Here is a 57,671-nt window from a genome sequence, read left to right as displayed (position 1 = left end):
AAACAGTTCGAGGACAGGAAGAGGCCGTTCTGGTGCCGCCGCCGGGGATACCAAACCATTGAAAGAACTTTATACCGAAGATAAATTTTTAAATGGCGTAAGCATTAGTCCGGATGGGCGCTTCATTACGTATAAGCTCACCACTCCGGCGCAGAATAACCACGGGACTATTGTTCCAAACTATATTACTTCTTCGGGTTATACGGAAGATATTGCGGGAAGAACCAAGGTTGGCGAAAACGAAAATGTCTCACAGGGTTTTATATACGATACCCAACGAGATACCCTCTATAATATTCAAACATCAACCATTCCAGGGATTAAAGACCTGCCTGATTACCTAAAAGATTACCCAAAAGAACTGGATACCCTAAAAAAGAAAAATGCAGATCGGCCTGTAAATTTTTTCGGTCCGCTTTGGAATGATAATGGGAGTACGGCAATTGTTGTCGCAGCTTCTACCGACAATAAAGACCGCTGGATTTTAAAGCTAGATGCCTTAACTGGTAAATTTTCTTTAATAGATCGTCAGCGCGATGAAGCCTGGATAGGTGGTCCCGGCATTAGTGGTTTTTACCAGGGCAATAGCGGATGGATAGATAACAACCGTTTCTATTACCAAAGCGAAGCTACAGGATATTCTCACCTTTATACGGTCAACATTGCCTCTGGCGATAAGAAACAACTTACCTCTGGCAAATGGGAGGTACAATCTGTTCAACTTTCTAAAGACAAGAGTACATTTTATCTTAAGACAAATAAAGAGCACCCCGGCATTACAAATTTTTATAAAATCAGTGTAAACGGTGGTGAACTTGTTCAGATTACCGCCATGAAAGGTTTGAATGAGATTACCCTCTCTCCTGATGAAAAATACATCGCCATCAATTATTCCTTTATGGATAAACCTGGTGAGTTGTATCTTCAGCCGAATAAGGTGGGTACCAAAGCGGAGAAAATCACGCAATCTACCTCTGCCGAATTCAATTCTTATAAATGGCGTCAACCGGATATGGTGAGCTTTAAAAACCGTTATGGTGCTGATGTGTATGCGCGGGTTTATAAATCAGATAATCCGCATCCAAACCATCCTGCTGTAGTTTTTGTCCACGGTGCAGGTTATCTTCAAAACGTTCACTTTGGCTGGAGCACTTACTTCCGCGAGTTTATGTTCAATAATTTACTGGCTGATAATGGCTACACAGTAATCGATATCGATTATACCGGAAGTTCTGGTTATGGTCGCGATCACCGCACAGGCATTTACCGCCACATGGGTGGAAAAGATTTAACCGACCAGGTAGATGGCGTTAAGTTTCTGGTTGAAAAATATGGTGTTAATCCTCAGCATGTTGGTTTATATGGCGGCTCTTATGGTGGTTTTATTACCTTGATGGCCATGTTTAACGAATCAGATGTTTTTGCAAGCGGCGCCGCTTTACGTTCGGTTACCGATTGGGCACATTATAACCATGGTTATACTTCAAACATCTTAAACGAACCATTTAACGATCCGATTGCATACAAAAGAAGTTCTCCTATCTATTTTGCTGATAAGTTAAAAGGCAACCTTTTAATGGCGCACGGAATGGTTGATGTGAATGTTCATTTTCAGGATATTGTTCGCATTAGCCAACGTTTTATAGAGCTAGGCAAAAACAATTGGGAACTCGCCGTTTACCCTGTTGAAGATCACGGCTTTATTGAGCCCAGCAGCTGGACAGATGAGTATAAAAGGATATTTAAACTGTATGAGAATACGTTGAAGAAGTAACCTCCCCCAACCCCTCCTTGAGGAGGGGAGCTGGACACTACCATAAAGACTTCCTGATTAAGTTATTCGGGTTCTAATCACCTACTCCCCTCCTGTTTTAGGAAGGGGGTGGGTCATAAAGCGCCAGATATAATACTACCCCAATAACCACTGGTTTTTGTTAAATAAACCCGACAGCAGTGATTCCGATTCTTCATCGGAAGTAACGGATGGCGGGACTGCAGACGTTAAAAGCATCCCTCATTCATTTCCAAAACCTCTGAATAGAAGCCGACTATACATCTTAAACACAATATAGTTTTCATCTATATCGTTATCAATAAATACAATTAACAATTAGTGAATCGGGGTTGATTGACATCTGTTTTAGCCTTACCTTTGCAGCACAAAATTAAAGACAAAAAATTATGGCAATAGTAGGTAAAAAATTCCCGAGTGTTAGTATTGATGCAATGTCAGACATGGGTGATGACTTGAAAATCAATGTATTTGAAGAAGCTGTAAACAAAAATAGCAAAGTGTTATTGTTCTGGTATCCAAAAGATTTTACTTTCGTTTGCCCTACAGAATTACACGCTTTCCAAGCTGCTTTACCTGAGTTTGAAAAAAGAAATACAATTGTAATCGGTGCATCTTGCGATACAAACGAAGTTCACTTCGCATGGTTAAATACACCGAAAGATAACGGCGGTATTGAAGGTGTTACTTATCCAATCTTAGCAGATACACACAGACAACTATCTGGCATCTTAGATATTTTAGATCAGGAAGTTAACTACGATGAAGAAGGAAATGAATCTTTCTCAGGATCAAATGTTTCTTTCAGAGCGACTTATTTAATCGACGAAACTGGTAAAGTTTTCCACGAAAGTGTTAACGATATGCCGCTAGGTAGAAACGTTAAAGAATATTTACGTTTAATCGATGCTTATGCGCACGTTCAAAAACATGGCGAAGTTTGTCCTGCAAACTGGGAAGAAGGAAAAGAAGCGATGAACGCAAACAGAACTGGCGTAGCTGAATATTTAGCTGCTAACTAATTAAATAAAACGTTATGTTTTTAGAATTAACAGAAGACAATCTTCAACAGTATTTAGCCGATAACTCAAAGGTAATGGTTCAGTATGCTGCATCCTGGTGCGGAAACTGCCGGATCATGAAACCGAAGTTTAAAAAACTGGCTTCAGAAAATGAAGATGTAGCTTTCTTGATTGTTGATGCCGAAAAACTTCCAAACTCACGCAAATTTGCAAACGTTGATAATTTACCAACTTTCGCAGCTTTTGAAGGCGGTAGCTTGGTAGATCAGGTGCAAACCAACAAAGCAGAAGGTTTAATTGAACTATTTAACAAGATAAAGTAATGAAGATTCCGGTTATAAGACAATTATTTCAAAACACCACTCCGGCACAACTGGAGACAACTCTTGAGGTTTTAGAGGCTTTCTGTGAGTTTAGAGGGGTTAGCGAACACGAAGTTGATGTTGCAGGCGAAATGATTACCAATATTTGCGGTGCCTTAGAAGTACATCAAATGGTAAGCGAAGGTGCTGCCGAAAAGGATGCATTAAATGCTTTCGGCCAAAAGGTAATGGGTTCGATTGATCGGTAATCGTCTTAAAGCTTAATCTGGCTTTTTCGAAATATAAAATCCCTCGTTGATGAAAAAATCAGCGGGGGATTTTTGTTTGTTTTTTTACTTCTCGTCATGCTGAATTTATTTTACAAGTAGAAATAGTATTTTCAATTGCCTTGTAGCTACTACGTGGTCAGCATCTTTCCTGTTATTAAAACATAAATACCTATTAAGTCTTGAATCTTTTTTTTGAAAAGCAAGGTTCGGTTTTCATCGGTTAAGGTAGTCCTGCTGTACATTTTAGTCCCGATTAAAAAATCAGGAGCTGCCATTTCCATCAGGTTTATGTGGCCAGGTTTGTCATGCTGAGCGCAGTAACAATCCAACAAAATGGAGTGAGCATGATTAAAATTTAATTGATACTTTTAGATTATGAACACGCTGCTCAAAATAGGAGAATGGTCTTGGACAATAATCTTCGGCGGCATCATATTAATGGAACTCATGATGATTGCGAATCATGAGCTACGTTTTTACAGATCTCATATTTCATTACTGCTATTTATTATCCTTTTGTTCTTTCATCGTAACTGGTTATCGTGGCTATTTATGGTTTTATTATGCGTCTATGGCCTTTATGACTTATTTGTTTATGCACCTACAGCAAGTGATGCAACAAGAATGGATTTTGGGTTTAGAACGTGTTATTTCTGCTATGAAAACATACGGATCAAACGCATTTGTTATTTTGCTCAACTTTCGCCATTTCTATTTTACTTCTTTACACTGATCTTTTATTTCACAAAACCTGTTAGAAAAAGATATTTTAACCCTGATAGCTTGAAACATTCTTCTTCATTATAAAAAGGTCTATGAGGACACAGACCTTGGAGTATATTTTAACTTATTATGTTGGTCGGGATTTAAAATCCCGACCTCTGAGCTTTGGATTTATAATCCACTCTCATAAGGATTACAAATCCTTTACTCTTAAATCGGGATTGCAAATCCCGACTAACGAAAAATCCCTCGTTGATGAAAAAATCAGCGAGGGATTTTTGCTTGTTTTTTTACTTCTCGTCATGCTGAATTTATTTTACAAGTAGAAATAGTATTTTCAATTGCCTTGTAGCTACTACGTGGTCAGCATCTTTCCTGTTATTAAGACCCTGAACTGAATTCAGGGTGACGCCCGAATATTTCTAACAAAAAAAGGTCTGTGAGGACACTGACCTTGGATTATATTTAAAACATCGCAGTTTTATGAAACCTGGAGCTTCGTTTTAAATATTAAGCTAAATTCCTACCTGCATTTACAATACCAAATACCGTTCTTACTGCAAGCTTTTCTAAAGCCTGCTGGTCTTTCTCGTTCTGATTGTGCTGCAGTTTCTCTAAAGCAAAATGCTGAATGAGTACCAGTGGTAAAATAATTTTTTCGCGGGTGGCGATCGATTTTTTATCTACCGGATAATTCGCCATTAATGTTGGCTGTCCGGAGAGTTTTAAAAGCATCTCCTTCGCTAATTCGAATTCGTTGTGTAGTTGAGTCCAAAAAGCACCAAATTCTTTATCTGCGGCTAAATGCGCCGTAATGGTAAAGTCTGATTTGCTCATACTCATCATACAGTTATCTACAATGGTTTTCAGGTAATCAGAGTCCTGGTAAACTTTAACTACTTTATCCCAATTACCAGCTTTTTCCTGGTTTTTCAACGCTGTTCCCATTCCATAAAAACCAGGAACGTTTTGTTTCAGCATACTCCAGGCCGTAACAAAACTAATAGCCCTTAAATCTTCGAGTTTCATCTCACCCCCACCATTTCTTTTTACCGGACGACTACTAATGTTCGCCTGCGACAAAAGTTTTAAAGGAGACAATTTTTCTAAATAACTCACAAATAACGGATGCTCACGCAAATCGACAAAAACCTTATAACTTTCTTCAGCCATCTCATCAAGCAGGGTTTTATTTTCAGGATCTAAAAGAATATTGTGTTTCTCTTTCAATCCAGAGGTTAATCCGGCATTGATTAATTGTTCGATATTAAATTCTGCACTTTCTACAGATCCGTATTGTGAACTAATTGTCTGTCCCTGAACGGTTAACTGCATGTTTTTATTGGCAATTTCTTTACCCATTGAAGCGTAAAAACGGTGTGTTTTACCTCCGCCACGTGCAGGCGGTCCTCCACGGCCATCAAAAAAGGCCAATTGAATATTATGTTTTGCAGCAACAGCCGATAGAGAGGTTTTTCCGTTAAAAATAGACCAGTTGGCCATTAAATAACCACCATCTTTGGTACTGTCAGAATAACCAAGCATAATATGCTGTTTATTTCCACGGCTGGCCAAATGGGCTTTATAAAATGGATTACTGTAAAGCGTTTCCATAATTGCCGCGGCTCCTTTTAAATCGTTAACCGTTTCAAAAAGCGGCACAAAATCAATCGTTAAGGATTCTTTACTCCAGCCATTCCAAAGGAAAAGCTCAATCAATTGCAAAATATCGCTTGCTTGCTGGCAATTACTGATAATAAAACGGTGACAGGCTTTTTCACCATTACGGCTTTGAATGCCTTTAATTTCTTTGATTACTTCGATTGTATCCTTTGTCAGGGCATCGGGCTCGCTTGCGTAAACAATGGTTGCCTCTTTAAAAGAAATTAAAGCTAATTTCTCTGCTTCTGATAGCTTATCATAATCAGCAGGATATAAAGAAGATATTGGTTTATTGGCGCGGCAGTAAGCATGTACATTCCTCAGCACACGGCTATCCTGACGGATATCAAGTGAAGCAAAGTAGTTGCCATACAAATCTATTTTACGGATCAGATCGTTAACCAAATCAACAAATAAACCATCGTGTTCGGCCAGCAATGTTTCCTTAATTTTATTTAGGTTATCCCTTAACTCGTTAGAAATATCATGGAGCTCGCAAGTTTGATCGAAAGCATTCAGATACAATACATCATGTAGTTTTGCGATATTCTCTTCAACGCCTCTAAAAGTAATGCGGCGTTTAATTACCCTGAAATCGCGGTAATAACAACGGAACAGGATCTGGCGCAACATTTTAGAAACCTCCAGGGTGGTATCGGCATGAATGTTCGGATTTCCGTCTCTATCGCCTCCTGGCCAGAAACCCAGCTCTAAAATTTTCTTGGTTTCCAGGTTGTATTCATCCAGGTTCTGATCGATCTCTTCCTGTATGTTCGCAGCAGCAAAGTAAAATGTATTCTCCAGGAACCAGGCAAGGTTTAAGGCCTCATCAACCGGTGTTGGCGATTTTTTATTAAAAAACGGCGTTTTACCCAATTGCTGCAATAACGAGTTCATCGAAGTAAGGTCGTTATCACGAATGGCTTTGGTTAAATCGGTAATAATGGCCAATACACTTCCCGGATAAAACTGGGTTGGGTGTGCAGTTAGAACTAAACGAAGCGAAAGTTCATCAATCAATTTCTCAATTTTTGATAACACGGGTTTGTTATCGGCATTCTTTTTTAAGATGAATGCCAGTGTACTCTGCTCGTCAGTCGTATTGAGTTTGGTAAAAGAAGCATCTTCTACGGCATCAAAGAGTACCACCTGACGTTCGATATACTGGATAAAACGAAAGAGCAGGTCAACAATATCTTTGCGCTCGGTATAACTGGTATACTTGGCGAAAAATTCTTCGATAATCTGTGCAGGTTTTTCTCCGTTTGCAATGCCTTCTTCACAGCTCTTAAAAAATAGCGGAAGCAGGGTTCCGGTGTCTTTAATTTTGTAAAAAGGCAAGGTGAGAAATAAACTGTTAAATAGTTCGAATTTTGAGATGACCTCATTATTAAAAATAGATTCTCGTTGCGTAGTTAAACGAAGTTTAGGCATAGCTTATGCAATAGTTTTGTATACCGTAATACTACAAAAAATGCATAAGGTATTAAAATTCTAAGGCTTACAATTTGGAAAATTGTAGAATAAATTTTAATTTTAGAATCTTATTTGGCCACTATGTGGTTAAGTAAGAACATTTGCAATGTTTAAGGGCATTGCATTGATTGTTAATTTTTTGGGTTAAAACAGCCGATGTAATAAAATACACCGGCTGTTTTTGTTTTTTGCCATTTTTTATGGCATTTCTTTGCAAATTTTAGTGCACATCGGCAGGAATGTTTGCATTTTTCTTAAACTTTTGAAGATACAGCAGTGGAATGGAGAACAACATGATCAATCCTGCAACCCAATATGCATCGTCATAAGTAAGTAACATGGTTTGTCGGGTGACAATTCCTTCCATCGCTTTTGCAGCCATAATTTTAGCATCGAACAGCGTTTGTCCTTTTGCCATAAAACCTTTGATTAAACCGTTAAAACGATCAACAAATGGCTGGTTATAATCATTTACATTCGACAATAAAACGCTTCTGTGGAAACCTGAACGAATGTGGATTAACGTCGTTAACGCAGCGATACCAAATGAACCGCCCAACTGGCGCATCATATTGTTCAGACCTGAACCCTGGCCAATTTCTGGTCCTTTCAGATCCTGGATGGCCAATGTTGTTAATGGTACAAATAATAAGGCCATACCCACACCCCTGATAACCAATGGCCAGAAGAAATCGCCAGTTCCTGATTGTAGCGTCGAATTGCTCAACATCCAACAGAAAATAAAGAATGCAAGCATCCCGAACGTAGCCATAATTTGTGCTGGAACACCTTTTTTAAGCATAATACCAATAAAAGGCATCATGACAATGGTACACAAACCACCTGGAAATAAGATTTCTCCGGTTTGTAAAGGCGAAAATCCTAACAAATTCTGACAGAATACCGGAAATACGAATACAGAACCATATAAACCAAAACCTAAAATAAATGAGGTAAACATACCCACAGAGAAACTTCTGTGTCTCATAATTTTAAAGTTCACAATCGGGTGGTCGGTGGTCATCTCTCTCCAAATGAAGAGCAACAAACCAAATACCGATGCAACAGCCAATGCGGTAATGTATGGTGTAGCAAACCAGTCTTCGCTCTCTCCTTTTTCCAATAAGGTTTGTAAACTACCTACTGCAATAGCCAATAATGCGATACCCCACCAATCGACAGGTTGCCCCTGCCCTGATTTCGGGGTTGCCCGAACAAAGGTGTACGTACAGTAGGCCGCGAGTATTCCGACGGGAATATTTACATAAAAGATCCAGGGCCACGAACTGATTTCCAAAATATATCCACCGATGGTTGGGCCTACAGTTGGTCCAACTACTGCACCCAGACCAAACAAGGCGGTTGCAATACCCACATCTTCACGTGGCCAGGTTTCAATTAAAATAGCTTGCGCTGTTGATATTAAACCACCACCGGCCAAACCCTGAATAATCCTGAATAAAATAAGCTCATTCAATGACGTAGCGTTTCCGCATAAAAAGGAAACTAATGTAAAAACGATGATGGAGGTAAGAAAGTAATTTTTCCTGCCGAATCGGTTACCCAACCAGCCCGACATTGGCAATACGATAACATTCGCTACCGCATAGCCGGTAGAAAGCCAGGCCACATCCTCAAGGGTTGCGCCCAGGTTTCCCTGTATTTGTGGAATTGCCACGTTTACGATAGTCGTATCAATCAGCTCCAATAAAGAAGCTGTGATTACCGTAAACGTAATAATCCACTTTTTTAAACCTACTTCGGCCATTTTAAATATTATTTAGTAGATACTGATGCTTTAACGCTCATACCTGGGCGTAACTTAGCCAACAGTTCTTTTGATGGATGGATTTTGATTTTTACCGGAACGCGTTGAACAACTTTAACAAAGTTACCGGTCGCATTATCAGGAGGTAATAAAGATCCTTTTGCACCAGTAATTGGCGAGAAATTATATACTTCACCATGGATTTTTTCGTCTGGATAAGCATCAACCTCGATCTCAACTTTAGATCCTTCTTTAATTTTCTCTAACTGTGTTTCTTTAAAGTTTGCGGTTACATAAATGCTTCCGTCATTCACGATAGAGAATAAAGATTGACCAGCCTGAACCAATTGTCCTTTTTGAACATTCTTTTTAGATACAATACCGGTTGCAGGGGCTTTGATATCGGTATAGGATAATTGAAGCTTTGCAAAATCGATATCGCTTTGACGCTGGCTGATTACATTGCTGCTCACCGCTAACTGCGATTGCGTAGTACCAACCTGTTTAACCGCAGCATTGTATTGATCTTGCGCTGCGCGGTATGCTGCCAGGGCAGATTGTCTTGCTGCTTCTGCAGACTCCTTATTTGCTTTAGCCTGATCGAAAGCCTGTTGTGTGATCGAACCGTCTTTCACCAGGTTTTCATAACGGTTATAATCTTTCTGCGCTAGATTTACTTTAACATTTGCAGCCTGAACATTTGATTTTGCTGCATCAACGTTTGCTTTTGCAGTACCCGTATTCGCCTGGGTAGCCACAATTTGCGATTCAGCCACACCAACACCTGCGCTCGCCCCTTTCTGACCAGATTGGGCCTGTTCTAATTTAACTTTATAATCGTTGTCATCAAGTTTCACTAAAATCTGTCCTTCAGTGACGTGTGTATTTTCTTCAAAATTGATATCCTTTACATAACCGCCAACACGTGCAACAACCGGACTGATATCACCATCAATCTGCGCATCATCCGTATCTACGTGTTTGCTATAATAATTCCATTCTGTAATCCCGAAGATTATGCCTATTACTAGTAAAACGCCTAAAATGATGGGTACTACTATGTTCTTTTTTTTCTTTTCAGTTGTCATTGCTGTATTTATTGCGTTATTTTTCCTGTTGATTTTAGTAGGGTATAGTAAGCCAAACCTGCGTCTGCTTTAGCTATCTCTAAGTTTATTTTTGCCTGGTACAATAAAGTTTCTGCATCGATACGATCAGTAACCGAAGCCACATTGTTTTTGTATTTAGATGCCAATAACTTATCGTTTTCGGTTGCCTGGGCAATTGAAGTTTCCAATACCTGGATTTTGTTCATCGCCACCTGGTATCCCTGGAAGTTTTTGTTGATATCTGTTTTTACCTGATCAGATAAGATATCTTTCTGAATGGTAATTGCACTTTGCTGAATTTTCGCTTCGCTTACCTTGTTTTTGTTTGTCCAAAGGTTACCGAAATTCCAGGAAACGGTTGCACCTAATGTAACAGGCATTAAATATTGGTTTGTTGGCGGGATAAAATTGCCACTTGGGTTAATGTAATATAAGTTAGCACCAACACCAACGGTAGGCAGCGTATTTGCTTTAATGGTTTTAATGTTAAAATCGGCAACTTTGTTTTGCACATCAAGTTGTTTTAACTCCTGGCGATTAGCCATTGCCTGGCCAATGTATTCGTTTAACGAGCCCGGCGTTTTTAAGCCGGCGGTTGGATCAACAATTTTAACTTCGGTATCTTCTGGTAAACCCAAAAGGATATCTAAATTGTAGTTGATCACTTTACGGTTACTCTCGATATCCATTTGTGTTAGCGTAACATTTGCCTGTTGCAATTGGAAACGCAACACATCGTTTTTGGTTACAATGCCTTGTTCGAAGAAACGTTGTGCCTGTTTAATCTGTGCAGCAATTGATTCTAAATTCTGATCAACCACTTTTCTGCTCTGCAATACTTTGTATAAAGCGTAATAGGTATTGATTACTGCATAAGTGATTTCTTCCTTGCTTTTATCGGCATCTAAACGTGCTACGTCAGCCAATAACTTTGTCGATTCTTTTGCGTATCTTAATTTACCCCCGCCGTACACCAATTCCTGCACTGCTGCAGTTCCGACAAAAGCATCGGCTCTTTTAGGCAGGTGGAAAGAGGATTCGCTACCTGGTAATGTAAAAGTAGTGGTGGGTATTTCAGCATGGTTGTACATGAAACTTGCATTTGCTGTTGGCAAAACATTGTCTTTTACAACTTCAAGCTGCGCTACCGCCTGATCGATTTTATTTTGGGAAAGTTTTAAGTTTTTACTGTTGGCTATGCCGAGTTCTATTGCCTGATTGATATTTAATTCCTTCGCACTTTGTGCAAATAAGGCTGCAGGAATTAATGATGCCACAAGCATTAATCTAATTGATTTTGGGATCATTTTTTTGTTGTTAAATAAACGGTTGTTAGATCTTGTAAGTGAGCGATTGCCCGGTCTCTGATAATTTTTTTGTCTTTCGGATTGTTCAGATCGAAGTTAGAACAAGGCATTACCTTATTCGGCGCAATAACGATATTGGTAATGGTACCCATAATCGTCGCAATTACCATCCGTACATCTACTTTGTTAAAACTACCATCTTCAATTCCACCGGTAATAATGCGATCGATCAGCTGCATATTATGACTCATGGCATCTTTAATCTTATCGTACATTTCGGGCCTTTGGGTTAAAGAAAGTTCGCGGTGCATCATTTTATGGAATGCCGTGTTATTCAGGATTCTGTTTACGTATCCTTCTATCACCCTGTGCAATTTCTCCAATGCCGAAATCTTATCCTCATTGATGATTTTTAACTGAGAGGCAAAACTTGCAATACGCTCGTTCATGATCTCTACAAAAACCCCTTCTTTAGAACCGAAATAATAATTTATCATCGCCATATTCGCTCCAGATTCTTTGGCAATCTGGCGGGTAGAAGTTCCCTCATACCCGGTCTCGCAGAACAGCTTTTCTGCTGCCTCAAGAATGGCCTGTCTTTTATCTACTTTTTCTGTTTTCATTTCTTTTTTGACGACACAAAATTAATCAAACGATTGATTAATTTCCAAATGTTTACCTACTTCTTTTACATTATCTTGATAAAACCCTAATTTTAAATGAAATAATCACTCATCATAATGAAAAATAAGTTCTTCCTGGCCTTAACCTTCTCGTTTGTCTTATGCTTCTTATGTTCATTTATGGCTGTCCAGCGAAAAATTCAACAAAGCTGGATCAGGATTAATTTGCTGGGTTACCCTACCGAAAGCATTAAAGTTGCCGTGTGGGCAAGCAAAACGGGTGAGCTACCTGCCAAATTTGAGATTATCACAAAAGAGACCAACCAGGTGGTTTATACCTCAACCAATATTAAAAGTTTTAGCCATTATGGTCCTTTTAGCCAAACGGCCCGATTAAATTTCAGTGATTTTAAAAGTAAAGGAAGTTTCTACCTTAGGGCAAATGGTATTCTTTCTCCCCTATTGCTCATCAATAATAACGTTTATGAGGGTGCTGCAGATTTCTGCTTACAATATATGCGCCAGCAACGAAGTGGTTTTAATCCCTACCTGAAAGATAGCTGCCATACGCATGATGGCTTTGTTTTATATGGCGCTAAAGCTGGCCTTAAAGACAGTACACATATTGATGCTTCCGGTGGCTGGCACGATGCAAGTGATTACCTGCAGTATTCAACCACCTCTGCCAATGCGACCTATCATTTATTAATGGCTTATCGCGATTTTCCAAAAGTCTTTAACGATCAGCAGCTGGCCAATGGTTTAGACGGAAAAAACGGAATTGCTGATGTGCTGGACGAAGCAAAATGGGGTTTGGATTGGTTGCTGAAAATGCATCCCCTGAAAAACATCATGTTTAACCAACTGGCCGATGACCGCGATCATATCAGCATGCGGATTCCGAAAGAAGACAGTCAATATGGAAAAGGTTTTGAGCGCCCACTCTATTTTATTACCGGCGAACCGCAGCAACGCGGTAAGTTTATGAATAACACCACCGGTACATCTTCTACAGCCGCTAAATTTACGAGCGCTTTTAATTTGGGCTCGGTTTTATTTAAAGGGCGTGATCGTGCTTACGCCCAAACCCTTGCTAAAAAAGCCAAAACGGCCTATATATTTGCATTACAAAAACCTGGGGTAACACAAACTGCATCCGTAAAATCGCCATACATTTATGCTGAAGACAATTGGGTTGACGATATGGAACTGGCCGAAACCTCATTCAATTTCGGAAGAGAAAAAGCCGATCAAAAGAAAATAAAACTGGCCTTAAACTATGCCCGGCAAGAAAGCACCACACCCTGGCTACAAAAAGACACCGCAGCGCATTATCAATATTATCCATTCATCAACCTTGGTCACTACGAAATTGCCCGGCAAGATTTAAAAGACAGAACAGCTATTAATTATTATCAGGAAGGAATAAAGCAAGTTTGGAACCGCGCAAAAAACAACGCTTTTTACCGTGGTGTTCCTTTTATCTGGTGCAGCAACAATTTAACCGTTTCTTTCGCCATACAATGCCATTGGTATGCAACCTTAAGTGGCGATAAAACTTATTCCGAGCTTGAACAAGCCAATTTCGACTGGCTTTTTGGTTGTAATCCATGGGGAACGAGTATGGTTTACGGCTTGCCTCAATGGGGAGATACACCAGCCGATCCGCACTCGGCCTTTACCCATTTAAAGAATTATCCCATAAACGGCGGATTGGTTGACGGACCCGTTTACACCAATATTTATAAAGGTTTAATCGGGATCAAGCTCAATGATAGTGATGAATATGCTGACTTTCAGAGCGATCTGGCTGTTTACCATGATGATTATGGCGATTATAGCACCAACGAACCCACAATGGATGGAACCGCATCGCTAATCTATTTACTGGCAGCAAAAGAAGCACAGGCTTATCCCCTGGCCGACCATAAAACTTACAGCTACGGCGCCATCATCCGGGGCGATTCTACCCAAAAGAAAATCTACCTGGTTTTTACAGGTGACGAATATGCGGATGGCGCTGAAACAATAAGCAAAGTGCTGGCGCAAGAGAAAGTTAAAGCGTCTTTTTTTCTTACCGGAAATTTTTATCGGAATCCAAATTTTAATTCATTGATTAAAAAACTAAAGAATGATGGTCATTACCTCGGCCCGCATTCTGACCAGCATTTATTGTACTGCGACTGGAATAAACGCGACAGTCTCCTGGTGACCAAAACAGGTTTCGAAACCGATTTAAACAAAAATTATCAGGCAATGGCAAATTTTGGGATTAACAAAGAAGCGGCAGGCTATTTTTTACCTCCCTACGAATGGTATAACCAAACCATCGCCGACTGGGCAAAAGCACAGGGCCTGCAACTGATTAATTTTACTCCGGGCACACGATCCAACGCCGATTACACTTATCCCGAAATGGGGAAAAGTTATCGATCGAGCGATGAGATATACAGATCGATTACTGCTTTTAACGAAACCAAGCCCAATGGTTTAAATGGTTTTATCTTGTTGCTGCACATCGGTACTGATGCCCGAAGAACTGATAAATTTTATAACAGGCTGGCAGAATTGATTACTTATCTGAAAAGGGCTGATTATAAATTGGCTAGAATTGATAATTAATTAGAATATTGGGCATAATGACAAATTAAAATTTAAAATAAATATTAACTTTGCCTCCAAATAACAAAAAACATGAGTGTACAAGAGAACAGCAGCAATAATTTCAACTGGTTATATTATGCTTTAGGTTTATTCTTCGGAGTTTTAACTGGAGCAATCATTACGCAAAACTATATTTTCGCTTTGTTAGGTGGTGTTTTAGGTCTGTTAACAGCAGGTTTATTCTTAAACGCTATCGTAAAAGGAAGAAAATACTAGTTTTTAGCCCTTTTATACCAATAAATCCTTTTAAGGATTAAAAATTAATCCCACAGCAAATGAGGCCATTGTGATTTTACGAACAGCTGTAAAATCATGATTGCTCATCGCTACTGAAAACAAAAACCTACAAATGAAAAATATCTTCATTGTTGTTTTCGCTCTTATTTGTTTTAGCGCAAAGGCCCAACAAGCCCCTACTGCTGAAGTAAAATTTCCTGTTGCAGACCCAAGCCCTGCAGATATTGTTTATTTTCCGCTTAATGCCCCAAAGGCAAAGGCTGGAGATCTGACAAAACCGGTGATAAAGATTGTTTATTCGCGCCCACAGAAAAAAGGCCGTGATATTTTTGGCGTTTTAGAACAATACGGAACCGTTTGGCGTTTTGGTGCCAACGAAAGTACAGAAGTTCGTTTCTTCAAAAAAGTAAACATTGGCGGCAAAAAAATCAAAGCAGGTACGTATAGCTTATTCGCTATCCCAAACAAAGATTCCTGGACTATTATTGTAAATAGCGAAACGGATAAATGGGGCGCTTTTACCTACAATCAGGCTAAAGATATTGTTCGTGTAAATGTTCCGGTTAAAACCCTGGCTAAACCGATCGAATATTTCTCCTTAACCTTTACCGAAATTACCGGAGGTGCGAATCTGGTTATTGGCTGGGACAGAACGCAGGTAGAATTACCCATTCATTTTTAAGTCGAAAAGAAAGAAAAATATAAAGTCCCGGTTATGGCCGGGACTTTTTTTGTTTTAAATCGTTTTGTTCTTTGGTGGAACTTAGGGAATTAATGCTAATTTGAAACCAGCTTTTTAGCTTCGCTTTCGCTGCTGATAAACACTTTATATACCTGAGTAATTTTCCATTCGCCTTCTTTATCTTTTTCCATGATGACAAAGTTTTGTTGTGCGCCATCAAATAATTCGTAATTAATATCTACACGTGCAATTACCAGGGCATCGGTTTCAGAAACAATAGTAGAACTGATATTACAATCGCGCTGAATGACGCCTTCATTTTTCTTCATCTGGTTTAACACATCACTCGCTTTATGTTTAATTACCCTTACATCTCTATTCGAAGTAAAAACAGCATCCTCACTTAAAACAGCTTTTAACTTTTTATAATCAGAGTTCATATAGCTGTCCATATAATAATTGATAACTGATTTATGGCTTGCAGTTGGTTTTTCAGCTGCAAAAACATTATTTGTGATTGTAATACCTAGTAATAAAATCACCAAAGCTTTTAGTCTCATAACTATCTGTGTTTTTTTATTAAATGTCGGCTGGAATAAAGAAAAATAATATGCAGATAACACCGTAATGCTGAGGTAACTAAAATGTGATAAAAAGAAAAGGTTATGTTATCATTTGCTTAATTAAACGATAACATAACCTCTCTTCAGGGTTTTAAATGATTACGGATTTTGCTGTCCGGCCAGGCCAGAATTCGCTTCCATTTCTGCCCGTGGGATTAAAAACTGCCATTTAACATCTCCGGCAGGTATGGTTAAGGTTCCTGCAACAGAAGCCGAAACATAGTTTGGAACAACCGTTCTGTCCAGCGGCAGGTTTAAGCGTTTTAAATCTAGCCACCTGTGGCCTTCTCCCCAAAGCTCAATTCTTCTGTTAAAAAGAATCTCGTTGATTAAGGCCTGTCCTGTATTTACCGAGATTACCGCAGCCGGATCTCTCTGCTTAACCAGGTTAAATAAAACCGTTCTGGCCGCAGCCTCGCTTCCAGGCGTTTTTGCATAAGCTTCGGCTAAAATCAGGTACATTTCTGAAGTCCGCATTAAAGGCACATCGCCTAAAGACGGGCCGCCTACTTCTTTAACCGAAAACTTGCGGCTCATATAAGGTTGACGGGCAAAATTTGTAGCAGGCAATGGGAAATTTACTGTAGTTGGTACAGGCTCCCACATCTTTTTCCGAACATCTGTAGCTGATATCTGATCGTATAATGCCGAATTAATCCTTTTTGGATTTCCACGCATAAAGCTTGTATTTGCATTGTAAGCAATCTGCGCAAAATATGATCCGAATGTATCGCCCTGATCTAATGTTGGCATAGAAGCCCATATAAACTCGCCTAAAGCCGCGTTATTAAAGCCCGCCTGATAATCGGTAACCGACAATAGCGGGTATTGGTTGGCATCTACAATGTCTTTAGCATATTTAATGGCGTTTGGATAATCCTGCATCACCAGGGCCACCCTTGCTCTAATGCCTTTTGCTACCGTAGCACCTGCGTGGGTCTTATTCGAAGCGGTGGCATTAAGTGCAATTGCTGTTTCTAAGTCGCTAACAATTGCTGCATAAACACTTTCTACTGTTGCCCGTGGTTTATTGGTATCGGTTGAGGCCAATAAAAGTGGCACACCAAGCTGGTTGTTTGGTTTCGCTGCTGCATCATAACGTTTACCATAAAGCTGTACCAAACCAAAATACGCGTAACCTCTTAAAGTTAGGGCTTCTGCTTTAACGATGTTTTTATCAGCTGCTGCGCCTGAGGCCTGATCGATATTATCGATGATGTAATTCACATTTCCGATAATCCGGTAATAGGTACGGTACATATACGTTAACAAAGTACTGTTATCGGTACGATGACTAATCCACGATCCTCCATCAGAAGTATACCAGTTTGATGAGGATATACCAATATCTTCACCCATAAAGTCCATGTAAAGCATAATACCACCTACACCGGGCTTGTTTTGCTGCGCATTATCTGGTACGGTGGTAGAACGTTCAAACATATAGCGGTAAACACCATTTAATGCATTTTTTGCATTTGCGGCAGAGGTAAACAGTGCTGAATTATCAACCTGATCTGTCGGTTTTGTATCGAGATAATCTTTTTTACAGGCCGTAATACTCAATAGACTGAAACCTGCAAAAAGTAAATATTTTTTATATTTCATGATCGTATCTTTTATAGTGAAACATTGATTCCGAAACTAATCATCCGCGAAGGCACGTAATTAGTTGTATTTAAACCCGTAAACGATTCGGTCGGATCCATTCCTTTGCGTTTAGATATTAAGCCCAGGTTTTCGCCTGCAGCAAATACCCTAACATTGCTTAATGTTGCGCCTTTAATCCAGCTTTGTGGTAAAGTATAGGATAGATTTATGTTACGGAAAGCGATATAAGAAGCATCGACCAACCAGCGGCTTGATATCCCATTAAATTGGGCTGAGCGTCCAATATCCAATCGTGGTATATCGGTAACCTGGCCAGGTGTCATCCACGAGTTTAATACATCAACATGCAGCGCCGAACCATAGGTGGTGGCCATCAAGCCCTGGTAATTCTGATCAAAGAATTTACCCCCGATCTGGTAAGTGATCAGGAAGGATAAACCAAAGTTTTTATAGTTAAACGTATTGGTAACCGAGCCATATAAATCTGGAATAGCCGTGCCCGAATAATCAGAACGTGCATTATTAATATCGGTGGTTAAAACACGGCCATTTACGGTGCGCAGATTGGTTGTTACACCAGTATTAGGCTCAAATAAGGCTGAACCATCAGCCGGATCTACTCCTGCCCATTGGCGCAGATAATAAGCATAAATGTCGCGCCCCACTTCAAGTCTTTTCGTTCCACTGGTTACGGTTGGCGTTTCTGCCGGCATTTTGGTGATTTTATTTTTTAACCAGGACCAATTGCTTAATATGTTCCAGTTGAAGTTTTCAGATTTCAAAATATCGCCGCTTAATTGCAAATCGATTCCGGTATTGTACATGGAACCAATATTGCGACGGATAGAAGTGATTGGATCAGACAGTGGCTGAGGTACCGCAAACAATAAATTTGATGAACCACGTTTAAAATATTCGATCTCACCTCTCAGGCGGTTTTTAAACAAACCAAAGGCTATCCCCGTATTAAAAGTGTTTACCGATTCCCATTTTAACTCGGGCGTTGCGGCGGTGGCCAATAACAAGCCTGGCTCGCTACCATTGTTCCAGCCTAACTCATAAAAAGCCTGGTAATTGTAATAAAGGCTGTTGTGCTCAACAAGGTTTGCATCAATTAAATTATCATTTCCTACTTCACCATACGAAGCTTTCAGGCGTAAATCACTGATCCAATCCATGTTTCTCATGAAATCTTCTTTGTTAACTGCCCACGATGCACCTGCAGAGAAAAATGTTCCCCATCTTGATTGTGAAGACAAACGCGAAGTACCATCACGACGGATAGAGGCATCTACAAAGTATTTTTCCAAATAGTTATAACCTACTTTACCAAAATAAGATTCTACACGATAAGTATCTTTATATCCTCCGGCATCACTAGGGGTTACAAAATTCGGGAATTCTGTATTTCCATCTAAAATCTGGCTTTGTTTGGTCGCACTTAACCTGCGCCAGTCATAGTCGTAGTTTTCATGTCCGGCCAAAGCATTTACACTATGATTGCCAAATGTTTTGCTGTACGATAAAACCTGGTTAAAGGTATAACTCTGTGTTGGCGTGCTCCGCTTGGTAGATGAACCACCAACGGTACTTCCATCGCCCACAACCGGGTTTCGATATTCGCTGCTATAGGCATTAATAAAATCGATACTAAAGGTTGGTTTAAAAGTAAAATCTTTTAAAAATTTAATCTCGGCATATGCTCTACCGTTAAGGGCAAGCCTACGGCTCTGTACATCGTTTAGCAAAGTTTCATAAATTACATTTCGACCAGCTAAAGCACCTTGTGGCCTGTTAACAGAACCAGGATGTCCGCCGTAGTCATACCATTGCTCGCCAGTGGCGGTTAAAACCGGATTGCCATTGGCATCATAAGCATGTACTGGATAAATAGGACCAATAGTTCTGGCAAAATTGAAAACATTCACAAAAGCCGTGGCACTACCTGTTGAGGCGTCCTGTGCTAAATTTCCGTTCGACAAACTTCCCGACAGGTTTACCCCTGTTTTTAACCAAGGTCGTAATTGAGTATTGGCATTAACACGAACATTAAATCTTTCGAAGTCAGTCTTAATTAAATAACCATTATCCTTCAGGTAATTCATAGAGAAATAATAGTCGGTTTTTTCATTTTTAGCACTCGAGTTCACATTAAACTCAGTACGTTTTCCAACACGAGAAGACTGCTTAAACCAATCGAAGTCATCATAACGCAACTGTGCATTAGGATTCAATTTGCCATCCACACCTACAATCTGATTGTTCGGCACATTAAACGGATTATAGATCAATTGCCCCTGAATGGTATTGGAAGCTTGTGTAGCCGCAGCCGACTCGCTTATACCAGTTCCAGTTGCCGGATATACCAGGCTGTTTTTTAAAGCCTGCCACATTAGGGGGTAATAATCTAAAGCACCTATTCTATCATACTCTGGTATGCCTCTTTTAGAAAAGCCCTGATTATAGGTTGCGTTTAATGTTGGCGTACCGGATTTACCTTTTTTTGTGGTAATGATCACCACGCCATTTGCTGCCCTCGAACCATAAAGTGCTGATGAGGATGCATCTTTTAACAAAGAAATACTTTCAATATCGTTGGCGTTAATGTCGCCAAGCTCACCATCATAAACAGAACCATCTAATACAAAAAGAGGGCTATTCGATGCCGATATAGAACCAAATCCACGGATACGGATGGCCGAACTACTGCCTGGCTGGCCGTTTCCGGAGGTCGTTACCACGCCAGGCGCAACGCCCGACAGCACATTGGTAACATTCGTAATAATCCGGTTATCTAATTGCTTAGCATTTAAAGTAGCCACAGAGCCTGTAATGGCTTCCTTCTTACTTGTTCCATAGGCCACCACAATTACATCCTGCAGGTTTTTAGAAGAGGAGACCATGCGGATATTTAACGTTTCGCCAGTTATTTTTACTTCCTGCTCGGTGTAACCAACATAGCTTAGCACTAAACTCTGTGCATTGGCTGGTACCGAAATCGAAAAGGTTCCTTGCCCGGTGGTTTGGGTCAGTTGTGCGGTCCCTTTTATTTTTATAGATACGCCTGGCAATGGTAAGCCATCATCCGCATCAACCACTTTTCCGGTAATTGTTCTATTTTGCGCTAAAGCGTTTAAATAAGACAAAACCGTCACCATTAAAATCAATAGTAATTTTTGTTTCATGTCTGGGAATAAATAGTTAGTAATTAATTAGTTCTGTAGGTTCTTAGCAGATGTGCACGAAACCAAATCAATAAGCAATTTAGGCGCTGTGAAAATCCAAAAATGTGCGAAAATCACCATTCTGGACAGAAGGAGGCTTTAAACGCAAAAAAGCAAACCCCAATCCTGGCAGTTTGCTTTTTAATCATTATTAACCTAAACAGGAAAAAACTTCTACAAATTGTCCTGCAAGAGCTTCAAAAATAGTTTCATCCTAACATTCTAAATATGCAGAAATCACTATTTATACTTTAGTTCAACCTACTCTTTCTATATTTTAGCGGGGTAATATTGAACGTGTGTTTAAATAACCTGATGAATGAACTTGGGCATTCAAATCCTACTAAACCTACTATCTCATTTAAGGAATAAGTGGTGGTTTGTAATAGTTTTTTAGCCCGGTTTAATCTTAAATGCACTAAAAACTGGTATGGGCTAATTTCATATGCTTCTTTAAAGGTTCTTAGCAAATGGTTAACCGATAAACATGCCTGTTCGGCAATATTTTCTAATGTTATATTTTGATTATAATTACTGCTAATGTATTCTTTAGCGAGTGTTAATCTTTTTAAAACCTCTTCGCGGGTTTTTGTTTTGATAAAGCTGAGTTTATCTAATTTCTGAGCCACCTCCTTATCATAAATTTTATAATAGTTTAAAAGGCAGTGGTACAGGTACTCATTAATCAGCATTTCGTCTTTCAAACCTTTATCGAGCTGGCTTTTTAAATGCAGTACATTAAAGCGCATATCGCCAGAAAACGGATAAAGCGATTCGATAAACGGAGGTGTTTCCCGGGCTTCTTTTCCGGCAAGTAAACTTTCGTTGCTGTTTGAAAAAGTATGATGAAAATCTTTAATAAAATTTTCGCCAAAGGAAACCGAAAATGTATTTACAGGACTTATCGAATCGATTTTGCTGCTAAAATTTGTACCGGCATTTACCACGGCAAAAGTATCGGGATAAATGCTAAACTTACGTTTGTTAATTTCGCAGTCTTCGGTGCCGTTAAAAACAAATTTAATGGTATAAGCATCATTCTGTTGCTCGTAAAGCGCCTCACAGGTGCTTTCGCTTATAATTTTATTCCTATTGCTTAATTCTTTTACGTATCTCATAACATTAATCCTCATTATAGTTACGCTGCTCCAATATGATGAAATGATTACCATAAGGATCAGAAAATTCGATACTTAAACCCTCACTTAAGTAAGCTGGTCTATTTTTAAAAACAACCCCTCTCGATTTTAGCCTGCAATAATCTTCTAAACAATCATCACTGCTTAATACAATTTTATTGGTCTGGTTTTGATGCTTCCGTTCTGACAGGAAAATATTGGTCTCATGATCTGCCTTTACCATGATTCCTTTTTCCTGTTCAGAAATCATTGTCGATTCTGTAGGCATGCCCAAACAGTTGGCATAGAATGCATCTGCATCATTTAGCTGCGTTACTTGCACATAAAAGAATTTTGCAGATTGGTTCATTGCCTTGTTTAATTGTATGATGTAAAATTAAACTGAAATTGAACCCGAAGGATCACCCAAAAAGGGTGATTTTCGCATTATTTTTTAGCAGGAAATGGGTATAGATTAAATAAAGCGCTTTTCTTTGGCTGTTTTAATCGCTTCTGATTTTGAATTTACATCGAGTTTGATGTAAATATTTTTCACATGGCTCCTTACCGTTTCCTGGTCGATAAAGAGATCGTTTGCGATTTGAGATTTTGTTTGTCCGTTTGCAATCCGATCTAATATTTCGGTTTCGCGTTTAGTTAAAGGAGAATTGAGGTTTTTCTGAAAAGAATGCATAACAATGCGCGCTACATTGGTACTCATGGCGCCTCCACCTGTACTCACCTCTCTTACTGCATCTATAATTTTTGAGGCACTCGAATTTTTGGTGAGGTAACCACCGGCGCCCATGGTTAAGGCTTCGAAAACCAATTCGGGCGAATCGAAAACGGTAAGGATAATAATATTTGCAGTAGGTAAGGTTTTTTTGATAAAAGGCAAAGCCTGCAGTCCATTGGTGCCAGGCATCTGGATATCGAGCAAAATCACATCAGGATGATCGGCTTCTAAGTGTTTCCTGGCCAAATCGTACGAAGCATAAGCATTTACGACTACAAAATCGTCTACATCGCTTAATAACGATTCATAACCCATTCTTAAAATATCGTCGTCTTCGATTAGAACAATTCGTAAATTCTGGCTCATTTTTGTGGTTGGTTTTAATTAAGACGCTTTTAGTGCTATTTTGTAACAGGAATTCTGGTAGAAATTGTTGTGGTGGTACCTTTCCCCTTAACAGAAGAAATTTGGAAGGTCGATTTTATGCGTTTGCAGCGTGTTTGAATGTTGTTTAGTCCTCTTCCTTTTTGTACCGTTTCAATATCAAAACCCGCTCCGTCATCTGTTGTCAGGATGTTTACCGTATCATGATCAGTTTCAATAACCATAATCAACACCTGGCTTGCTTTAGCATGCTTTAATACATTATTCAGCATTTCCTTAAAAATTAACGTGAGGTTTCGGTTAAACTCCATCGACAGGTGTAGTTTTTGGTATTTACTTAATACTCCTTCCATTTTAAATGTAACGCCGGTATTTTGGAAAAGGTCTACACCAAAATTTTTAATATGCATTAATATTTCAAATAGATTATCGCTATGTGGATCTAATGCCCAAAGGATATCTTTAGTTCCGGTATACAAAAGGCCGGCATTCTCTCTGATTAAGCGGATCAGTTCTTTTTGCTCTTTTTCAGCTCCGGATACCTTTTTATCCAAAATTTCTGACAAAACATTAATCCTGGTTAATTTATTGCCAATATCATCATGAAAATCCTCGGCAGTTTGTTTTCTTATTTTTTCCTGTTCTTTTAGCTTTAACTTCTCGAACTGGTGTTTTTTACGCTCTCTTGTTTTAAAAATCAGGTAAAAAATAAGCCAGATTAGAAATATAAGCACCAAAAAGGCGATGATTTTAAATATAACGGTATCATAATATGGCGGCACAATGGTAAAGCTAAACTGCTCTATATTCGATTGCTGACCATTTGCAATGGCATAAACCTGGAAGGTATAACTTCCCGGCCTTATGGCCGAATATTCGATTTCCGTATTGGGTACAGGTTTACTGAAATCGTTATCTACTCCAACCAGTTTGTAGCGATAAAGTACGCTTTCGGGATTGGTGAGATAAACCCCTTTAAAACTTATCGAAATGTGGTTTTGACTGTAGTTCAGTTTATAAAATTTATGCCCTATTTTGCTTAGGTCTATTGAAATATCTTTTGCACGATCATTTTTATGAAAAACACTTACCTGTTGAATATGGATAAAAGGGTTCTTTTTGTTCTCAGTAGTCGGATTGGTTTTACATTGAATGAGTCCGTTTATAGTGCCCACCAATATGCTGTTTTTGTAATTGATAATGGCGTTTTGATTACACTCCACAATTAGGGGATGATCTCTAAACACCTCATAACTTTGCTGCTGTTTATTAAAAGTTAGTTTGTTAATCCCCCGCCCTGTTCCGGCCCATAAATTATTTTTCTTATCGGTTGCCAGGCTATAAATATCATTTGAGTTTAGTCCATTGGCAACAACATAACGCTTAATGGCTTTTGTTTTTAAATTCCAGGTAATAATCCCATCACCAAGCGTGGCAAAAATTAAATTATCATGATGTTTTATAATGCTCAGTACGTAAACATTGCTGAGCGATTTGATGTGAAAGGTTTTATCTATTTTTTTGTTTTTGATGAGCGTAATGCCATTTGAGGTACCAAGAAATACGCTATCCTTGGTCAAAGGGTAAATACAAGATAAATAGCCATCAAACCCACTGATTCGTTCGGTTTTCCCATCCTTTAAATAAGTAGTCCACATGAGTCCGTTTATCCAGATTCCACCTTCCTCGTCTTCAGCTATCGCGCTGTTATCAAATCGCTCTGGCTTTAATACCTGGCTAAATTTCTGTCCGTTGTATTTCCAAATACCCTGGCCATAGGTAGAAAACCAAACGTTTTTTGCTCTATCGGCATAAACGAAGTAGATTTTTTTATCCTTAAAAGCGGGGATATCGACATTTTGTACATCTTTACCATCGTACTTAAAAACACCCTTGTTAAAAGTGCCAAACCAGAGGTTGTCGTTTTTATCGGCTGCTATTCCGCTTATTGGATAAGCCAGGTTCTTGCCTTTAAACCTGTTGTACCTGATGAAAGCATCGCCTTCATATTTGTAAATGCCATCACTAAAACAAGATATCCAGATATTATTTTCGGCATCGCTAAATATTTCATTTACCTGGTTATCGCTCAATCCATTTTCTCCGTTAAAATTAATGACTGCCCCGGTTTTATTGATGAAATAAGCCCCTTTTTCAGAACCTACCCACATATTTCCACGATGATCCTGCGCGATGGAATAATAGGTATCAATACCAGCTTTTTTAAAAAATGGTTTAACTATTCCATTCTCCAGTACATAAATTCCACTACGATAGGTTAAGAGATAAATTTTGTTCTTTACCGTTTTATCAAATAAAATCTTCCGGATCGATAAAGTATTGATGGCTGGCGGTAACTCCTGGTAGATTGCCCAATTGTTATTTTTTAATTGATAAATCCCGCTTCCTGATACTACAGCATATAGGTTTCCAGAACTGTCGCTGTTTATGGTATGGATATTTTTACCGGCGATGGAATAAGAAATAATTTTATCCTTTACAATTTTGAAAAGTTTATGTTCACTTATTCCCCAAATAACACCCTCTTTGTCTTTAAGCAAATGGCTTACCCCTTTACCTGAAAACAGGGTGCTTATTTTTCCGCGCTTCAGGATGCTAATGCCCGTTTCGGTGCCAAAAAATACCTGACCTTGGTTATCTTCTGCAATGCAGTTTACGGAGTTCGATCCTAATCCATCAGCTTTGCTATACGAGGTAAATTGCCTGCCGTCAAAATTACTTACCCCGCCAAAAGTGCCAAGCCAGAGCGTCCTGTCTTTTGCCTGAAAAATTACCATTACCTGCGACTGAGGCAAGCCATCCTTCAGGCTGTAATTGGTAAAATTATAGCTTTGGGCCGATAGCTTCAGGCTAAAAAGCAAAATGAAAGAAACTATGAAATTTATCTTGATTATAGACAGTTTACTGCACATGTAATACAAAATAAGCATAATTTCTTTCAAAAGCCATCCCCCTTTTTGGGGGATATTTTTTATGCGTTGCCCATGTATGGGTCGGTTTGGGTAATTTCTCCGGTTTCTATTTTACCGGCATAACGGTGTTTAAAGGTAATATTACCCGTCTGTACAATACTGAAGTCGTACCAGTTCGCGTTTTTAGCCAGATTAAATGAAATATTGCTGCTCGATTTTGGCTTAATTGTTACGGTTTTAATCCCCGATTTGTATTTGTTATCTACAATTTGGAGTGTAACTAAAGCAGCGCCTTTGTTCTCTATAGCGAAAACCAGGGTACCTGTTAATTTTTTGGACACCAAACCTCCTTGCTCCGGATATGCTTTTACCACAATGGAAGGATTTTTTTTGCTGCCTGTAAAATGCCTGTAAAAACCATTAGGACCGCTTACTGTCAGGTCATAAACTTCGTTATCAAAATCATCCAGTTTAATGCTGTCTTTTAACACATCACCAGCCTTCACTGCATAGGCCCATGTTTTGCCCACAACACCTTTAAATTTGGCAATGGTATTCATGTTGAAAGGCGCACCAACCGTTTCTGTTTCACTACCGAACAAGGTTTTTGCCGATTGAAAAGTAAGTGCGATTTCATTATTAACCAGATTGGCATCAACCATTAAATGATAAGGTAAGGCACAGGCGTGTTTTGTTCCGTTTTCCTGTTTAGGTGCATGGTTAGATGTTTCAGGAGAAAAGGATTCGAATTTATTTATTTTTGCAACATCGGTTTTATTAAGTGCGGTAGGCCCAACCTGTGCGGGTTTATTTTTAGCATTACCGATATTAGTTACCACAACATCACGTTTTAATGGTTCCGGAGATTTGATTTCCTCTCCGTTATATGGTCTAAATACGGAGGTTAAATCGCCACATATATTTCTTCGCCAATCGCTAATGTTATTGCTTTTAATGGCTTTACCTGTTTTTTTAGCCAGCCATTTTTCCATAAACATTAATGATGAGGTATGGTCGAAAACCTGCGAGTTTACAAAACCACCCTTGCTCCAGGGTGAGGCAATAACTAATGGAACACGATAGCCCAAGCCGATCGGACTTCCTTTTCTTGATTCAAAATCGGTAGCATAGTTTATGCCTTCAGATACCTTTCCGCTGGTTGAATCATCAGGGTTTGGCACCACGAAAGGGGGCTGATGATCGAAGTAACCATCATTTTCATCGTAGGTTAAAACAAAAATTGTTTTTTTCCAAACCTCTGGGTTTTTAGTTAAGATATCCAGGGCTTCGCTCACATACCAGGTTCCGTACAGAGGAGAACTGGTGTGATCAGAAAAACGCTGAGGCGCAACCAGCCACGAAACCGTTGGTAATTTTCCGCTGTCTACATCTTTTCTAAACTGGTGAAAAATATCGCCCTTAGGCACATTAATGGTTTCAGACTTACCCTGGTCATTTTTAAAGGTAAACGGTTCAAGATCGAGATAATCTTTTTGAGAAATGTTCGTAGTAAATGCTTTATCTACTAAGTTTTTTTCCTTTTGAGATAATTTATCGTATTTCTCCTGAACCTCTTTTGCGGTTAATGCAGGTTTAACGGTGTTATCGCCATTTTTTCTAAAGTAGGCCGATAATTTAACATTGTGCCTGCTGATGTACTCAACCGGATTATCACCATAATTACCCAACCAATCATCTATTTCACCTTCCGGGAGTTTGGAGGTCCACAGTTCATTTTGGTAAATGCGCCAATCGATACCATTATCTTCTAATGTTTCCTGAAAGGTTGGCCAATCGACGAATACATTATTTTGCGATTCGGCCTGATCGTTGTTTACCACTGCAACCCGGTTGGCGCTTTTTTCTCCGCGAACGGTTCCTGTAAAAAAGAACAGTCTGTTTGGTGTTGTTCCGGTTAACGATGAGCAAAAATGCTGATCGCAAATGGTAAAAGCATCGGCCATGGCATAATAGAACGGAATATCATTCCGATCATAATAAGCCAATGTCATGGGTGTTTTAACCGGCAGCCATTTATCGTAACGGCCACCATTTCTTGCAGCAACCTGGTCATTCCACGAATGGGGTAAACCACCTTGCCAGGTGATTTTCGTTTTGTTAATGTCGACATGAAAGGGTGCATAGGTATATCCCTGACCATCTTTTTGCAACCAAACTTTGTTTCCATCAGGTTGAATGTGTGGGTGGGGATCATTAAATCCGCGAACACCTTTCATTTTACCGAACATATGGTCGAAGGACCTGTTTTCCTGCATCAGGAAAACGATATGCTCTGCGTCGTAAAATGTACTACCCGGTTCAGGGTTAATTGACATGGCTTTTAGCACCGAACTGGGCAAGGTATTGGCCATACCAGTGGCTCCGGCAAACAAGGCCGCTTTTTTTAGAAATTCTCTACGTGAGTCCATAAATTATACAATATAGCTTAGATACCGCAAGTTATAGTTTTCAGTTAGCATTTTTCAGTTGACAGTTAAATTTATAGCTCAAGTTAGTCCGAAGTCCTTAGTCAATTTAACTAAGCACCATGACTGATCAAACTATAAACCATCATCTATCTCCTCTTCCATTACTTCTGAAATACCCTCACATAATCCACTTTCATTGTTGCGGGGAAAATAGATTCATCTACGCCTTTTTGTCCACCCCAACCGCCACCTACGGCTACATTTAAAATAATGTGGAAGTTTTGATCGAATGGCCAGTCGCCGGATCCTTTTTTGGTGTTCTTAAACGTGAGGTATTTTTGATTGTCGATAAAGAATTCGATCCGATCGGCATACCATTCTACCGCATAAATATGATATTCGGTATAAGGATGATCAACCTTTAAAGCCTTGCCAACCTGCGTTTTTATGACATGGTTAAACTTTTCGGTATGTACCGTTCCATGAACACTATCCGGATCATAACCCACATGTTCCATAATATCAATTTCACCGCTTTTTGGCCAGCCACCATATTTCCAATCAGTTGGTAAAGCCCATATTGCAGGCCATAAGCCCCTGCCTTTGGGTAACATAGCGCGGACTTCTACCCTTCCATATTTAAAATCGAATTTATTTTTCGTGACTAATCTGGCCGAAGTATAATGGTTGTTTTCCTTATCTGCTTTTACAGCAGTAATATTCAGATTCCCTTTTTTTACAACGGCATTCGTACTGTCGGCATCGGTATAATATTGAAGTTCGTTATTGCCCCAACCCTTTCCGCCAACATCATAACTCCAGTTTTTTGTTAAAGGTAATCCGGCATCGTTAAATTCATCAGCCCACTTCAGTTTCCAGCCTGTTGCAACTGGTGTTTTTTTAAGTTCTTCGAAAGTTAATTCTGGCTCATTGGTGGTAATGTAATCAACCTGGTGTGCCAAAAGCCATTGAATTTCGGGAACTGTATTTACCGTCCAGGCGTTTACCGTTAATCCTAATTTGTGGGCATTTTCGATCCACCCATCTTTTTGGTAAACGCTAAAATGATAGTCAACACCGGTTAATTTATCGGCTTTCATTTGTTCGGCACTGATTTCACCTTTTAAATAAGCCACTTTTGCTTTCGGCATTAATGCTAAAATGCGTTTGCAATAATCGTAGTCGAAACTGATGTACTCTGTCCACTCCACTACCCCGAGTTTCTGAACCATTTCAACACATTTATTGGTCACCTCAATTCCCCGGTCTTTGCTGATTAACGAAGGTTTGATCTCTAAAATCAGTTTAGTGGTTCTTTGCTTTTTACCCGCCAATAAATAGGCTTCGAGTGTTGGGATCTTTTCGCCATTACTCATCGTTTTGGTCAATAAATCAGCATAATTTACTTTTTCGATAACCAAACCCTGAAATTCAGGATCGTGATTAATGACCAAAACATTGTCTGCGGTCATCCATACATCGAATTCCGAACCATAACAACCCAACTTTACTGCTTCGTTTAAAGAGGCTATTGAATTTTGAGGGAAATTATTTTTCTTCCATGCGCCACGGTGGGCAATTACCTGGTTTTTATTCCAGTTAAATTTTTGAGCAAATGAGGCAGTAAAAATGAACAACATTAGTGCAGAAATAAATACTCGTTTCATATTTTGGTTTTATGATGATTGACCTGAAAATCATGATTGTCCCATCTCCATTGAAAATAATTTTATGGGATGAAAGATCAAAAGTAGATTTTTAGCCCGAATACAAAATAAAGTTAATGTAACCATTATATGAACAAAAACAAAAAGCTTACCCATCCAGATAAGCTTTTCGATCATTAACTATTTAACATGCACCCCTTCTACAAGGTGTAATTCTTATTTATTCAGAACCGGTTTCATTAACGGATTCTGTTTTCATTTTATACTTACTGGCATAGGTAGCAGCCATTTTCATAAATCTGTTATAAGCGGCTTCGTCCTGCGCGCGTTTATTTACAGCCGCAGCTGTTTTCATAAACTCAAGACCACTATCATCTGTAACAATGGCATCAGCCCATTTACAAAAGAGCTTCACCACTTCCGGAGTAAAACCGTTTTTAACCAATAATGTGCTATAAAGCGCATTGAAGTGATATTGGTATAAAACAGGATTTTTTATAGCGAATTTCAGAAAACCTACGGTATCTTTTTTCATCGCCAGGAAGTATTTATTTCCCAAAGTTTGCAGGCATATTTTCCATGTTTTTTCTGTGAAATATTTTTTCTGCCCCCCTAAAAAGTCTTCAAAAGCAGCATCATTCAAATTTGTTTTTAGTGCTTTAGCCAACTTGAGGTTTAAGCCATAATCGATCACAGGCTGCAATACATCGGCTCCATAAAGCGATACAAAACCATTGTAATCAGCAAAGATGGTTTCAATAGCCTTTTCGTCTGCCGATCTGGTAACCAGATAAGGCAACAAGGCATTTTCGGCTTTAAAGTTTTTTAAAGTATCGCTATAGGTTGCTAAGATAGCTGGAGTTATTCCCTTCCGGGTTTTACAGAATTCTACATAAAACGAGGGATATTTTTTCTCGTCATATTGTGTAGAAAAACCAGCTAAAAACTGCTGTTGATTTGCTTTTTGACGTGCATCGGTAAACAAGGCGAGCAAATTCCCCGGATCTTTATAGCCCGATGATGAGCTTATTAGTTTCCCATCGCCATTTAAGACTAAAAAAGTAGGGAAGCCATTTAAAATATGCTGCACTTTTAAGGTATCGCCAAGTTTATCCTTAAAAATATCTACTTTGAGCATCAGGAAATTTTTATTCATTTCGGCTTTAACCAGCTCGTTTGGAAAAACATTTTCGTCCATTTGAGCACATGGGATGCAGCCTGTGAAATAACAATCAACAAAAATGAGTTTGTTTTCTTTTTTGGCTTGTTTTAATACACTGTTTAAGGATTGATTTTGTGCCAGACAGCCTATAACAGCGAACATCAGGCAAATGGTATGGATTATTTTTTTCATAAATCTATTTTTTAGTTATTGAAATATTTTGTTTCACTCCATTTACAGTGTAGACCATTTTGAAGATTTTACCTGATGGAGCACTTAAAACCGAAAGCATTTTTTTGCTGTCTTTAAGCAGAACTGATGCGGCGACGCCATCAATACTTTCAATTGTCTGCCCTGCTTTTATTGGTTCACTTTCCACCGGAGCAACTACACTTAACAGTTTTAATTTTCCATCCTGATCGAAGCCGAATAAATAAGCGCCCAAAACAAAATCGTTTGGAAAGTTAATGGTATGGTTAGGCACAAAATGGATTTCCTTTTTCTGCAGGTTAATGGTGAAGTTGTAACGCCCAATGGTCCTGATGCCAATTGATCCATCAAAACCCGGATTCCAGTTTTCACTCTGACCACCGCCTGCCATCAGGGTAACCGGAAAATCGGTTAGCTTAGGCATCTTTGAAAAAGAAAATGATGCTGCCCGGCCACTGTAGGTAGGTGTACTGATGCCCATACTGGTTGTGGTACCATTATATTCGGGTTTAAAACCACTTACTAATAGTTTATTCTTTTTTACGAATGGCCTGAAACAAATCAGGTTGTAAGACGCACCGGTATCGAAAACAAATTCACCGCTATTAGCTTGTCCGGGCATTACACTAACCTCGCTTGGGATAATAAACAAACCCGCCGGAACGGTTACTTGCACAGAAGTTCCCTGGTCCTGATATTCATAATCGCCGAAATTGTAGAGCGAAAGTTCTTTTTTATCAAAATCTACCTTGGTGATGTAGTTTTTGGCAATGCTGTTTCCAATAATCCCGTCAGTTCCCTTGTGCATTTCGGGGAAAATGGCAAAACTTTGGTTTTTTAGCTTAAAAGTATCGAGCTGAATGGTATTTCCTTCTGAAACCGATATCTGCATATTGCCTCCAACAACGGAGGTGTTCTGCTGTCGGCTGGCTTTTATGCCCACAGAATCGGCAAGGGCTTTGGTAATGGCCATTCCATCTGCACCGGTATCGAAAAGCAATTTTAATGGTCTTTGGTTATTGTTTACCTTAACCGTTAAAATGATAGCGCCATCGTGCACTTCGAAAGGGATTTTAGCAACCAATACCGATTTTTTATACCAGTTCATGCCATAGCGTTGATCGAAAATATCAGTGTAAAGGATTTTATACTGCGCATCGGTATAAATGGAACTTTCTTTACCTGCTTTTCCTTTGTTAAACGGTATCACGGTAAGCTGAACATTTCCATTCTGTTTTACCTCGTTTTTCAATTGAAGCGAATCGCAGGCGTAACGTTCCAAAATCGCTTTTAACATTCTATCGGTTGATGGTCTGGAGTAAGCGGCAATAGAAAAATTGCTACCTAAGTTTTCCATTATGGGATCGATAGATTTTTGAGCGAACATTTTGTTCATGCTTTCGATTATCGTTTTCGCGTTTTGTCCCTGCACGTTTAGTGCCGATACCAAGACGCCCAAAAACAGTATTGCTTTAATTTTCATTTTATCTGAGTAGGTGGATTTAAAATCCATAAATTTTTTCGAGGGCCAGGTCAATATCATCAGTAGCACTCGAGGTAATACGGAGTATTATTTTACCCTCGCTGCTGAGCAGTATCTTGGTTGGAAAAGCCATAATGTTATAGTCTTTTACCAGATTCTGCTTATCCATATCCTCATTATTAAGCACATTGATGTAAGGTAATGCATCCTCTGCGATGGCTTTAAGCCAAAGCCCTCTTGCCTCTTCAAGATTCTTTTTCTGCTCTTGTGCAATGGCTATAATTTCAAAACCTTTGGATTGGTATTTTGCGTATAATGCCTTAAGATGTGGGTTACTGGCCCGGCAAGGCCCGCACCAGCTGCCCCAAAAATCGAGCAGCACAGTCTTTCCCTTAAAATCAGCCAAATTGATGGTTTTGCCGTGATTATCGGTTTTCTGAAAACCAATGGCATCCGACCCTTCAGGTGTAGTACTTATTTTTTTGATGTACGCCTTGATTCTCTCTGCAATAGGATGGTTTTTATATTTGGACGATAAACTGTTCCACGTGGAAATAAAATCGCCTGCGGTATACAGGTTTTGCATTCGGGTTAATAAAAATACAGAAGCAAAGGCATCCGGATGGTTTTTAACAAAGTCGCGCTTTACGTTAACCAACTTTCTGTTAATTGCAGTGGCCTCCGCACTAAGTGCCTTTGATTGCGCCGCATTAGTGTTTTTTTCTCCATTAAAAAGCAACTGCATAATTTCATAATTACGCATTTCTTCCTTTTTTACCAGCTGTTTATAGTTGTCAAACACATTGTTTTCTTCATCTCCACTTACTTTAGCAAACTGAACTAATAAGGCATCGCCAGTTATTTTAATCCCTTTATCAAAAACAAACAGATCGAGCACGGGCGATGGATTCGAAAAGGTTTTGTCCTTGCTTGTAGCGTTTACCCCCCTTAATATCGAAACGTCAAACCGTGCGATAGCCGGCCTCTGCAAGCGGGGCACTTTTAAAGAAAAAATATCGTTAATGGCATTTGCTCTGTAACTTCTCGATACACCAGCATCATCAGCAAAAGAAATCCAAACCGATTTATTTCCCAGGCCTTTAAGCTGCCCGCTAATTTGTATACTATCATTCTGGCAATAGGCTTTGGGTAAAAAAAAGAGCAAAAGCGTAGCCAGCAATAGTTTTTTTATTGTTATCATAGAAGTAAGAAAATGTAAAAAGCTTTGCCGCCGATATAGCGGCAAAGCAATGACCTAATTGGCCAAAGTTTTTTGTAATAATGCTTTTAACTCTGGCTGAGAAGGGCGTGGTGAATCAACGGTTACAATTTTGCCCTGTTTATCGAAAACCAAAAAACGGGGAATGGTATTAATTTTATAATATTTAGAAAACTCATTAGCTGGTCCGCCGGCAAAAAGCTGTAAGCCGCCCAAATTTTCATCTTTGATCATTTTAAGCCACTTTTCTTTATCCTTTTCTGCATCGGTAGATAAACTGATAATCTGTACATCTGTCCCTTTCATCTCCTCTTCTAACTTCTTTAGAAATGGAATTTCAGCCTTGCAAGGTCCACACCATGTTGCCCAGGTATCAACCAACACTACTTTTCCTTTAAAATCTTTCATGCTATGCATTTTACCATTGTTATCTGCATAAGAAAATTCGTAAGCATCGGTACCTGGTTTATAGGTTAATAAAGGGTTCATTATGTTGCTGCTACGTTCTTTTTGTGCTTTGGTAATCACGTATTTATCATATTTTGCCATTAAGGTTTGATAATCACCTATTGTTTTATAACTGGCAGCATTTTCTAAAGCCAAATCACCCTTTAAAGTATCATTTGGAAGATAAGAAGCAAAAATATCCACGCCCTCTACCCCTCTTTTATAGGCTTTGCCATCCTGACGCATATTTACGCTGATGATGCCCGAAAGGGTGCGGTAGCCCCATGGGTAATTCTACACCTTGTCGGTTGTTTTTGCAAAATCTACTGCTTTTAAACTGCTGTAAAAATTGCTGTACTCTTCAACCGAAGGATGTGCCGAACGCGGTGTATTTAAAAAGTTAGTTGCATAGCTAGCCAGATCTAAAGCCATGATGTCTTTAATCTGTTTATCAAATTTTGCATTACCCGTGCTTTTTCCGTTTAAGAAAGTTTTGCTCTTCGCGACAATCTCTTCCTGCTCAGGAAAATAATCGACAAAAGTACTTTGCACTTTCATAAAGTTGATGGCTTTCTGCTCAAGCGGGAAAGTAAGGTCGTGCCATTGGGTAAGTACTGTGTTTTCTTTAGAGTTTAATTTACCCGTTAGCACATAGCTCGAATCCAATAGACTTACGGATAACTGCTCACCACCCTTGAAATAGAATTTATAGTTATCGTTCGGACTTCCTTCATTTCCTGTGCCGATTACATATAAACCTTCATACTCGGGATAGAACAAAAAACCAAACTGGCCAGTGGCACTCGGGCTAGCATTCGCAATTTCTATGCTCTTTCCGTATTTTACCTTAAACAGTTTAACGGCTGATGATCTTTTCTTTTTTAAAAGACCTTTTACTTCAACTGGCGCCTGTGCCATTGTTGTTAAAGAGGCCAAGCACAAAAGTCCGGCGCTTAATAATTTTTTCATTTTAATTGGTTTAATTTGTATGTTTTGATTTTATACAGAAAACTATCGTGTACGGTAAACCAGACTTTTAACCTTTCCAAAACCGCTATAGGTATTTGCCAGAACTATATCGCCATTAATTGAGGGTACTTCAAAAATTTCCATTTTGCCATTTTTTCCCTCTTCTTGTGTGGGGTTATAGCTACAAACAATAAGCTTATTACCATCAGGATATTTGGTAGTATTAATAAAAGTTTGAAATTTTAATAACGAAACCCTATCAGCTCCTTTATCTAACATAAGTTTGGTTGTTTTTAGAGACATATCAAACTCGTAAACTTTACCTGCAGCACTGTAAAACAAATATCCAAAATCAGGACTTACGGCAAAATTTTCTGCTTTATCAATATCAGCTCCTGTTATTTCGCCATAGTATGATTGAGCATTGTTTGTACCGTTAAAACGGGCCAAATATTTTTTCCCCGATTGTGGATCTTTCAACACGCTGAAAACTTCGCCTCCATTAAAAGTTACATAGGTCATGTAAACCAAATCTAACCCTGTAGAAAAACTAAATAGTTTGCCTGCTGCCGGATCAGGGATTACAGTACAGGATCCGGCACTTCCTATGTGCTTTACAAAACGTTTATTATCCGTATCGTAAAATATAGCAGGTATTGCAATAGTCTCTACTTCATTGGTTGCAATAAATGGTGCGATGTTAAAGGCTTTCAGCTCGCCATTAATAATATTTAGCGGGGCACTGTACCTTATCTGATTTACCCTATCATAGAGATATGCGTCTCCTCCTCCAATCATATACGATCTTGTTGATCCAGATCTTTGAACCACGTCTGCATAAAAATTTGAAGCAACCGGACCATATATTTCATTTTTGAGTGTATAGTTACTTTTCCATTTAAAATTATCAGGATCAATTCTTTCTGTACCCTGGTTAGTACCGACATATATTGCGTAACCTGCATTTAAACCTGGCCCCGTAGATACGCCCATTTCATAGTTATATACCATTTTAGGACTTCCACTTAGAACTAAACCCGAACCAGTGGTGGTTAAAAGGTCATTTATTACGTTAAATCCTGTTGTTGTTTTTGCCAGCATATCAAGCCTTGCTGAGCCATTAACGTCACACATCAAAAACCATCCTTCGTTTATTTCATTTTCTACCCTCATTTTGAACGCTTTTCTGTATTTAACGCCTGTGGCTTTGTCTGTTACTCCATAGTAGAAATAATAGGTTCCGGTAACAAGCGACATGTTCACGTCTAAATATCTTGTATTGGCGAGTACAAACACTGCATCTGAAGATCCAAAGCTGGTGTAATAAGCCCACTCATAACTATATTTGGAGGTGTCAGTTCCGTTATCCTGCGTAAAGCTTACTTCTGGTTTCATAATAAATCTTTTGCCGTAAATAGCCGTTACATCCTGTATTCCGATAAATTCTTTAACCGCATTAATTTCATTGTAATCATAATTACCAAGATCCTTTTTACAAGAAACCAATAAAAAAATGGCAATAAAGGGTAAAAAGCATAAGTATATTTTCTTTAACATCTTTTTCGATTTAATAAATTTCTAATTATTGAACACTTACACCCATAATCATCGCTGTACCGTCTTCATCATAAATAATATTACCTCCGGCTTTTTGCTCGTTCAGGTAACGCTGCATTAACTTCCCAAATGCATTCGCTTCTGCCACAGAAATAGATGTATCTAAATAGGCCGGTGTTATATTTAGATAGTCGCAGATCAGAAATAGTTTTTTTCGGCTGAAAGAACCGAAATAGGTATCTAACCATCGGGTTGGTTTTTTTAAAATATCGCTTATAATTATCTTGTATTTAATAAAGCTCATTCTTTTACCAGTGGCTGCATTGATCACTTTATCTTTCATCTCGATAGAAAAGTTTTCATTCTCCACTAAGTTGAGATAAAGTACGTAGCTATTGGTCAGCATATCAGCTGTTCTATGAATCTTAACCTGAATAGTGTCCTTAATTTGGTTCTTTTTTATAAAAAAAGCTGTTGGTAGAGCATCATAATGTTTCCCTGCAATTGCCGTAGAAGCCGGATCTACTTCTAACCGGTAAGCCCTATCTGCTGTTGACATTGCGCCAGTAGTAGCTAAAATAACCTTTTGTATAGAGTCAGTTCCTTTAACCAGTGAGAAGGATATATTGATGGAATCTGTATTGACATCACTACCATAAATAAGTTGCTTTCCTGCTTCATTAAAATAAATACTAGGTTTACCCTCATAGGTCATCAATTGTTTTTCGCAAGAAACTAAGGTGAAAAGAACCATAATGGTTGAAATACTATAAATAATTTTTTTCATTGCTAAATTCATTATGGTCTGATTTGAGTTTCTGATAATGGTAATGGTAAAACATAGGTGCTCGCATTCATGGTAACGTTACCACTTGCCACAGCACCGTTAGGAATGGTGGTTATATTTCGCCGCTTATAGTAATAGAAAAGTTGGCCTTCGCCAAAAAATTCCTTCTGATGGTCTTTTTGTAACTCTGTATTTAGAGTAGCTGCTGTGCCCGTGGCTAAACTGGTGAGCCCTCTATTGTTACGGACGGTATTTAGATTAGCATATCCCTGAGTTAAATCCGTTTCACTTTCCGCTGCGATATAGTACATTTCACTAATTTTTATTAGCGGTACCGTAAAGCGGAATGTTTTCGTTTTATCCTGAACATCGGCATATTTATAGAATGTACGATAGGTCTTACCTCCATTGGAAGGAACGATCCAGTTTAGATTGTATCTATAATCGTTCTCGTTTGATTCAAATACTGTTGCAAGCCTACCAGAAAGCGGCGCTAAAATGGTTTTTTCAGCTAAATCCGGATCAAATATCGCCAGATAATTGCTATACAGTTGAGTGCACTGGATTCCTACAATCATTTCTGTAGTAAATACACGATCTGGATTAACTTTTTCACTTAGTGCATTAGCAACCGTTACCCAGGGAAATTTTCCACTGTTAGCGATAACCTCTTTAGCTGCAGCCAGGGCAGCCACCTTATTCCCCCTATACATATTTACCCTTGCCTGCAAGGCTTTAACGGCATAATAATTAAATCGATAATTTCTATTGCGTAAAAAATCGGTACCATCATTCAAAGCCCCGGGCATTACTCCATTTACAATAACCGGATCTGCCTTTAATAGCTTTTCGGCATTGGCCAGATCAGCCGTAATCAAATTCATTATAACATTGGCGGGCAGTAATGGGCCAATTGCAGATCCCGACTGCGTATAATATGGAATAGAATTTTTTGTAGAATCTGCTGTATTATATCGCGGACCAAATAAACGTAACAAATCAAAATGCAACATTGCCCTCATGCAAATGGCCTCCCCACGGTAAATAGAGTCTGTTTTGGCATTAATTGCCCCGGAGTATTTAATCAGGTTCTCTTCGAAAGCGTTAATGTTTAAAATTGTACTGTATGCTCCTGTCCAAATGGCGTCAATTCTCGAAATAATCGGAGCATCTCCATAGGCATATATGCTCGATTTATATTGATCATGAATTGTGGTGATGTTATAACGCTGTGCCAGAATTTCAACGGTTGATAAGGTTAAATTATCTCCATAAAGATTATTTTTTGATAGGTTTAGATATAAACCGTTCAATGCTGTATTAACACCTTGCTTCGTAGAAAACAACTGCTCTTCTAAAACTTTATCCTCTGGTTGTACGTCAAGAAATTTTTTACATGATGTTAAAGTCGCTGTGACGATTAACATCATCATTAATGTAGTATAAATTCTTTTCATGATTAAAACGATACTCTTAAAGTAAATGAAACTGTATTGGCGAAAGGATAATCGATACCGCGTTCTCTCTTAACTGAAGAAATCCTGAAAATATCGTTAGTGAGCGCTGAAAGATTTAGCGATCTCATACCAAACTTCTTTAACCAAGCCGATCTGTCAAACGTATAACCCATACTGATCGATTCTCCACTAATGGTATTTTCTTTTTGCACAAAACGGGACGACATTGGTGTTGTTGCTGTTTGCGAAATCCCTTTAAACTGCGCTACATCACCAGGTTTCTGCCAGCGATCATAAAGTGCCCGTTTATCCTGATTTGAGGCAATATTGGTATATGTAATATTTTCCACTTTATTGTAAAGTGCAGTATTGAAAATATCTCCACCTAAACGATATCTGAGGTATACACCCAGATTAAATCCCTTAAATGAAAAAGTACTTGTGAAAATCCCTTCAATTACCGGGTTCGTGTTGCCAACGGCCTGAACACTTCCTAAACTATAGTCAAACGTATATTGTCCATCATTTCTTAAAAACATCTCTCTACCAGTTGCAGGATCTATACCCAGAGACTTTGCTGCCCAAATATCATCCGGACTATAACCATCTGTAAAGCGCAACAAAGTTTTATTGTTTTCCTGTTGCTTGTTCAGTGATCTTAATGCATTTCCAAAGCCATCATATTTGCTTTTGTTTAGATTTCCAGATGCACCAACAACCCAAACTATTCTTTTTTCGATATTGTATATAGGTGCATAGTTTAATTTAAACTCCATTCCCTTATTATTTAAAATCCCCACATTTAAAGGATAATTAAATACACCCGTTGAAGATGGTAAATCAACTGCTACCACCAGTGGATCTGTACGTTTATTATAGACTGAAACATAACCAAATAACCGGTCGTTAAATAATGAATAATCCAAACCAGCACTAATCTGGGTAGTTTTTTGTGGTTTAAGATCAGGATTACCAAGCGTAGCCAAACTTACACCTTGACCAAACTGATTGTAATTGGTTGAACTATTAAAATTATAAACAGAAACTGATGTAATATTCCCATAATTCTGATTACCGGTTACGCCGATATTTGCATATAACTTAAGCCTGTTTATCCAACGTGTATTAGCAAAAAAATGCTCCCGGTTTAAATTCCATCCTATTCCACTCGACCAATACGGAGAAAACTGCTTGTTTTTACCAAAAGCCGTAGAACCATCCAAGCGATAGGAAAAATCAAACAAATACCGCATATCGTAGGCGTAATTTGCAGATAGCGTTGCATTGGCAGTACGGTATACACTAGAAGATGCGGTTGGGGCAGCATTGGATTGATAGCTATAAGCAAACCTTGGGTTGCCTGTACTTCCTTCAGGAAAACCTTCTGCAACAAAGCCCACAGCCCTAAAATCACGATTGTTTATTTCTGCCCTTGCATTCGCTGTAACAGAATGCTTTCCACCAAATACTTTTCCATATGTTAAAAGCATATTGCCCTGATAGGAAAAATTATCTGTTTTAGAATTTGTGTATTTTCCCCTTTGTAAAGCCCCCACTTCTTCAAACACACTATTTTCTGGTGCAAGAAAACTAACAGCAGTTACCGACCCCTTAACCAGTTGTAGCCCACCTCTAATCTGCAAATCTGAACTGATATCGTAGTTTAATTGAAAGTTATTCTGAACTTCTAGGTTTTCAGCTGTACTGGTATTCGGTAACGATGCATCATACAAAGGGTTTCTAACTTTTAGCTCGCTATAAGTAGAGGTATTGCTAACCTCCAAATATCTTTGCGAAGGATCTTTAATATAATATGGATTAGCATTTACAAAATTAGAGAATGATCCATATGGTGAATCTGTTGAACTATAACCTCGAACGTATAGGATATTATTAATATTAAACTTTCCTTTTCTATAGGTTAAGTTTATATTTCCACTCCAGGTATCTCTGCCAGAACCTTTCATTGCGCCGCTTTGCGTTTTATAGTTTAACCCCACCCCGTAAGTAAAAGCCTGGTCTCCTCCTTGTGCGTAAATGGAATTATTTTCCGTTATCCCAGTCTGTACAGGTTCATTTAGCCAATAAGTATCAACCCCTCTTTTTACCGCGGCGAGATGGTTATTATAAATTTGATCTAAACCGATCTGCTGATACGTTGCATTTGAAACGAAATAATTATATCGGCCAGCAAGCTTTTCAAATTGTAGTTTTTCAGCTGCATTCATCATATTGTAACCCGAAAGATCCGGGCTCTCTACTCTAAAATCATTAGAATAAGTAAACTGAAGTTGGCCAGCCTTTGGACGAATAGTTTCAACAACAACAACTCCATTTGATGCCCGGGCCCCATACAATGCTGTTGAAGCAGCATCCTTTAGAATAGTTACTGAAGCAACTCTGTTCATATCCAAATCCACAATGTTCTGGAGTGTCGTTTCAAATCCATCTAAAATAAATAAGGGTTGGTTAGGATCTGTACCAAATTGATCTTTCAATGTGGCTGTTGGAACACTTGTTTTACCCCTCACTTCAATAACAGGCAAAACATTTGGATTAGCTCCAGCCAAATTGTTCTCCATCAAAATAAAAGACGGGTCAAGGGTTCTTAAACTTTGAATAATGTTATTATTCCCAATACTTTTTAAGGTTTCTCCAGAAAACGTTGCAGTTACACCTGTAAAACTGTTTTTATTTCTTGTAATACCCGTGCCAGTTACAATAACATCTTTATCCAAACTAGTCGAACTTTCTTTTAAAACTACCGAAAGCGAAAAAGTACCACCATCCCTTACCTCACCGGTAACTGTTTTTGTTTCGTAACCAATAAAATTGATGGTGAACTTGTATGGCCCTGCCGCTAGTCTTGGAAAGCTAAATACGCCGTTCTTATCTGATGAGGTTGTTGTTTTAATCCCTGTTTGCACATTTTGAGCGATAACAGTTGCACCTACAATGGTTTCTTTTGCGTCTTTAATAACCCCTTTAACAGATGGCGTTTGTGCATAGGCGCTTAGCCCAAGATAAAGGCAAAGCAGTAGCAGTAAGACACGTTTTGGAACGTTCCTTTTAGTAAAAATTTTAATCATGAAGTTAGTTAGTTTGGTCTAGTTGTGTTTAGGGTTTTTATTTACTTCTTCTTTATGTTATATCCCACCTCTGTTTTTTCTGGGGTCAGGTTATTGAGCGAACAAAGCATATTTAAGAAAGAGTCAATGTCATCGCGTCCGAATTCATATTGTCCTGTAAATACTTTTTTGTTTAACTGACCTGCAGAATATTTTATTTTAATGTTCAATTTCGTTTCAAGTGCATCAAAAACGCCGGCTAGAGATTCGTTATCGAAAATAATGGCGTTTTCGGTAACAATAGCCTTATTCTGATCTAAAATTTCCAGTTTCTTAGCTGGCAGGATATTAACCTCTTTCACATTTGCAGCATAGGTTTGCATATTCACCGTAAATACTTTTCCCGGTAATAAATACACTGTTTTAACTCCTGCCGCCAGCAATTTATGTTGAGCCTTAACCACCACCTTTCCTTCAATTAATCTCACTTTAGTGTAAAGCCCTTTTTTAAAGGCGGTTATTTTAAAAACCGTACCTAAAGCAGTAGTAGCCAGGTTATTGGCAAAAACTGTAAAAGGTTTGGTCTTATCTTTATGCACCCTGAATAGTGCCTGTCCGATTAAAACCACATCTCTTTTTCCCTGATCAAACGGAAAATAACTCACCTCACTGTTTGGATCTAGTTCAACAATAGTTCCATCCGGAAGCGTGTGCGTCTGTTTTACCTGAGAGGTATTGGTCACAAACTTAGCAACCCTTGCAGGTACCCTCGCTTTAGTTAAAGCAGCAACATTAGAGGTAGAAACCTGATTACTGTTAAATTTATAAACCACCAATCCGATAGTAGCAATCAATGCGATCGAGGCGGCATAAGCTAAATAACGCAACCGGCTTCTCTTCATTTCTTTAGTATCGTGGATATGATCTAATACATTTACATAAATCCGGTCTGATACTTCGCCATCAACTTTTTCTTTCGGTTCAAAATGCTCCCATTCCTCGCTGTTTAAATAAATTTCGCGGTTGTCTCCGTCAGCTAAAAATTTACTTACCATGCGGGCTTCCTCGGCAGTACATTGGCCGGCAAAAAACTTCTCAACAAGCTTTTGGTTGATTTGCATAACTACATTACGTTTTTGAAAGCACTTTACCCCTATAGGGCTGAAATTATTTTATATAATTTCTGAAAAAAGCAGTTTTTTGGCCAAAAAAGGCAATAATTATTTATTAATAATGGCCGACATGATGATGGCCAAAGAAATAATAGAAGAAAATGCAGCTCTTAGCTGTTTTAATGCCTGTGATATGTGATTTTCGACCGTTTTAGGAGAAATAGAAAGCATTTCTGCAATTTCTTTATAAGAATAACCCTCTACCTTACTTAATTTGAATACTTTTTTTCTAACGGGTGCCATTTGTTCGATCGCCTGCTCCAATGCATGATGCACTTCTGGCTGATCAACTTCTGTCCGCAAAGCATAATCATTTTCTACTAAAGTCAAATGTTTTTTGCCAACCGCCTCCTTTCTAAGCTGATCGATAAGGATCGTACCCGCAATGCGGAAAATCTGTGCCGATAAGCTATACTCCATGGAAAGATTTTCTCTCTTTTCCCAAAGTTTGATAAAAGTAAGCTGCACCACCTCTTCGGCCATGTAAACTGAACCTGTTTTTTTCAGTACATAAGCGTAAAGTTTTTGGTTGAACAAACGGTAAACTGTTTGAAAAGTTTGTAAGCAACCCGACGCTAAATCAACAACATAGTCCATTAATAGGGATTCCTGAGAAAATATAAAGGGTGATTTTACTAGTTATTCGGAGCGGATGATAGGCCAAAGATATTTTTTCATTAAATAAGAATCAACCCATTGTTAAGTTTTTCACGCATTTTAATAAAAAAAATAGCTTCTCATTACTAATCAAACGTTTGTCTTATTTTTACCTTTTTCATCATTTTATAAGAATTTCGATTAAAAACCTGCAAATAATTAAAATTGATAACCAATTTGTAATAAACACGTTATCCTAATATCAGATTTCTTTCAATTGATTAGAACTATTTTTACATTTACGGTGATATGGTGAGCAATAACTACAGTGATTTATTACGGAAGATAGATGAGTTTATCCGCAAATTTTACCTGAATAAAATTTTGCGTGGCAGTATTTATGCTGCAGCCATACTTTTAGGGTTGTATCTCCTGGTTTTCCTGAGCCTGTATTACCTCAATCCAACTGCTGGTTTTAAAACCTTTGTATTTTTTGCCTATCTCCTCATTGGTATTCTACTGGTTGGCTTTTTAATCATCAAACCCTTGCTTTCCATGCTCAAACTGGGCAAACACCTTACCTTCGATGAAGCATCGGTTATCATTGGAAATCACTTTACCGATATTAAGGATAAATTATTGAATACCTTACAACTTCATCATTTATCCGAAAATCATCCTGAAAACAACCACCTTATTCTCGCCAGTATCGATCAAAAGATCCTTGAGCTTAAACCTGTCCCCTTTTACACCGCCGTTAGCATTAACGATAACCGGAAATATTTAAAATATCTTTTTATTCCCCTTTCAATCATTCTGCTTATTGCCATTATTGCGCCGACTATTTTACGCGAGGGCACGTACAGTTTCTTTAAGTACGATGAGTACATAGCACCTAAAGCTCCATTTAGTTTTACGGTTTTAAATAAAAGCTTAACGGTTACACAAGGCGATGATTTAACCTTAAACGTAAAACTGACAGGCGACGAACTCCCTGCCGAAATTTATGTGGAAGACGGAAAAAACACCTATAAACTTGAAAAAGAGAACATCACGAAGTTTCATTACAGCATCAAAAATATACAGAGCGATAAAAAACTGATTTTTAAAGGTGGCGGCTTTAGTTCAGCGGTGTTTACAGTTTCCGTTAAACCACGCCCCGAGCTACTCAATGCAACCGCAACTTTAAATTACCCCGCTTACCTGGGCAAAAAACAAGAGTTGATTGCCAATGTTGGCGATATGCTCCTGCCCGAAGGCACCAAAGTGACCTGGAATTTTAAAACCGGACAAAGCAGTTCCCTTCTGTTTGTTTTAAATGGAACCGAAAATATTTTAAAAGTTGAGGATAATGAATCAGCCTTTAATGCCACCATCCGGAACAATTCAAAATACAGTATTACCCCTAAAAATCAATACGTTACCATCAGAGATTCGCTTTCACACCAAATCACGGTAGTTAAAGATCAGGCTCCGGGGATTATCGTAGAAGAAAAGCCCGATTCAGTTAGTAATAAAGCCTTATATTTTAGCGGACAAGTAACGGATGATTACGGTTTTAGCCGCTTAAGTTTTAAATACAATATCAAAGAAAATAACCGCATTGTCGGTACGGTTACCAAAAATATTGCCATTAAAGGCAATGCGACCGAAAATAGCTTTTTCTATTTCTGGGATTTAAAAACAGCATCAGCCAGGCCGGGTCAGGAAATTGAATATTATTTTGAAGTAGCCGATAATGATGGTGTAAATGGTGCAAAAATTACCCGATCGGAAATTAAAACCTTTAAACAACCCACCAAAAAAGAAACCGCCGAACAGGTCAACGCCAGTAACCAGGCATTAAAACAAAAAATGCAGTCGGCCATACGTTTAGCCAATACCATCGAAAAAGAAAGTAAAAAAGTGGCCGAAAGCCTCATCGATAAAAAACAGATTTCTTTCGAAGATAAAAAACAGATTGAAGCCCTTTTAGACAAACAAAAGCAACTTGATGAGGCCGTTAAGGAAATTAAAGAGCAGAACGATAAAAATATTCAGCAACAGGAAGACCAAAAGCAAACGGAAGAGCTTTTAGAAAAACAGAAACAGATTAAGGATCTGTTTGATAATGTGCTGGATGAGAAAACAAAAGAACTTTTGAAAAAGCTGCAAAACCTGATGAATGAGAAAAATAAAGACCAAACGCAAAACGAACTTTCGAAGATGCAATTGGACAATAAAACCCTCAAAAATGAACTCGACCGGATTTTAGAGCTTTACAAACAGTTAGAATTTGAACAAAATCTTCAAACAGATATCGACCGTTTAAATGAGCTGGCTAAAGAACAAAAGGAACTTGCTGAGCAAACCAAAGATAAAAAGCAGGATAACGAATCGTTAAAGCAAAAACAGGACGCGCTTAACAAAGAGATGAAAGATCTGAAAGACGATTTGAAAAAACTGGAAGAAAAAAATCAATCGCTTGAAAGGCCAAATCCCTTCGAAAATCCTGAGAAAGATGTTCAGGATATACAAAAAGAACAGCAAGACAGTAAAGATGCTTTAGATAAAAAGGATTCGAAAAATGCAAGCCAGAAACAGCAAAAAGCGGCTGAGCAAATGGAGAAATTATCTAAAAAAATGAGCGATATGCAGCAGCAGGGCGAAGAGATGGAAAATAACTTAAACGCTAAAGAGTTACGCCAGTTACTGGAAAACTTGTTAACCACCTCTTTCGATCAGGAAAAAGTTATGCTTGCCTTAAAGAAAATGACTGCTGCCGATCCATCCTATACCAGTAATGTCCAGAAACAACGTAGCATTAAAGATAACCTTAAAACCATTGCCGATAGCTTGTACAGTTTAAGCAAAAGGGTTCCACAGATAGAATCGACGGTAAATGAGGAAATGAACAAGATTAATTTCAACCTGGATAAAAGTTTAGAAAGTTTGGGCGATAGAAGAACTCCCGAAGCCAATCGTTTCCAGCAGTTTACCATGACTTCTATCAATAATTTAACCCTGATGTTGAGCGAGGCCTTAAGTCAGCTGCAAAATATGCAGAAAAACGGTAAGGGCGGCAGTGGAAAGAAACAAAAACAAGGGATGAAACAGCTTTCGCAGCTGCAGGATCAACTGAATAAAAGCATGCAGAAAGCCCGCGAACAGATGCAAAAACAGGGCGGCAATCAAGGCACGGTAGGGAAAGGACAAATGAGCCAGGAGTTTGGTAAAATGGCTCAGCAGCAGCAAATGATCCGTCAGGCTTTAGAAAAAATAAACCGTGAAGAAAATAAAGATGGTACAGGTAAAATGGGCAACCTAAACGAAGCCATTAAAGAAATGAAACAAACCGAGAGCGATCTGGTTAACAAACGTTTACAGCAGGAAACCTTAAACAGACAGAAAGAACTATTAACCAAACTACTAGAAGCCGAAAAAGCAGAACGCGACCAGGAAGAGGATTCCAAACGTGAAAGTAAAGCTGCCAAAGAGTTTCCGCCATCTTATCAAAAAATGGTCGATCAGTATAAAAAACAACAACAAAACGGCAACGATATGTTGCAGAAACTGCCGCCAAGTTTAAATTACTACTATAAAAATAAGATTGCTGAGTATTTAAAATCGTTGAATATGGTTCGATAATGTTAGGAGTTGCGCGTCACCCTGACCTGTAGCGCAGCGGAAAGCTACGGAGTAACCCGAGCTTTAAGCGAGCTCACCGGAGGTAATTTATTTCAGGGTCTTTGTCCAAAAGATGCTGAAACAAGTTCAGCATGACGACTGTCGGAATATTTCTTAAATTTGCAGCCATAAACACCACAATATGCCTGCAATATCCTTTTTCACAGAATCAGTTAGCTATAATCTTCCTCAGAAACTTAAGGTGAAGAAATGGATTAAAGCAACCATCGAAAAAGAAGGTTTTAAATTGCAGGAGCTTAATTTTATCTTCTGTAGCGACGAATACCTGTTGGGCATTAACCAACAATATTTAAACCACGATACCTACACAGATATCATTACTTTCGATAATTCTGAAGAAGAAAAACAGATTGTAAGCGATATTTTTATCAGCATTGAGCGTGTTAAAGAAAACGCCAAAACCTTTAAAACATCGGAATTTGATGAGGTTTGCCGCATTATGATCCATGGAACCCTTCATTTATTGGGTTACAAAGACAAAGGAAAAGTAGCCAAAACCCTCATGACGCAAAAAGAAGATGAGTATTTGGGTTACAGAGCTGAAGCCGGCTTAGTTTAAATTATTATTTCTTCTACTTGGTGCCACTCTGGGGTTGATTTAATTTCTCTTTTTTCCATTTTTTCTAATACGATCTTTATGCTGAACTTGTTTTACAAGTAGAAGTAGTATTTTCAATTGTCTTGTAGCTACTAGGTGGTCAGCATCGTTCATACGATCAAGCCCCTGAAATAAGTTCAGGGTGACGATGACTAATACAAACTAAAAAACAATTATTTCCTTCCCTATTTTTTTATGGCGTTCGTCTAAAAGTTACGGGCGTTCGTCGACTATTAGGCTATACTGGTATAATACATCAAAAACCGCTGCAACTTTTATGGCCTGTTGCAGTCTTATATTAAAAAGCAACAATAAAAAGATGAAGAGTTGAGGTTGTTAAACCTGTTTTCTAGTCATCATACAAGATAAAGTTTAGTTTTAGTTAATGATTGAAGCAGCGGTGGAGCGAGTCCGACCGCTGTTTTCTTTTATATACAACCGCATGCGATATAAATCCATACTTTCCAGATAGATAAATCATCAATAACAGGCCATTTTTAGCCTGATACAGATTGCTTTACAATTTGATTATGCCGTTCCAAATATTTTATACTTACTTTTGCACTAATTTTCCTTTATAAATCCGAAATACAAAAAAATTGAGCACACTAATTGCGGCAGAAGGCTTAGGGCATGGTTATCATGACGAATGGCTATTTAAAAATTTAACCTTGGGTATTAACTCTGGTCAGCGCGTGGCGTTGGTTGGAATTAATGGTGCAGGTAAGAGTACACTTTTGAAATTATTGGCAGAAAGGTTCCCTCCGCTCGAAGGTAAAATTGTAAAAAATAAAGCTGTTAAAATCGGTTTCCTCGACCAGGAGCCTCAATTTACGGAGGGTTTTTCTATTAGCGACCACATATTCTCGCTGGAGAATAAACAACAACAATTGATTAAGGAATATGAGGAGTTAATTGAAGATCCAAACCCGGATGAGAAAACACTTAACCGTTTATATGAAGAATTAAGTGAGCATAACGCCTGGGAATATGAACATGAGATCAAGACCATTTTAAACAGAATGGGCATTACTCATCTTCAGCAGAAAATATCAACGTTATCTGGTGGACAAAAGAAACGTTTGGCTTTGGCTAAACTCTTAATTGAGGATCCTGAAATTTTGGTGCTTGATGAGCCAACCAACCACTTGGATATTGACACAATTGAATGGCTGGAGAAATTATTAACTACCGGACAAAAAACAATATTACTCGTTACCCACGACAGGTACTTTTTAGATAATGTTTGCAATACCATTGTAGAGTTAGACAGGGGAAAAATATTTAACTATAACGGAAATTATGCTTACTTCTTAGAAAAGAAAAGCGAAAGGGAGGCTTTAGACGCGACGGTTTTACATAAGAACCAACAGCTATTGAAGAAAGAATTAGAGTGGATGAGGCGTATGCCACAAGCCCGAGCGACGAAATCTAACGCTAGAATTAATGCTTTTTACGATTTAGAGGAAAAAACCAAGAAAAAGACTGATAATCAGAGTATTAACCTCCAAATGAAGATGTCTCGTCAAGGCGGGAAGATTATTGAGCTGGAACATGTTCAAAAAGCATTTGACGGGCGTCCGATCATCAATGATTTTAGTTACACCTTTAAAAAAGGCGATCGTATTGGCCTGGCCGGAAAAAACGGAACAGGAAAATCTACCCTGCTGAATATTATTACCAGTCAATTGAAACCGGACAATGGTAAAGTTGATACTGGAGAAACAACCGTATTTGGCTACTATAAACAGGGTGGTTTAACTTTCGATCCGAAGGAAAGAGTAATTGATATTGTAAAGTCTGATGCCGAATATATCAAGATGGCCGACGGCTCAGTGATTACTGCTTCTGCCCTATTAACCTTATTTCTTTTCCCGCCTAAGAAGCAACATGGCATGGTAGAGAAATTAAGCGGTGGTGAAAAGAAGCGTTTGAACCTGATGAAGGTGTTGATGCAAAATCCAAATTTTTTGATTTTGGATGAGCCCACCAACGATCTTGACATCGACACCTTAAATGTTCTTGAAGAATTTTTAGAGAATTTCCCAGGCATTTTAATGTTGGTTTCACACGACAGATACCTACTCGATAAAATGAGTGATCAGCTATTTATCATGGAGGGTGAAGGCGTCGTTAAAATTTACAATGGTAATTATTCCGAATATCGTTTGAGTTTAGAACAACCAAAAGTTAAAACTGAAACCAAGAAAAGCCCTGCTCCTGTTGTAGAACAAGCACCAGTGAAAGCAGCAAAAAAATTGAGTTTCAAAGAACAAAAAGAATTAGAAGATAGCGAAAAAGGCATCGCAGAAATGGAAAATAAAATAGCTTCGCTTAACGAAAGTCTTGTTAAAATTGACGCGACCGACTATGTGAAAATTCAAGAAGTTTCAGCAGAAATAGAATCGCTTCAGGTAAAGCTCGACGAATTCACCATGCGTTGGCTTGAACTATCAGAATAACGAAAGCGCAATTCTAAGATGTTTTCCGCGTTATGTTTCACGTGGAACATCAACAAATCGTCATGCTGAAAATAAAATCAGCATCTCGTAATATTAAGATAAAAACCAATTGTTTCACGTGGAACAATTAAAGAAATATAAAATAAAATGTTTTCAAAATACGATTTGATTGTTGTTGGTGCTGGTCACGCAGGCTGTGAAGCTGCTGCTGCCGCTGCCAATTTAGGGTCATCTGTTTTATTAATCACAATGAATATGGGCACCATCGCCCAGATGAGTTGTAACCCTGCCATGGGTGGTGTAGCTAAAGGACAGATTGTTCGCGAGGTGGATGCAATGGGCGGATACTCAGGCATCATCTCTGATAAATCGACCATTCAGTTTAGAATGCTCAATAAATCAAAGGGTCCTGCTATGTGGAGCCCAAGAGCACAAATTGATAGAATGCGTTTTGCTGAAGAGTGGCGTTTAGCATTAGAAAGAACATCTAATCTTGACATATGGCAGGATAGCGTGGTAGGCCTATTAGTAAAAGATAATACGGTATACGGCGTTAAAACTTCTTTAGGTATCGAGATAGAAAGTACAGCAGTAGTCCTGACTAACGGTACATTTCTAAATGGCGTAATGCACATCGGAGAAAAGAAATTTGGAGGTGGTAGAACCGCAGAAAGAGCTTCAACCGGAATTACCGAACAGCTGGTAGAATTGGGTATGGAAGCAGGCCGTATGAAAACTGGTACTCCCCCACGTGTGGATGGAAGAAGTTTAGATTATACCAAAATGGAAGAACAATGGGGAGATGAAAACCCAGGTAAATTCTCCTACACAGATACTGAAGTTTCTACCGATCAACGTTGTTGCTGGATCACTTATACCAATGGGGATGTTCACGAAACTTTAAAAGAAGGCTTCGAAAAATCGCCCATGTTTACCGGAAGAATTAAAGGTTTGGGCCCGAGGTACTGCCCATCTATCGAAGATAAAATTAATCGTTTTGCGGAACGTGACAGACACCAGATTTTTGTTGAACCTGAAGGATGGAACACTTGCGAAATTTATGTAAATGGATTTTCAACTTCACTTCCCGAAGATGTACAATTTAAAGCCTTGAGATTAATACCAGGTTTTGAGCAGGCAAAAATGTTCAGGCCGGGCTATGCCATCGAGTACGATTTCTTCCCACCTACCCAATTGTCTTTAACATTAGAAACTAAATTGATCAGCAATTTATTTTTAGCAGGACAAATTAACGGAACTACAGGATACGAAGAAGCGGCTTGTCAAGGTTTCATGGCCGGCATAAATGCACATCAAAAAATCACGGATAAACACGAACTGATCATGAAAAGATCTGACAGTTATATTGGTGTTTTAATTGATGACCTGGTAACTAAAGGAACGGAAGAACCTTATCGCATGTTTACCTCCAGAGCCGAACACCGTTTATTATTGAGACAAGATAATGCCGATATCCGCCTATCTCCTATCGGACATGAGTTGGGTTTAATTTCTGACGAGCGTTTAGAAAAGGTAAATCAGAAAATTGCAAATGCTGATGCTTTGGTTAAGTTCACCAGAAACCAGGGAATCGAAATGAGCGATGCCAATCCAATGCTTGAAAGTTTAGGATCGAGTGTTTTAAATCAAAATGTAAAAATACACAGTCTCGTTGGAAGACCTCATGTTGGATTACCCGATTTAATTAAGGTAAGCAAACCTCTTGCTGAAGCTACCAAAGATTTAGACAACGAAACGATTGAGCAGGCAGAAATCAAAATTAAATATGAAAGTTATTTTGAGAAGGAAAATGAGATTGTAGCCAAGATGTTGAAGATGGAAGACAAAGAAATTAAACCAGATTTCGATTACAATAAAATTGTTTCCATTTCAAAAGAAGCTCGTGAAAAATTATTTAAGATCAAACCACGTACTTTAGGTCAGGCTTCACGAATTTCAGGCGTTTCACCTTCAGATATATCGGTTTTAATGGTTTATATCAATAAGTAATTGATTATCAACACTTTAACTATTTTAAAACAGACTTAAAATAAAGCGATATAAGCTAAAAAAAAGATTTTTTAATGTTACGGTTCCAAAAAGTATAAAAATTCGTCAGAACGTTTAAAATATGCCAAATTTAAAAGCTCAGTATTTTAACCTTAAAAATTTAGCGGTTGTGGTAACCATACTCCTATTTTTTGGTTGTGCAAGTATCCAAACGCCTCAGGGCGGACCAAAAGATACCAAGCCACCAAAAGTTTTAAGCATGACTCCAAAAAATCAAACAAGGAATTTTAATGCTAAAAAAATAGTAATCGAGTTTGATGAATATTTTAACCTTAAGGATGAGTTTAAAGAATTTTCCATTTCTCCCGATCAGGAAAAACTTCCCGAACTAAAAAAAAGACAAAAGAGATTAGAAATTAATCTCAAAGATACTTTAGAAAAAAATACAACTTATACTTTAAACTTCGGAAAATCTGTTGCCGATGTGAACGAAGGAAATGTTGTTAAAAATTTATCCTATGTTTTTTCCACCGGACCCGAAATAGATTCGCTATCATTAAGTGGTAAAGTAATTAATTCGTTAACCGATGAACCCGAGAAAGAAGTTACCGTATTTATTTTGCCTTTGGAAAGAGATACTATTTTCGGGAAAAAACGTCCTTCAATTTACACGACCACTGACAGTGCAGGAACGTACAAATTGAATAACTTAAGGAAAGGCACCTATAAAGTATATGCGGTTAAAGAAAGTAGCGGGGGAGGCGACAAAATATACCAGCAGCTTTCGGATGAAGTTGGATTTATAAAAGAACCGATTGTAATAGATAAAAATATTGAGAATATAGACCTGCAAATATTTAAAGAGTTAGCACCAGAATTCCGCGTATTAGACCGAAAATTAAATAATGATGGAAGTATATCAATCAGCTTAAATCAGCAGCTTAAAAGTCCTAAAATAACCATTACAGACCCGCCAGCTGTAGATGTAGGCAAGTTTGTCCATTTTTCAAAAAATAATGATACTGCCAAAATCTGGCTAAAGGATTTAAGTTTCGATTCGGTTAAAGTTGCCATACAAGATCAGGGTAAGGTTTTACAGACTTTAAACTTTACCAGGGGTAAAAAAGATACTTATACACGCGATGTAGCGATTTCTGATAATTTATCCGGTGGTAAACTAAATCCTTTTCAGCAGTTGACCCTAACCTTTCCTTTTCCGATGACTGCTGCAGATCCATCTAAAATCACGCTTTTAGAAGATTCTGTAAAACGAACAACTTTTGAGGTGGTAAAAGACAGTGTAGATTTTCTTAAATATTACATCAAATACCCCTGGAAAAATAAAAGAACTTATGATTTAAAATTAGCTGCAGGTGCCTTTACAGCTATATTTAACGCTAAAAACAAAGATGTAACCAAACGTTTTTCATTAGAAAGCGCGGATGCTTATACCACCCTGGTATTAAATGTAACTGTTCCGGATACTTCGAAAAGATATGTTGTACAGTTTTTAAATGAAAAAAAGGACATTATAAAATCTTTTCCGGTAAGCAAAAATTCGAAAGTTACTTTTTCTAAATATCCGGCTGGCAAATATATGCTCAGGGTAATTTATGATGAAAATAAAAACGGAATATGGGATACCGGAAATGTAAAGGAAGGATACCAGCCCGAAAAAGTCTGGTATTTAAAAGCTTTAATGGATTTAAAACCGAATTGGGAACGCGAAGATCCATTGGCGATACCTGCGCCACCAACTAAATAAAAAAAGTCGTCATCTCGACTGGAACACAGTGGAACGGAGAGATCTATCTCGAAACAGATTTCTCCATTCCGTTTCACTTCAGTCGAAATGACGGAAACTATTGGGTAAACCAACCCGAATACATGATATAATTATCAGGCAATTTATTCAATAAAGCCCTTTGCTCCTCAGTAATGGGCTTTATTTTTTTAGCTGGTGTACCCGCGTATAAATAACCTTTTTCGCAAACAGTATTCTCTAGCACTACAGATCCCGCTGCAATGATACAATACTCCTCTATCACCGCATGATCCATTACAATTGCACCCATACCGATTAAAACATTATCCTGGACGGTACAACCATGTACTATTGCATTATGCCCTACAGATACCCGGTTACCGATGTGTGTAGATGCTTTTAAATAGGTAGCATGAATTACAGCACCGTCTTGTATGTTCGATTCATTTCCGATTGTAATGGCATTTACATCGCCTCTAATCACGGCATTAAACCACACTGAACATTTATCACCGATTATTACATCACCAACAATGGTGGCGTTTTCAGCAATAAAATTATCTTTTCCTATTTCAGGGTATTTATTTTTTACGGGTAATATTAAAGGCATAACATTATTTTACGTCACCCTGAATTTATTTCAGGGTCTTTTTAAGTATTGTATATGTGATATTTAGATGCTGAACTAAATTCAGCATGACGATTCTACATTAAAAAACGGTATCTACTAATTCTTTTGCATGCTCAGGATAATCAGTAGTATAATGTAGTCCCCTGCTCTCTTTCCGTTGCATTGCAGATTTAATCACCAGATAAGCAGTTTGAATTACATTACGCAATTCGCAAAGTTTAACCGAAACCTTATTCTTTTTATAAAATTCTTCTGTTTCCTGATAGATTAAAAACAAGCGGCGATGTGCCCGCTCCAAACGAAAATCAGAACGTACAATACCTACATAATCGCCCATTATTTTTTGTAGCTCCCTAAGGTTATGTGTTACCAATACATCTTCGTTGCTTTGCGTAACACCTTTCGAATCCCATTCAGGAATGTTCTCGGGGATGACATTATTTTTAAAGTTTTCTATGGCATCCTGATAAATGCGGTGTGCAAAAACGGTAGCTTCCAGTAAAGAATTGGATGCCAAACGATTAGCACCATGTAGGCCAGTTGAAGAACACTCTCCACAGGCATATAAATTTTTAATCGAAGAACGACCATATTCGTCAACCAGAATACCACCACACATATAATGAGATGCAGGGGTAACCGGGATATAATCTTTCGTCATATCTATCCCTATTGATAAACACTTGGCATATATATTAGGAAAGTGTTTCAGAATATCTGCTTTCTTACGCATCGTAATATCCAGGTAAACAAAGTCATCACCCGATTTCTTCATTTCATTATCTACCGCACGGGCTACAATATCACGTGGTGCTAACGATTTACGCTCATCATATTCATGCATAAACTCTTCACCATTTTTACGCCTTAAAACGCCACCAAAACCCCTAACTGCTTCCGAAATTAAGAAGGATGGATACTCTCCGGGATGGTATAAGGCTGTTGGATGGAACTGAATAAACTCCATATTTCTCACTTTTCCTTTTGCACGATAAACCATTGCCATCCCATCACCTGTTGCAATAACCGGATTTGTTGTGGCCGAATACACATGTCCGGCACCACCCGAAGCCATCACAGTCACATTTGCCACAATCTTTTCCACATCGTTAAGCTCTGTGTTAAAGGCATATATGCCGTAACAGTTAATATCTTCGGTACGTTTATCCACAAACTCACCCAGGTGATGCTGGGTAATTAACTCCAGTGCGAAGTAATGTGTTAATATCTCTATGTTGTTATTCTCATGAATTTCATTTAGCAACACCCGTTCAATCTCGTATCCGGTGATATCTTTATAGTGTAAAACACGGTGTTCAGAGTGTCCTCCCTCCTTAGCTAAATCATAGAAACCAGCGTTATCTTTATCGAAGTTTATACCATAATCAATGATCTCCTGAATACGCTGAGGCCCCTCTTTTACAACGATTTCCACAATTTTTTCATCACATAATCCATCGCCGGCAATCAAGGTATCATCAATATGTTTCTCAAAAGAATCACCTTTATCTACCACAACTGCAACACCGCCCTGAGCGTATTTTGTATTCGATTCGTCTTCGTTCGATTTAGTAACAATTAAAACCTTACCAAACTTTGCCGCTTTAAGCGCGAAACTCAAACCCGCTATACCTGAACCAATTACCAGAAAATCTACTTTCCTCATTAATAAAAACATTTACTTTATCCACGATGTTAACAACTAGTTGATAAATGTTAACTCTGTGTCTAAATTATCCTAACAAATAAATTTGAATGTTTAAAGCTACTCTAAAAAGACAATTTGCCACAATCTTTTAAGTAATTTTTGAGCACCTTTGTACAAGTAATTAACTTTTTACCCACTTATAAACAATTAACATTCGGGTATTGATAAAAATTAGGCAACTTTTCGATAGTGCTGAAAATCAAACTCATGATATTATAGAAATGTAATCTAAATGTTAGTAAACGATTAACAACTTATATAAAAGAACTTTTTTTTGAAACTTGTCAACAATACTAACAC

Annotated in this window: 39 protein-coding genes (1 of these 39 running past the window's edge); 12 read left to right on the top strand and 27 right to left on the bottom strand. The window is 38.4% G+C overall.

Translation table 11 applies throughout. The features are described 5' to 3' along the window. The 4 genes from AC07YT_RS12880 to AC07YT_RS12865 form a co-directional block, all read left to right on the top strand. Positions 1–1,774 carry the 3' portion of a S9 family peptidase gene (locus tag AC07YT_RS12880; protein ID WP_494945344.1) on the top strand. The gene continues 611 nt to the left of window position 1, outside the view, so only the last 1,774 of its 2,385 coding nucleotides appear in the window; the start codon falls outside the window, past its left edge; it ends in the stop codon at positions 1,772–1,774. Positions 1,775–2,181: 407 nt separating this feature from the next. Next, a complete protein-coding gene (locus AC07YT_RS12875; protein ID WP_025141704.1) occupies positions 2,182–2,814 on the top strand; it encodes a peroxiredoxin in 633 nt (210 codons plus the stop codon). A 14-nt stretch (positions 2,815–2,828) separates the two neighbouring features. Next, entirely contained in the window at positions 2,829–3,137 is a 309-nt protein-coding gene (locus AC07YT_RS12870; RefSeq protein WP_025141703.1) for a thioredoxin family protein, read from the top strand. Beyond that, positions 3,137–3,385, top strand: coding sequence for a DUF6952 family protein (locus AC07YT_RS12865; RefSeq protein ID WP_010599336.1), 249 nt, complete (start codon positions 3,137–3,139; stop codon positions 3,383–3,385). The genes AC07YT_RS12870 and AC07YT_RS12865 overlap by 1 nt, the downstream gene beginning before the upstream one ends. Before the next feature lie 1,254 nt (positions 3,386–4,639). Here the strand turns inward: AC07YT_RS12865 and AC07YT_RS12860 are convergent. The 5 genes from AC07YT_RS12860 to AC07YT_RS12840 form a co-directional block, all read right to left on the bottom strand. Continuing rightward, a complete protein-coding gene (locus AC07YT_RS12860; RefSeq protein ID WP_086548504.1) occupies positions 4,640–7,225 on the bottom strand; it encodes a phosphoenolpyruvate carboxylase in 2,586 nt (861 codons plus the stop codon). 262 nt (positions 7,226–7,487) lie between these two features. After that, the gene (locus tag AC07YT_RS12855) at positions 7,488–9,035 is read right to left on the bottom strand and encodes a DHA2 family efflux MFS transporter permease subunit (RefSeq protein WP_086548503.1); all 1,548 of its coding nucleotides are present in this window, start codon (positions 9,033–9,035) and stop codon (positions 7,488–7,490) included. Positions 9,036–9,043: 8 nt separating this feature from the next. Continuing rightward, positions 9,044–10,123: an HlyD family secretion protein gene (locus AC07YT_RS12850; RefSeq protein WP_086548502.1), complete on the bottom strand. Its 1,080-nt coding sequence runs from the start codon at positions 10,121–10,123 to the stop codon at positions 9,044–9,046. An 8-nt stretch (positions 10,124–10,131) separates the two neighbouring features. Beyond that, positions 10,132–11,451: a TolC family protein gene (locus tag AC07YT_RS12845; RefSeq protein WP_086548501.1), complete on the bottom strand. Its 1,320-nt coding sequence runs from the start codon at positions 11,449–11,451 to the stop codon at positions 10,132–10,134. Beyond that, on the bottom strand, positions 11,448–12,074 hold the full coding sequence (locus AC07YT_RS12840) for a TetR/AcrR family transcriptional regulator (protein ID WP_086548500.1): 627 nt from the start codon (positions 12,072–12,074) through the stop codon (positions 11,448–11,450). The genes AC07YT_RS12845 and AC07YT_RS12840 overlap by 4 nt, the downstream gene beginning before the upstream one ends. Before the next feature lie 117 nt (positions 12,075–12,191). Between AC07YT_RS12840 and AC07YT_RS12835 the strand changes: the two genes are divergently transcribed. From AC07YT_RS12835 to AC07YT_RS12825, 3 genes are all read left to right on the top strand, one after another. Beyond that, a complete protein-coding gene (locus tag AC07YT_RS12835; protein WP_086548499.1) occupies positions 12,192–14,696 on the top strand; it encodes a bifunctional glycoside hydrolase family 9 protein/polysaccharide deacetylase in 2,505 nt (834 codons plus the stop codon). Between the two features lie 72 nt (positions 14,697–14,768). Next, on the top strand, positions 14,769–14,954 hold the full coding sequence (locus tag AC07YT_RS12830; RefSeq protein ID WP_025141696.1) for a hypothetical protein: 186 nt from the start codon (positions 14,769–14,771) through the stop codon (positions 14,952–14,954). Positions 14,955–15,087: 133 nt separating this feature from the next. Beyond that, positions 15,088–15,657 (top strand): DUF2911 domain-containing protein, encoded by a 570-nt coding sequence (locus AC07YT_RS12825; RefSeq protein ID WP_086549466.1) that lies wholly within the window; start codon positions 15,088–15,090, stop codon positions 15,655–15,657. A 95-nt stretch (positions 15,658–15,752) separates the two neighbouring features. On the opposite strand, the gene AC07YT_RS12820 is transcribed toward AC07YT_RS12825, so the two are convergent. From AC07YT_RS12820 to AC07YT_RS12725, 20 genes are all read right to left on the bottom strand, one after another. After that, a complete protein-coding gene (locus AC07YT_RS12820) occupies positions 15,753–16,217 on the bottom strand; it encodes a Cif family virulence factor (protein ID WP_145954291.1) in 465 nt (154 codons plus the stop codon). 162 nt (positions 16,218–16,379) lie between these two features. Continuing rightward, complete coding sequence (locus AC07YT_RS12815) at positions 16,380–17,888, bottom strand: RagB/SusD family nutrient uptake outer membrane protein (protein ID WP_086548497.1); 1,509 nt, start codon at positions 17,886–17,888, stop codon at positions 16,380–16,382. Between the two features lie 11 nt (positions 17,889–17,899). Further along, entirely contained in the window at positions 17,900–21,076 is a 3,177-nt protein-coding gene (locus AC07YT_RS12810; RefSeq protein ID WP_086548496.1) for a SusC/RagA family TonB-linked outer membrane protein, read from the bottom strand. Between the two features lie 290 nt (positions 21,077–21,366). Next, positions 21,367–22,233 (bottom strand): helix-turn-helix transcriptional regulator, encoded by an 867-nt coding sequence (locus tag AC07YT_RS12805; protein ID WP_478357718.1) that lies wholly within the window; start codon positions 22,231–22,233, stop codon positions 21,367–21,369. Between the two features lie 4 nt (positions 22,234–22,237). Next, complete coding sequence (locus AC07YT_RS12800; protein WP_086548494.1) at positions 22,238–22,603, bottom strand: VOC family protein; 366 nt, start codon at positions 22,601–22,603, stop codon at positions 22,238–22,240. A 105-nt stretch (positions 22,604–22,708) separates the two neighbouring features. Then, positions 22,709–23,335 carry a response regulator gene (locus AC07YT_RS12795; protein WP_086548493.1) on the bottom strand — a complete coding sequence of 209 codons (627 nt, stop codon included), beginning with the start codon at positions 23,333–23,335 and terminating at the stop codon, positions 22,709–22,711. Between the two features lie 35 nt (positions 23,336–23,370). After that, positions 23,371–26,235, bottom strand: a complete 2,865-nt coding sequence (locus AC07YT_RS12790; protein WP_494945343.1) for a ligand-binding sensor domain-containing protein — start codon at positions 26,233–26,235, stop codon at positions 23,371–23,373. Positions 26,236–26,345: 110 nt separating this feature from the next. Then, positions 26,346–28,715 carry a phosphocholine-specific phospholipase C gene (locus tag AC07YT_RS12785; RefSeq protein WP_086548491.1) on the bottom strand — a complete coding sequence of 790 codons (2,370 nt, stop codon included), beginning with the start codon at positions 28,713–28,715 and terminating at the stop codon, positions 26,346–26,348. A gap of 161 nt (positions 28,716–28,876) precedes the next feature. After that, positions 28,877–30,382, bottom strand: coding sequence for a glycerophosphodiester phosphodiesterase family protein (locus AC07YT_RS12780; protein WP_086548490.1), 1,506 nt, complete (start codon positions 30,380–30,382; stop codon positions 28,877–28,879). A 220-nt stretch (positions 30,383–30,602) separates the two neighbouring features. Beyond that, positions 30,603–31,736 (bottom strand): thioredoxin family protein, encoded by a 1,134-nt coding sequence (locus tag AC07YT_RS12775; RefSeq protein ID WP_086548489.1) that lies wholly within the window; start codon positions 31,734–31,736, stop codon positions 30,603–30,605. A 4-nt stretch (positions 31,737–31,740) separates the two neighbouring features. After that, positions 31,741–33,237, bottom strand: a complete 1,497-nt coding sequence (locus AC07YT_RS12770) for a retropepsin-like aspartic protease (protein WP_494945342.1) — start codon at positions 33,235–33,237, stop codon at positions 31,741–31,743. A gap of 19 nt (positions 33,238–33,256) precedes the next feature. After that, the gene (locus AC07YT_RS12765; protein WP_086548487.1) at positions 33,257–34,438 is read right to left on the bottom strand and encodes a TlpA family protein disulfide reductase; all 1,182 of its coding nucleotides are present in this window, start codon (positions 34,436–34,438) and stop codon (positions 33,257–33,259) included. A 54-nt stretch (positions 34,439–34,492) separates the two neighbouring features. Continuing rightward, positions 34,493–35,149, bottom strand: coding sequence for a TlpA family protein disulfide reductase (locus AC07YT_RS12760; RefSeq protein WP_494945341.1), 657 nt, complete (start codon positions 35,147–35,149; stop codon positions 34,493–34,495). Between the two features lie 48 nt (positions 35,150–35,197). Further along, positions 35,198–35,872 carry a hypothetical protein gene (locus AC07YT_RS12755; protein ID WP_494945340.1) on the bottom strand — a complete coding sequence of 225 codons (675 nt, stop codon included), beginning with the start codon at positions 35,870–35,872 and terminating at the stop codon, positions 35,198–35,200. 42 nt (positions 35,873–35,914) lie between these two features. After that, positions 35,915–37,429: a PKD-like family lipoprotein gene (locus AC07YT_RS12750; protein WP_086548486.1), complete on the bottom strand. Its 1,515-nt coding sequence runs from the start codon at positions 37,427–37,429 to the stop codon at positions 35,915–35,917. A 25-nt stretch (positions 37,430–37,454) separates the two neighbouring features. Next, the gene (locus AC07YT_RS12745; RefSeq protein ID WP_494945339.1) at positions 37,455–38,216 is read right to left on the bottom strand and encodes a DUF4843 domain-containing protein; all 762 of its coding nucleotides are present in this window, start codon (positions 38,214–38,216) and stop codon (positions 37,455–37,457) included. A gap of 11 nt (positions 38,217–38,227) precedes the next feature. Further along, positions 38,228–39,673 (bottom strand): RagB/SusD family nutrient uptake outer membrane protein, encoded by a 1,446-nt coding sequence (locus tag AC07YT_RS12740; RefSeq protein WP_086548484.1) that lies wholly within the window; start codon positions 39,671–39,673, stop codon positions 38,228–38,230. Between the two features lie 2 nt (positions 39,674–39,675). Then, positions 39,676–42,762: a SusC/RagA family TonB-linked outer membrane protein gene (locus AC07YT_RS12735; RefSeq protein ID WP_086548483.1), complete on the bottom strand. Its 3,087-nt coding sequence runs from the start codon at positions 42,760–42,762 to the stop codon at positions 39,676–39,678. A 41-nt stretch (positions 42,763–42,803) separates the two neighbouring features. After that, the gene (locus AC07YT_RS12730) at positions 42,804–43,862 is read right to left on the bottom strand and encodes a FecR family protein (RefSeq protein WP_086548482.1); all 1,059 of its coding nucleotides are present in this window, start codon (positions 43,860–43,862) and stop codon (positions 42,804–42,806) included. Positions 43,863–43,961: 99 nt separating this feature from the next. Beyond that, a complete protein-coding gene (locus tag AC07YT_RS12725) occupies positions 43,962–44,510 on the bottom strand; it encodes a sigma-70 family RNA polymerase sigma factor (RefSeq protein ID WP_086548481.1) in 549 nt (182 codons plus the stop codon). 309 nt (positions 44,511–44,819) lie between these two features. Here AC07YT_RS12725 and AC07YT_RS12720 point away from each other — a divergent pair, with 309 nt between their 5' ends. The 5 genes from AC07YT_RS12720 (at position 44,820) to AC07YT_RS12700 (ending at position 55,032) form a co-directional block, all read left to right on the top strand. Continuing rightward, positions 44,820–48,137 carry a DUF4175 family protein gene (locus AC07YT_RS12720; protein WP_086548480.1) on the top strand — a complete coding sequence of 1,106 codons (3,318 nt, stop codon included), beginning with the start codon at positions 44,820–44,822 and terminating at the stop codon, positions 48,135–48,137. A gap of 181 nt (positions 48,138–48,318) precedes the next feature. Beyond that, the gene (ybeY, locus tag AC07YT_RS12715) at positions 48,319–48,756 is read left to right on the top strand and encodes an rRNA maturation RNase YbeY (protein WP_086548479.1); all 438 of its coding nucleotides are present in this window, start codon (positions 48,319–48,321) and stop codon (positions 48,754–48,756) included. Between the two features lie 638 nt (positions 48,757–49,394). Next, a complete protein-coding gene (locus AC07YT_RS12710) occupies positions 49,395–51,257 on the top strand; it encodes an ABC-F family ATP-binding cassette domain-containing protein (protein ID WP_086548478.1) in 1,863 nt (620 codons plus the stop codon). Between the two features lie 147 nt (positions 51,258–51,404). Then, positions 51,405–53,267 (top strand): tRNA uridine-5-carboxymethylaminomethyl(34) synthesis enzyme MnmG, encoded by a 1,863-nt coding sequence (mnmG, locus tag AC07YT_RS12705; RefSeq protein ID WP_086548477.1) that lies wholly within the window; start codon positions 51,405–51,407, stop codon positions 53,265–53,267. A 121-nt stretch (positions 53,268–53,388) separates the two neighbouring features. Next, a complete protein-coding gene (locus tag AC07YT_RS12700) occupies positions 53,389–55,032 on the top strand; it encodes an Ig-like domain-containing protein (RefSeq protein ID WP_086548476.1) in 1,644 nt (547 codons plus the stop codon). 97 nt (positions 55,033–55,129) lie between these two features. Here the strand turns inward: AC07YT_RS12700 and AC07YT_RS12695 are convergent, their stop codons facing one another. Then, positions 55,130–55,642 (bottom strand): gamma carbonic anhydrase family protein, encoded by a 513-nt coding sequence (locus AC07YT_RS12695; protein WP_086548475.1) that lies wholly within the window; start codon positions 55,640–55,642, stop codon positions 55,130–55,132. 100 nt (positions 55,643–55,742) lie between these two features. After that, entirely contained in the window at positions 55,743–57,329 is a 1,587-nt protein-coding gene (gene nadB / locus AC07YT_RS12690; RefSeq protein WP_086549465.1) for an L-aspartate oxidase, read from the bottom strand. Positions 57,330–57,671: the final 342 nt, after the last annotated feature.

It is taken from the genome of Pedobacter sp. GW460-11-11-14-TSB4 (assembly GCF_059423705.1).
The sequence above is the reverse complement of the archived record's forward strand: the minus strand, read 5'-3'. Positions and strand labels throughout refer to the sequence as shown.

Bases quoted from the DNA above. Each gene is read 5' to 3' on its own strand.
- AC07YT_RS12760 (WP_494945341.1), bottom strand. From the start codon at position 35,149: ATGCGTCAGGATGGCAAAGCCTATAAAAGAGGGGTAGAGGGCGTGGAT.
- AC07YT_RS12795 (WP_086548493.1), bottom strand. From the start codon at position 23,335: ATGAGCCAGAATTTACGAATTGTTCTAATCGAAGACGACGATATTTTA.
- nadB (WP_086549465.1), bottom strand. From the start codon at position 57,329: ATGAGGAAAGTAGATTTTCTGGTAATTGGTTCAGGTATAGCGGGTTTG.
- AC07YT_RS12855 (WP_086548503.1), bottom strand. From the start codon at position 9,035: ATGGCCGAAGTAGGTTTAAAAAAGTGGATTATTACGTTTACGGTAATC.
- AC07YT_RS12735 (WP_086548483.1), bottom strand. From the start codon at position 42,762: ATGATTAAAATTTTTACTAAAAGGAACGTTCCAAAACGTGTCTTACTG.
- AC07YT_RS12845 (WP_086548501.1), bottom strand. From the start codon at position 11,451: ATGATCCCAAAATCAATTAGATTAATGCTTGTGGCATCATTAATTCCT.
- AC07YT_RS12875 (WP_025141704.1), top strand. From the start codon at position 2,182: ATGGCAATAGTAGGTAAAAAATTCCCGAGTGTTAGTATTGATGCAATG.
- AC07YT_RS12840 (WP_086548500.1), bottom strand. From the start codon at position 12,074: ATGAAAACAGAAAAAGTAGATAAAAGACAGGCCATTCTTGAGGCAGCA.
- AC07YT_RS12730 (WP_086548482.1), bottom strand. From the start codon at position 43,862: ATGCAAATCAACCAAAAGCTTGTTGAGAAGTTTTTTGCCGGCCAATGT.
- AC07YT_RS12850 (WP_086548502.1), bottom strand. From the start codon at position 10,123: ATGACAACTGAAAAGAAAAAAAAGAACATAGTAGTACCCATCATTTTA.
- ybeY (WP_086548479.1), top strand. From the start codon at position 48,319: ATGCCTGCAATATCCTTTTTCACAGAATCAGTTAGCTATAATCTTCCT.
- AC07YT_RS12805 (WP_478357718.1), bottom strand. From the start codon at position 22,233: ATGAGATACGTAAAAGAATTAAGCAATAGGAATAAAATTATAAGCGAA.
- AC07YT_RS12740 (WP_086548484.1), bottom strand. From the start codon at position 39,673: ATGAAAAGAATTTATACTACATTAATGATGATGTTAATCGTCACAGCG.
- AC07YT_RS12815 (WP_086548497.1), bottom strand. From the start codon at position 17,888: ATGAAATATAAAAAATATTTACTTTTTGCAGGTTTCAGTCTATTGAGT.
- AC07YT_RS12720 (WP_086548480.1), top strand. From the start codon at position 44,820: ATGGTGAGCAATAACTACAGTGATTTATTACGGAAGATAGATGAGTTT.
- AC07YT_RS12700 (WP_086548476.1), top strand. From the start codon at position 53,389: ATGCCAAATTTAAAAGCTCAGTATTTTAACCTTAAAAATTTAGCGGTT.
- mnmG (WP_086548477.1), top strand. From the start codon at position 51,405: ATGTTTTCAAAATACGATTTGATTGTTGTTGGTGCTGGTCACGCAGGC.
- AC07YT_RS12755 (WP_494945340.1), bottom strand. From the start codon at position 35,872: ATGAAAAAATTATTAAGCGCCGGACTTTTGTGCTTGGCCTCTTTAACA.
- AC07YT_RS12870 (WP_025141703.1), top strand. From the start codon at position 2,829: ATGTTTTTAGAATTAACAGAAGACAATCTTCAACAGTATTTAGCCGAT.
- AC07YT_RS12780 (WP_086548490.1), bottom strand. From the start codon at position 30,382: ATGAAACGAGTATTTATTTCTGCACTAATGTTGTTCATTTTTACTGCC.
- AC07YT_RS12865 (WP_010599336.1), top strand. From the start codon at position 3,137: ATGAAGATTCCGGTTATAAGACAATTATTTCAAAACACCACTCCGGCA.
- AC07YT_RS12860 (WP_086548504.1), bottom strand. From the start codon at position 7,225: ATGCCTAAACTTCGTTTAACTACGCAACGAGAATCTATTTTTAATAAT.
- AC07YT_RS12725 (WP_086548481.1), bottom strand. From the start codon at position 44,510: ATGGACTATGTTGTTGATTTAGCGTCGGGTTGCTTACAAACTTTTCAA.
- AC07YT_RS12835 (WP_086548499.1), top strand. From the start codon at position 12,192: ATGAAAAATAAGTTCTTCCTGGCCTTAACCTTCTCGTTTGTCTTATGC.
- AC07YT_RS12695 (WP_086548475.1), bottom strand. From the start codon at position 55,642: ATGCCTTTAATATTACCCGTAAAAAATAAATACCCTGAAATAGGAAAA.
- AC07YT_RS12825 (WP_086549466.1), top strand. From the start codon at position 15,088: ATGAAAAATATCTTCATTGTTGTTTTCGCTCTTATTTGTTTTAGCGCA.
- AC07YT_RS12765 (WP_086548487.1), bottom strand. From the start codon at position 34,438: ATGATAACAATAAAAAAACTATTGCTGGCTACGCTTTTGCTCTTTTTT.
- AC07YT_RS12810 (WP_086548496.1), bottom strand. From the start codon at position 21,076: ATGAAACAAAAATTACTATTGATTTTAATGGTGACGGTTTTGTCTTAT.
- AC07YT_RS12785 (WP_086548491.1), bottom strand. From the start codon at position 28,715: ATGGACTCACGTAGAGAATTTCTAAAAAAAGCGGCCTTGTTTGCCGGA.
- AC07YT_RS12830 (WP_025141696.1), top strand. From the start codon at position 14,769: ATGAGTGTACAAGAGAACAGCAGCAATAATTTCAACTGGTTATATTAT.
- AC07YT_RS12820 (WP_145954291.1), bottom strand. From the start codon at position 16,217: ATGAGACTAAAAGCTTTGGTGATTTTATTACTAGGTATTACAATCACA.
- AC07YT_RS12745 (WP_494945339.1), bottom strand. From the start codon at position 38,216: ATGAAAAAAATTATTTATAGTATTTCAACCATTATGGTTCTTTTCACC.
- AC07YT_RS12800 (WP_086548494.1), bottom strand. From the start codon at position 22,603: ATGAACCAATCTGCAAAATTCTTTTATGTGCAAGTAACGCAGCTAAAT.
- AC07YT_RS12775 (WP_086548489.1), bottom strand. From the start codon at position 31,736: ATGAAAAAAATAATCCATACCATTTGCCTGATGTTCGCTGTTATAGGC.
- AC07YT_RS12770 (WP_494945342.1), bottom strand. From the start codon at position 33,237: ATGAAAATTAAAGCAATACTGTTTTTGGGCGTCTTGGTATCGGCACTA.
- AC07YT_RS12750 (WP_086548486.1), bottom strand. From the start codon at position 37,429: ATGTTAAAGAAAATATACTTATGCTTTTTACCCTTTATTGCCATTTTT.